The sequence below is a fragment of the Gemmatimonadaceae bacterium genome (genome assembly GCA_030647905.1).
GTDB lineage: Bacteria > Gemmatimonadota > Gemmatimonadetes > Gemmatimonadales > Gemmatimonadaceae > UBA4720.
Window position 1 is genome coordinate 1 of sequence record JAUSJA010000007.1, and the last position, 57,671, is coordinate 57,671.

53 protein-coding genes and 1 other RNA gene (1 of these 54 running past the window's edge) are annotated in these 57,671 nt (G+C 63.7%); 35 read left to right on the forward strand and 19 right to left on the reverse strand.

Annotated elements, in window-relative coordinates; all coding sequences use genetic code 11:
* Nucleotides 1–179: 179 nt before the first annotated feature.
* The 16 genes from rpsO to guaA all read left to right on the forward strand — a co-directional run bounded on the left by rpsO (nucleotide 180) and on the right by guaA (nucleotide 19,389).
* Entirely contained in the window at nucleotides 180–440 is a 261-nt protein-coding gene (rpsO, locus tag Q7S20_00480; GenBank protein MDO8500301.1) for a 30S ribosomal protein S15, read from the forward strand.
* A 91-nt stretch (nucleotides 441–531) separates the two neighbouring features.
* Nucleotides 532–2,790: a polyribonucleotide nucleotidyltransferase gene (locus tag Q7S20_00485; protein ID MDO8500302.1), complete on the forward strand. Its 2,259-nt coding sequence runs from the start codon at nucleotides 532–534 to the stop codon at nucleotides 2,788–2,790.
* A complete protein-coding gene (locus tag Q7S20_00490) occupies nucleotides 2,787–4,055 on the forward strand; it encodes a pitrilysin family protein (GenBank protein MDO8500303.1) in 1,269 nt (422 codons plus the stop codon). The genes Q7S20_00485 and Q7S20_00490 overlap by 4 nt, the downstream gene beginning before the upstream one ends.
* Before the next feature lie 40 nt (nucleotides 4,056–4,095).
* On the forward strand, nucleotides 4,096–5,211 hold the full coding sequence (gene ald / locus Q7S20_00495) for an alanine dehydrogenase (GenBank protein ID MDO8500304.1): 1,116 nt from the start codon (nucleotides 4,096–4,098) through the stop codon (nucleotides 5,209–5,211).
* A 12-nt stretch (nucleotides 5,212–5,223) separates the two neighbouring features.
* Nucleotides 5,224–6,258 carry a rod shape-determining protein gene (locus Q7S20_00500; protein MDO8500305.1) on the forward strand — a complete coding sequence of 345 codons (1,035 nt, stop codon included), beginning with the start codon at nucleotides 5,224–5,226 and terminating at the stop codon, nucleotides 6,256–6,258.
* A 10-nt stretch (nucleotides 6,259–6,268) separates the two neighbouring features.
* Nucleotides 6,269–7,462 carry a rod shape-determining protein MreC gene (gene mreC / locus Q7S20_00505; GenBank protein ID MDO8500306.1) on the forward strand — a complete coding sequence of 398 codons (1,194 nt, stop codon included), beginning with the start codon at nucleotides 6,269–6,271 and terminating at the stop codon, nucleotides 7,460–7,462.
* Nucleotides 7,462–7,950, forward strand: a complete 489-nt coding sequence (gene mreD / locus Q7S20_00510) for a rod shape-determining protein MreD (protein ID MDO8500307.1) — start codon at nucleotides 7,462–7,464, stop codon at nucleotides 7,948–7,950. The genes mreC and mreD overlap by 1 nt, the downstream gene beginning before the upstream one ends.
* Complete coding sequence (gene mrdA, locus Q7S20_00515) at nucleotides 7,947–9,725, forward strand: penicillin-binding protein 2 (protein ID MDO8500308.1); 1,779 nt, start codon at nucleotides 7,947–7,949, stop codon at nucleotides 9,723–9,725. The genes mreD and mrdA overlap by 4 nt, the downstream gene beginning before the upstream one ends.
* The gene (gene rodA / locus Q7S20_00520; GenBank protein MDO8500309.1) at nucleotides 9,725–10,969 is read left to right on the forward strand and encodes a rod shape-determining protein RodA; all 1,245 of its coding nucleotides are present in this window, start codon (nucleotides 9,725–9,727) and stop codon (nucleotides 10,967–10,969) included. Before mrdA ends, rodA begins: the two co-directional genes overlap by 1 nt.
* Before the next feature lie 119 nt (nucleotides 10,970–11,088).
* Nucleotides 11,089–11,952, forward strand: a complete 864-nt coding sequence (accD, locus tag Q7S20_00525) for an acetyl-CoA carboxylase, carboxyltransferase subunit beta (protein ID MDO8500310.1) — start codon at nucleotides 11,089–11,091, stop codon at nucleotides 11,950–11,952.
* Entirely contained in the window at nucleotides 11,937–13,220 is a 1,284-nt protein-coding gene (locus Q7S20_00530) for a folylpolyglutamate synthase/dihydrofolate synthase family protein (protein MDO8500311.1), read from the forward strand. Before accD ends, Q7S20_00530 begins: the two co-directional genes overlap by 16 nt.
* Nucleotides 13,221–13,270: 50 nt before the next feature.
* The gene (gene hisS, locus Q7S20_00535) at nucleotides 13,271–14,581 is read left to right on the forward strand and encodes a histidine--tRNA ligase (protein ID MDO8500312.1); all 1,311 of its coding nucleotides are present in this window, start codon (nucleotides 13,271–13,273) and stop codon (nucleotides 14,579–14,581) included.
* Entirely contained in the window at nucleotides 14,560–16,029 is a 1,470-nt protein-coding gene (gene proS / locus Q7S20_00540) for a proline--tRNA ligase (GenBank protein MDO8500313.1), read from the forward strand. Before hisS ends, proS begins: the two co-directional genes overlap by 22 nt.
* On the forward strand, nucleotides 16,026–17,363 hold the full coding sequence (lysA, locus tag Q7S20_00545) for a diaminopimelate decarboxylase (protein ID MDO8500314.1): 1,338 nt from the start codon (nucleotides 16,026–16,028) through the stop codon (nucleotides 17,361–17,363). The genes proS and lysA overlap by 4 nt, the downstream gene beginning before the upstream one ends.
* The gene (locus Q7S20_00550) at nucleotides 17,345–17,848 is read left to right on the forward strand and encodes a YfcE family phosphodiesterase (protein MDO8500315.1); all 504 of its coding nucleotides are present in this window, start codon (nucleotides 17,345–17,347) and stop codon (nucleotides 17,846–17,848) included. The genes lysA and Q7S20_00550 overlap by 19 nt, the downstream gene beginning before the upstream one ends.
* The gene (guaA, locus tag Q7S20_00555) at nucleotides 17,845–19,389 is read left to right on the forward strand and encodes a glutamine-hydrolyzing GMP synthase (protein MDO8500316.1); all 1,545 of its coding nucleotides are present in this window, start codon (nucleotides 17,845–17,847) and stop codon (nucleotides 19,387–19,389) included. The genes Q7S20_00550 and guaA overlap by 4 nt, the downstream gene beginning before the upstream one ends.
* A gap of 208 nt (nucleotides 19,390–19,597) precedes the next feature.
* Here the strand turns inward: guaA and Q7S20_00560 are convergent, their stop codons facing one another.
* The gene (locus Q7S20_00560) at nucleotides 19,598–20,050 is read right to left on the reverse strand and encodes a PTS sugar transporter subunit IIA (GenBank protein ID MDO8500317.1); all 453 of its coding nucleotides are present in this window, start codon (nucleotides 20,048–20,050) and stop codon (nucleotides 19,598–19,600) included.
* Nucleotides 20,051–20,167: 117 nt separating this feature from the next.
* On the opposite strand from Q7S20_00560, the gene dusB reads away from it, so the two are divergent.
* The 4 genes from dusB (at nucleotide 20,168) to Q7S20_00580 (ending at nucleotide 23,523) form a co-directional block, all read left to right on the forward strand.
* Nucleotides 20,168–21,166: a tRNA dihydrouridine synthase DusB gene (dusB, locus tag Q7S20_00565; protein MDO8500318.1), complete on the forward strand. Its 999-nt coding sequence runs from the start codon at nucleotides 20,168–20,170 to the stop codon at nucleotides 21,164–21,166.
* Nucleotides 21,167–21,253: 87 nt separating this feature from the next.
* Nucleotides 21,254–21,613: a transfer-messenger RNA gene (gene ssrA / locus Q7S20_00570) on the forward strand.
* Nucleotides 21,614–21,679: 66 nt separating this feature from the next.
* Nucleotides 21,680–22,216, forward strand: a complete 537-nt coding sequence (locus tag Q7S20_00575) for a protein-disulfide reductase DsbD family protein (protein MDO8500319.1) — start codon at nucleotides 21,680–21,682, stop codon at nucleotides 22,214–22,216.
* The gene (locus Q7S20_00580) at nucleotides 22,213–23,523 is read left to right on the forward strand and encodes a cytochrome c biogenesis protein CcdA (protein ID MDO8500320.1); all 1,311 of its coding nucleotides are present in this window, start codon (nucleotides 22,213–22,215) and stop codon (nucleotides 23,521–23,523) included. The genes Q7S20_00575 and Q7S20_00580 overlap by 4 nt, the downstream gene beginning before the upstream one ends.
* 13 nt (nucleotides 23,524–23,536) lie before the next feature.
* Here the strand turns inward: Q7S20_00580 and Q7S20_00585 are convergent, their stop codons facing one another.
* The 16 genes from Q7S20_00585 to truA all read right to left on the reverse strand — a co-directional run bounded on the left by Q7S20_00585 (nucleotide 23,537) and on the right by truA (nucleotide 43,578).
* Complete coding sequence (locus Q7S20_00585) at nucleotides 23,537–26,443, reverse strand: DUF3047 domain-containing protein (GenBank protein ID MDO8500321.1); 2,907 nt, start codon at nucleotides 26,441–26,443, stop codon at nucleotides 23,537–23,539.
* A 169-nt stretch (nucleotides 26,444–26,612) separates the two neighbouring features.
* Nucleotides 26,613–27,584, reverse strand: a complete 972-nt coding sequence (locus Q7S20_00590; GenBank protein MDO8500322.1) for a lysylphosphatidylglycerol synthase transmembrane domain-containing protein — start codon at nucleotides 27,582–27,584, stop codon at nucleotides 26,613–26,615.
* Entirely contained in the window at nucleotides 27,584–28,288 is a 705-nt protein-coding gene (locus tag Q7S20_00595) for a polysaccharide deacetylase family protein (protein ID MDO8500323.1), read from the reverse strand. The genes Q7S20_00590 and Q7S20_00595 overlap by 1 nt, the downstream gene beginning before the upstream one ends.
* Nucleotides 28,285–29,481 carry a glycosyltransferase family 4 protein gene (locus Q7S20_00600; protein MDO8500324.1) on the reverse strand — a complete coding sequence of 399 codons (1,197 nt, stop codon included), beginning with the start codon at nucleotides 29,479–29,481 and terminating at the stop codon, nucleotides 28,285–28,287. The genes Q7S20_00595 and Q7S20_00600 overlap by 4 nt, the downstream gene beginning before the upstream one ends.
* On the reverse strand, nucleotides 29,471–32,134 hold the full coding sequence (ppdK, locus tag Q7S20_00605) for a pyruvate, phosphate dikinase (GenBank protein MDO8500325.1): 2,664 nt from the start codon (nucleotides 32,132–32,134) through the stop codon (nucleotides 29,471–29,473). The genes Q7S20_00600 and ppdK overlap by 11 nt, the downstream gene beginning before the upstream one ends.
* Nucleotides 32,135–32,138: 4 nt before the next feature.
* On the reverse strand, nucleotides 32,139–33,521 hold the full coding sequence (purF, locus tag Q7S20_00610; protein ID MDO8500326.1) for an amidophosphoribosyltransferase: 1,383 nt from the start codon (nucleotides 33,519–33,521) through the stop codon (nucleotides 32,139–32,141).
* 3 nt (nucleotides 33,522–33,524) lie between these two features.
* Nucleotides 33,525–35,825 carry a phosphoribosylformylglycinamidine synthase subunit PurL gene (gene purL, locus Q7S20_00615; GenBank protein MDO8500327.1) on the reverse strand — a complete coding sequence of 767 codons (2,301 nt, stop codon included), beginning with the start codon at nucleotides 35,823–35,825 and terminating at the stop codon, nucleotides 33,525–33,527.
* Nucleotides 35,826–35,827: 2 nt separating this feature from the next.
* Nucleotides 35,828–36,520: a phosphoribosylformylglycinamidine synthase subunit PurQ gene (gene purQ, locus Q7S20_00620; GenBank protein ID MDO8500328.1), complete on the reverse strand. Its 693-nt coding sequence runs from the start codon at nucleotides 36,518–36,520 to the stop codon at nucleotides 35,828–35,830.
* Nucleotides 36,517–36,774: a phosphoribosylformylglycinamidine synthase subunit PurS gene (gene purS, locus Q7S20_00625; protein MDO8500329.1), complete on the reverse strand. Its 258-nt coding sequence runs from the start codon at nucleotides 36,772–36,774 to the stop codon at nucleotides 36,517–36,519. Before purS ends, purQ begins: the two co-directional genes overlap by 4 nt.
* Complete coding sequence (gene pssA, locus Q7S20_00630; GenBank protein ID MDO8500330.1) at nucleotides 36,771–37,727, reverse strand: CDP-diacylglycerol--serine O-phosphatidyltransferase; 957 nt, start codon at nucleotides 37,725–37,727, stop codon at nucleotides 36,771–36,773. The genes purS and pssA overlap by 4 nt, the downstream gene beginning before the upstream one ends.
* The gene (locus tag Q7S20_00635) at nucleotides 37,724–38,377 is read right to left on the reverse strand and encodes a phosphatidylserine decarboxylase family protein (protein MDO8500331.1); all 654 of its coding nucleotides are present in this window, start codon (nucleotides 38,375–38,377) and stop codon (nucleotides 37,724–37,726) included. Before Q7S20_00635 ends, pssA begins: the two co-directional genes overlap by 4 nt.
* The gene (locus Q7S20_00640; GenBank protein MDO8500332.1) at nucleotides 38,374–39,333 is read right to left on the reverse strand and encodes a phosphoribosylaminoimidazolesuccinocarboxamide synthase; all 960 of its coding nucleotides are present in this window, start codon (nucleotides 39,331–39,333) and stop codon (nucleotides 38,374–38,376) included. The genes Q7S20_00635 and Q7S20_00640 overlap by 4 nt, the downstream gene beginning before the upstream one ends.
* Complete coding sequence (purB, locus tag Q7S20_00645; GenBank protein ID MDO8500333.1) at nucleotides 39,333–40,760, reverse strand: adenylosuccinate lyase; 1,428 nt, start codon at nucleotides 40,758–40,760, stop codon at nucleotides 39,333–39,335. Before purB ends, Q7S20_00640 begins: the two co-directional genes overlap by 1 nt.
* Nucleotides 40,761–42,146: a trypsin-like peptidase domain-containing protein gene (locus tag Q7S20_00650; protein MDO8500334.1), complete on the reverse strand. Its 1,386-nt coding sequence runs from the start codon at nucleotides 42,144–42,146 to the stop codon at nucleotides 40,761–40,763.
* Nucleotides 42,143–42,805, reverse strand: a complete 663-nt coding sequence (locus tag Q7S20_00655) for a transaldolase family protein (GenBank protein ID MDO8500335.1) — start codon at nucleotides 42,803–42,805, stop codon at nucleotides 42,143–42,145. Before Q7S20_00655 ends, Q7S20_00650 begins: the two co-directional genes overlap by 4 nt.
* Entirely contained in the window at nucleotides 42,802–43,578 is a 777-nt protein-coding gene (truA, locus tag Q7S20_00660) for a tRNA pseudouridine(38-40) synthase TruA (GenBank protein ID MDO8500336.1), read from the reverse strand. The genes Q7S20_00655 and truA overlap by 4 nt, the downstream gene beginning before the upstream one ends.
* A 168-nt stretch (nucleotides 43,579–43,746) precedes the next feature.
* Between truA and Q7S20_00665 the strand changes: the two genes are divergently transcribed.
* Both Q7S20_00665 and trpD read left to right on the forward strand, forming a co-directional pair.
* The gene (locus tag Q7S20_00665; GenBank protein MDO8500337.1) at nucleotides 43,747–44,646 is read left to right on the forward strand and encodes a hypothetical protein; all 900 of its coding nucleotides are present in this window, start codon (nucleotides 43,747–43,749) and stop codon (nucleotides 44,644–44,646) included.
* Between the two features lie 17 nt (nucleotides 44,647–44,663).
* Nucleotides 44,664–45,710, forward strand: coding sequence for an anthranilate phosphoribosyltransferase (gene trpD, locus Q7S20_00670; protein ID MDO8500338.1), 1,047 nt, complete (start codon nucleotides 44,664–44,666; stop codon nucleotides 45,708–45,710).
* Here the strand turns inward: trpD and lexA are convergent.
* A complete protein-coding gene (gene lexA, locus Q7S20_00675; protein MDO8500339.1) occupies nucleotides 45,707–46,315 on the reverse strand; it encodes a transcriptional repressor LexA in 609 nt (202 codons plus the stop codon). The genes trpD and lexA overlap by 4 nt on opposite strands.
* Before the next feature lie 52 nt (nucleotides 46,316–46,367).
* Between lexA and Q7S20_00680 the strand changes: the two genes are divergently transcribed.
* From Q7S20_00680 to Q7S20_00735, 12 genes are read left to right on the forward strand one after another with little or no spacing between them, the layout of a single operon-like run.
* Nucleotides 46,368–47,225 (forward strand): indole-3-glycerol-phosphate synthase, encoded by an 858-nt coding sequence (locus Q7S20_00680; protein MDO8500340.1) that lies wholly within the window; start codon nucleotides 46,368–46,370, stop codon nucleotides 47,223–47,225.
* A 22-nt stretch (nucleotides 47,226–47,247) separates the two neighbouring features.
* Complete coding sequence (locus tag Q7S20_00685) at nucleotides 47,248–47,898, forward strand: phosphoribosylanthranilate isomerase (GenBank protein ID MDO8500341.1); 651 nt, start codon at nucleotides 47,248–47,250, stop codon at nucleotides 47,896–47,898.
* Nucleotides 47,899–47,926: 28 nt separating this feature from the next.
* Nucleotides 47,927–49,114, forward strand: coding sequence for a tryptophan synthase subunit beta (gene trpB / locus Q7S20_00690; GenBank protein MDO8500342.1), 1,188 nt, complete (start codon nucleotides 47,927–47,929; stop codon nucleotides 49,112–49,114).
* A complete protein-coding gene (locus Q7S20_00695) occupies nucleotides 49,111–50,799 on the forward strand; it encodes a HEAT repeat domain-containing protein (GenBank protein MDO8500343.1) in 1,689 nt (562 codons plus the stop codon). Before trpB ends, Q7S20_00695 begins: the two co-directional genes overlap by 4 nt.
* Nucleotides 50,792–52,258 (forward strand): HD domain-containing protein, encoded by a 1,467-nt coding sequence (locus tag Q7S20_00700; GenBank protein ID MDO8500344.1) that lies wholly within the window; start codon nucleotides 50,792–50,794, stop codon nucleotides 52,256–52,258. Before Q7S20_00695 ends, Q7S20_00700 begins: the two co-directional genes overlap by 8 nt.
* On the forward strand, nucleotides 52,227–53,024 hold the full coding sequence (trpA, locus tag Q7S20_00705; protein ID MDO8500345.1) for a tryptophan synthase subunit alpha: 798 nt from the start codon (nucleotides 52,227–52,229) through the stop codon (nucleotides 53,022–53,024). Before Q7S20_00700 ends, trpA begins: the two co-directional genes overlap by 32 nt.
* Before the next feature lie 4 nt (nucleotides 53,025–53,028).
* Nucleotides 53,029–53,391 carry a dihydroneopterin aldolase gene (locus Q7S20_00710; GenBank protein ID MDO8500346.1) on the forward strand — a complete coding sequence of 121 codons (363 nt, stop codon included), beginning with the start codon at nucleotides 53,029–53,031 and terminating at the stop codon, nucleotides 53,389–53,391.
* The gene (folK, locus tag Q7S20_00715) at nucleotides 53,388–53,804 is read left to right on the forward strand and encodes a 2-amino-4-hydroxy-6-hydroxymethyldihydropteridine diphosphokinase (GenBank protein ID MDO8500347.1); all 417 of its coding nucleotides are present in this window, start codon (nucleotides 53,388–53,390) and stop codon (nucleotides 53,802–53,804) included. Before Q7S20_00710 ends, folK begins: the two co-directional genes overlap by 4 nt.
* Nucleotides 53,797–54,615, forward strand: coding sequence for a 3-methyl-2-oxobutanoate hydroxymethyltransferase (panB, locus tag Q7S20_00720; protein MDO8500348.1), 819 nt, complete (start codon nucleotides 53,797–53,799; stop codon nucleotides 54,613–54,615). The genes folK and panB overlap by 8 nt, the downstream gene beginning before the upstream one ends.
* A 1-nt stretch (nucleotide 54,616) precedes the next feature.
* Entirely contained in the window at nucleotides 54,617–55,474 is an 858-nt protein-coding gene (gene panC, locus Q7S20_00725) for a pantoate--beta-alanine ligase (protein MDO8500349.1), read from the forward strand.
* Nucleotides 55,461–56,006 (forward strand): hypothetical protein, encoded by a 546-nt coding sequence (locus Q7S20_00730; GenBank protein ID MDO8500350.1) that lies wholly within the window; start codon nucleotides 55,461–55,463, stop codon nucleotides 56,004–56,006. The genes panC and Q7S20_00730 overlap by 14 nt, the downstream gene beginning before the upstream one ends.
* Nucleotides 56,003–56,431, forward strand: coding sequence for a LytR C-terminal domain-containing protein (locus Q7S20_00735; GenBank protein ID MDO8500351.1), 429 nt, complete (start codon nucleotides 56,003–56,005; stop codon nucleotides 56,429–56,431). Before Q7S20_00730 ends, Q7S20_00735 begins: the two co-directional genes overlap by 4 nt.
* On the opposite strand, the gene rlmN is transcribed toward Q7S20_00735, so the two are convergent.
* Nucleotides 56,360–57,460, reverse strand: coding sequence for a 23S rRNA (adenine(2503)-C(2))-methyltransferase RlmN (gene rlmN, locus Q7S20_00740; GenBank protein ID MDO8500352.1), 1,101 nt, complete (start codon nucleotides 57,458–57,460; stop codon nucleotides 56,360–56,362). The two genes, Q7S20_00735 and rlmN, sit on opposite strands and share 72 nt — an antisense overlap.
* A gap of 80 nt (nucleotides 57,461–57,540) precedes the next feature.
* Between rlmN and aspS the strand changes: the two genes are divergently transcribed.
* Nucleotides 57,541–57,671 carry the 5' portion of an aspartate--tRNA ligase gene (gene aspS / locus Q7S20_00745; GenBank protein MDO8500353.1) on the forward strand. 1,666 nt of this gene lie beyond the right edge of the window, so 131 of the gene's 1,797 nt are visible here — the first part of the coding sequence; it begins with the start codon at nucleotides 57,541–57,543; its stop codon lies beyond the right edge, outside the window.

A 57,671-nucleotide genomic window follows, 5' to 3' on the forward strand; every position in this document is an offset into this window, starting at 1 on the left:
ATCAGACCTTCCAATAACAACATGAACCCAAGGGGACATTTCTACTTTGTTAAGAGGGGGGACATTTCTACTTTGGTTTGACACCAGACTTTACAGGAACGCCTAAGTCGGGTAATTTTAGGGGCTTACGACGATTTCAAAGCAAACCAGCGCGCAAAGCGCGCGGAGATCACAGCAACATGGCATTTCAGAAGACCGCAACAGTCGAGAAGTACCGCACGCACGGCACCGATACCGGGTCGGCGCAGGTCCAGGTCGCGATTCTCACCGAGAACATCAACTACTTGACCGACCACTTCCGCACCCACGCCAAGGATCATCACAGCCGGCAGGGCCTGCTGAAGATGGTCGGCAAGCGCCGTCGCCTGCTCGACTATCTCAAGCGGACCAATCTCGAAGGCTACCGCAAGATCATTGCGGATCTTGGCCTCCGCCATTAATCGGCTCTTCTGACGATGTCCCGCGCGCGGGTGCACTCTCGTGCCCGCGCGCGTTTTGTGTTCTCTAGAAAAAAGAAAAGGCAAAAGAAAGATGGAACGCATTGAACGCGATTTCGCCGGCCGGAAGCTCATTATCGAGACCGGCCGCATGGCAAAGCAGGCTTCAGGCTCTGCGGTAGTACAGTACGGCGACACGATGGTGCTGGCGGCAGTGACGGTGAGCGAGACGGAAAGCCCGCTCTCCTTCTTCCCCCTCCTCGTCGAATACAGGGACAAGGCCTACGCCGCGGGCAAGATCCCCGGCGGATTCATCAAGCGCGAAGGCCGTCCGCACGACTCCGAGATCGTCAAGGCGCGAATCATCGATCGCTCGATTCGCCCGCTCTTCCCCGAAGGATTCAAGAACGAGGTCCAGGTCTTCATCTACGTCATCTCCGCCGATCAGGAAAATGACGCCGATGTGCTCGCCCTCCTTGCCGCCTCGTACGCCATCAACTCGTCGAAAATCCCGTTCATGGGACCGATAGCCGCTGTCCGCGTCGGACGCGTGCAGGAGAACTGGATTCTCAATCCGACCTTCCAGCAGCTCCCGTACAGCGACATGGATATTGTCGTCGCCGGCTCACAGGACTCGATCATGATGGTCGAAGGCGGCGCGATCGAAATCAGCGAGGCCGATACGCTGGCAGCGCTGAACGTCGCGCAGGGCGGCATCCGCGAGCTCGTCGCGATTCAGGAGGAGATGCTCTCCCGCGGCCGCACCCCGAAAATGACGTGGACCAAAGCCGAGCCGGCCGAGGCGCTCGTCGCCCGCGTCAAGGCGCTCGCCGAGGGCAAGATCAACGAGGCCATCAACCAGCCCGACAAGCACGGCCGCATCGCCGCCGTCGAAGCGGTAAAGAAGGCGGTCGCAGCGGAGCTCCTCGTCGAGTTCCCCGACAACGGCAAGGACATCTCCACTCTCGTCGCCGACGCCGAGTACGACAGTCTTCGCGCCCAGGTGCTCGCCACCGGCAAGCGCGTGGACGGTCGCGGTCCCACCGAAGTCCGCACAATCACCATCGACACGCCGGTTCTGCCCCGCGCCCACGGCTCGGCGCTCTTCACGCGCGGACAGACGCAGGCGCTCGTCGCGGTGACGCTCGGTACGGCGCAGGATGTCCAGCGCCTCGACTCGATCGACGACAAGGGCGAGACGACGAAGTCGTTCATGCTCCACTACAACTTCCCGCCGTTCTCCACCGGTGAAGTCCGCCCGATGCGCGGCACCAGCCGCCGCGAGATCGGACACGGCAACCTCGCGGAGCGCGCGCTGCAGAGCGTCCTGCCGCCGTTCGAGGAGTTCCCGTACACCATCCGCATCGTCTCCGACGTGCTCGAGTCGAACGGATCGTCGTCAATGGCTTCGGTCTGCGGCGGCTCGCTCGCCCTGTTCGACGGTGGCGTTCCGATCCGCGGCGCTGTCGCCGGCGTGGCGATGGGCCTGATCAAGGAAGGGAAGAAGTATGCGATCCTCACCGATATCCTCGGTACCGAAGACCACCTCGGCGACATGGACTTCAAGGTCGCTGGAACCGAGAACGGGATCACGTCCATCCAGATGGACATCAAGGTTCAGGGCCTGTCGCTCGACATCATGAAGGAAGCGCTCGACCAGGCGCGCGAGGGACGTCTCCACATCCTTGGCGAAATGATGAAGGCGCTGCCCGCTCCGCGCTCCGACCTCTCGGCGTATGCACCGCGCATCGTGACGATCAACATCAACCCCGAGAAGATCGGTGAGCTGATCGGACCGAAGGGCAAGACCATCCGCGGCATCCAGGAAGAAACCGGGGCCGAGCTGACGGTTGACGATTCGGGTCTCGTGACGATCGCCGCTGTCGGCGGCGAGGCGATGGAGCGGGCACGCCAGATGGTTCAGGCGCTGACCGCCGAGCCGATCATCGGCGACACGTACGAAGGCACAGTCAAGAGCACGACCGCTTTCGGCGCGTTCGTCGAGATCATGCCGGGCACCGAAGGACTGGTCCACATCTCCGAGCTCAAGCACGGCCGCACTGAAAAGACCGAGGACGTCGTCAGCAAGGGCGATCGTGTGAAGGTCAAGCTGCTCGAGCGCGACGAGCGCGGACGCCTGCGTCTGTCCATGAAGGCACTGGTGCCGAAGCCCGAAGCCGGCGACGGCGGCTCACCGTTCGAAAGCTCCGAGTCGAGCGGTGCGTCTGGTGCGTCGAGCGGCGCGTCCGAGGAAAGCGAAGCCGGAAGCGAGACGGGCTCGGCCCGCGAGGAACGCCCTCGGCGTCCGCGCAGCCGTTCACCTCGTAGCGGCGGAGGTCGCACCCGGGAGTGAGTGCATTCGCGACGAAGGATGAAGCAGGACTTCGCCGCACCGTACTTTCCAACGGCCTGACCGTACTCTCGGAGCACATGCCGGGAGTGCGGTCGGTTGCTTTGGGGGCCTGGGTGCGCGCAGCGTCGCTGAACGAGACGCCGGAGGTGATGGGGGTCTCGCATATGCTCGAGCACATGGTCTTCAAGGGCACGCCGACACGTTCGGCGAAGGACCTGGCGCTTGCCCTCGAGACTCTGGGTGGATCGCTCGACGCATACACATCGCGCGAGCACACGGCCTATCAGGCGCGCGTGCTGGACGAGCATGTCGAGATCGCAGCGGAAGTGGTGGCCGATCTCATATTCCGGCCGCTGCTGAAGCAGTCCGACCTCGACCTCGAGCGAAAGGTCGTGCTCGAGGAGATCAATACGGTGGATGATACACCGGATGATCTCGTTTTCGAGCTGCATGGCTCCGAGCTGTGGGGCTCGCATCCGTACGGATATCCCATACTTGGGACGAGGGAGACTGTCACCTCGCTCACGCCCGGCGATCTCAGGTCCCTTCACGACCGTGCCTATCATCCGGGGAACATCGTCGTGGCGGCGTCGGGCAATATCGGGCACGACGAGTTGTTGAGGATCCTGAATGTCACGGGCTGGGCCGACATTCCGGCGCATTCGACGCGTCCGGCCGGTCCGCCGCCGCCGACGCCGCGGCCGCCGTCAATGCAGCACTTCGACCGCAACAGCGCCCAGACTCATATAGTGTTCGGCTCCGCGACCATACCTCACGGCGATCCGCGGCGGCATGCTCTCAGCCTGGTTGGGATGCTTCTGGGCGGAGGGATGAGCTCGCGGCTGTTCCAGAGGATCCGTGAGGATCTGGGGCTGGCCTACACCGTCTATTCCTTCCAGTCGTTCCACCGCGACTCCGGAAACCACGGCATCTACGTCGGTACCGCGCCCGATACGGCGGCCGAGGCGGCAGAGGCGATTCGCGCGGAGCTCCAGCTGGTATCCACGAAAGGCATTCCCGAAGACGAGCTGGCCGCTGGAAAAAGCCAGCTAAAGGGGCAGATTACACTGTCGCTCGAGAGTGTCTCTTCCCGGATGTACAGGGCCGCCGGTGTCGAGCTCTACAGCGAAGAGTATCGGACGCTGGATGAGCTGCTTGCGCTGATCGACGGAATAACCGTAAAGACAGTCATGAATGTATGCGGCGAGTTCTTCTCGCCGGATTCGCAGACAATTGTAAGTCTCGGGCCGCACGCGGCGTTCTGAGCGCGCGGCAATATTTCAAATTCAACACGAAATCAAGAAAATGAAGATTGGCGTTCCGAAGGAGATCAAGACGAATGAGAATCGCGTTGCGCTGGTTCCGGCAGGCGCCGAAGCTCTCGTCTCCGCAGGCCACAGCGTCGTTGTGCAGCAGGGAGCAGGAGAGGGAAGCGGGTTCACCGACAGGTACTACACGGACGCAGGCGCGAAGATCGCACCGGATGCTGCGATGGTGTGGGGCGACTCCGAGATGATCATGAAAGTGAAGGAACCGATCGCCCCGGAGTGGCCGATGATGAGAAAGGGCCAGACGATCTTCACGTATTTCCATTTCGCGGCCGACGAGAAGCTGACGAAGGCGCACATGGACAGCGGCGCGATCTGCATCGCGTACGAAACCGTCGAGCTTCCGACGCGCGAGCTTCCGCTGCTCACTCCGATGTCCGAGGTCGCAGGACGCATGGCGGTGCAGGAAGGCGCCAAGTATCTCGAGAAGCTCTACGGCGGACGCGGCGTTCTGCTTGGCGGCGTCCCTGGCGTTCCTCCCGGAAAGGTGGTGATTCTCGGCGGCGGCGTAGTTGGAATCAATGCGGCAAAGATGGCCGCCGGACTCGGCGCCAAGGTCACCGTTCTCGACCTCTCGCTCGAGCGTCTGCGGTACCTCTCCGACGTCATGCCGGCGAATGTGACGCTCATCTATTCCAATCGTCACAATATTCTGGAACAGATATCAACCGCGGACCTGGTCATCGGCGCTGTGCTGATACCGGGCGCGGTCGCTCCGCGCCTCATCCGCCGCGAGGACCTGAAGACAATGCAACCGGGATCCGTCATCGTGGACGTGGCCATTGACCAGGGCGGATGCGTCGAGACAATTCATGCGACCACGCATGAGAACCCCACGTATGTAGTTGACGGGGTGATCCATTACGGCGTCGCCAACATGCCTGGCGGCGTTTCACGCACATCCACGCTCGCACTCACCAACGCGACGTTCCCGTACGCGCTTCGCCTAGCCAATCTCGGCTGGAAGCGGGCGTGCACGGAAAGCCTTGCCCTCAGGAAGGGACTGAATGTCATCGAAGGCAACGTGGTCTATCCCGCAGTCGCCGAGGCATTCGGCTTGCCACTGAAAGACGTCGATTCTTTCCTGAACTAAGACAGAGACATCATGCGCTGGCCCTTCAAGGCAGGTTCACTGTTCCCCGCGAACACGATCGCAGTCGATCTCGGCACCGCGAACACGCTCATCTATGTGAAGGGCCAGGGAATCGTGCTGAATGAGCCCTCTGTCGTCGCTCTCGATCGTGAGACGAAGAAGATCAAGGGAGTCGGGCTCGAGGCCAAGCGCATGCTGGGTCGCACGCCTGAAAACGTGATCGCCATCCGTCCGATGAAGGATGGCGTCATCGCCGACTTCGACGTGACGGAGAAAATGCTGCGCTACTTCCTCGCGCTCATCATCGAAAACCACGTGTTCAAAATCAAGCCGCGCGTCATCGTCTGCGTACCATCGGGCATCACCGAGGTGGAGAGGCGCGCGGTGCGCGACTCCGCTCTCGGCGCTGGCGCCAAGGAAGTGTTTATGGTTGCCGAGCCGATGGCGGCGGCGATCGGCGTCGGTCTGCCGGTAGAGATGCCGACCGGCAACATGGTGATCGACATCGGCGGTGGCACGACCGAGATCGCGGTCATCGCGCTGTCGGGAATCGTGAGCGATACTTCCATCCGCACCGGCGGAGACGAGCTCGACATGGCGATTCTCCAGTCCATGAGAAAGAACTACAACCTGCTCATCGGCGAATCCACTGCCGAGCAGGTGAAGATCCAGATCGGATCGGCGTATCCGATCGGCGAGGAGCGCGAGATGGAAGTAAGGGGGCGCGACCTCGTGTCCGGAATTCCGAAGAGTGTGCGGATTCATTCCGCCGAGATCCGCGACGCTGTGCAGGAGCCGATTCAGCAGATCGTCGGCGCGGTGAGGCGCGCACTGGAAATCACGCCGCCTGAGCTCGCCGCCGATATCGTCGAGCGCGGCATCGTCATGACCGGCGGCGGGGCTTTGATCCGCGGTCTCGACGTCCTGCTTTCGCAGGAGACCGGTCTGCCGATCCACGTGGACGAAGATCCCCTGACCTGTGTGGTACGCGGCACCGGGCGCATCCTCGACGACGAGGAGAAGTACTGGTCCGTGCTCACCACCTGAGGAGCCAGGAGTGGCGCACGCAGTCCGGAGCAGCAATCGCCGTGACCTGATCGTACTCGTCGCCGCGGCGCTGCTGGCGCTGGTGGCACGCGGTCTTCCGCAGAACCTCCGCGACCCCGTTGCGAGCTCGATGCGAAGAACTTTCCTGGCGCCGCTCGTGATGCTGCAGGAGCGCGCCGAGGCGAGCAGGAGATCGCTGCTTCTCGACAACGAGCGGACCGCTATTCGCGACAGCGTCGCTTTGCGCGCGATGACCGTGGACGCGCTGGTGAGCGAGAACGACCGGTTGCGACAGATCATTGGACTCGGCGCGCGACTCAGGTGGGGCTTCGTTCCCGCTGAAGCGATTCACGGGCGCGGCGTGCGCGACGTGACCACGATGACCCTCACGGCGGGATCGAACGCCGGCGTGCGGCGTCTCAGTCCGGTGGTTTCGCCGGAAGGCGTCGTCGGGATGGTGTCCAACGTCGATCCGACGATGAGCGAGGCGCTGATCTGGACGCACCCGGACTTCCGCGTGAGCGCGATGTCGCAGGATGGCAGCGCGTTCGGGATCGTCCAGGCCCATGCGGCAAGCGCGACCACCGGATACCTCATGGAGCTCCGCGGGATTCCGTTCCGCAGCACACTCAAGCCGGGCGCCCTCGTCGTGAGCTCCGGGCTCGGCGGAGTGTGGCCTCGTGGCATTCCTATCGGGACAGTGCTTTCGGAGATCAGCACGGCTGAGGGGTGGGCGCGGACCTATCTGCTCAAGCCGGTTGTCTCTCCGGCGGATGTAGGCGCGGTGATGATTCTTCGCAACGACCGCGCCAGCAAGGGCTTCGAAAACGTGTGGAGCAGCGTCGCCGCGGCGGACGCCGCCGCACAGCGGATAGTGATTGCCGGCGATTCCGCAGCGAAGAGCGCGGCGCTGGCCGAAGCGGCCGCGAGGCGCGCGGCTCTCGACACGATGGCCCGCGACTCGACCGCGAGCGGTCAGATTCCCGGCGGACTGCCTCCCGAACTGATGCCCGATACTGTAACTCGCCAGCCGGTCGCGGCGCCGCCCATGGATTCGGCGGCAGCAGCGGCAGCCGCCGCGAGGCGTGAAGCAGCTCGGCGCGCGGTGGCACGCCGGGATTCGGCACGCCGGGATTCGGCGCGCCGGGACTCGATCGCTCGCGATTCGACCAAGCGGTCTCCAAGCCCCACCAGAGGCGACTGATGAATCTGGGCAGCATCGGCAAAGCTCTCGCGACGTTTCTGATCCTCGTGCTTCTGCATTACACGCTCCGCCCGCTGCTCGGATGGCGCGCCCCGATGGACTTTCTCGTGCTGGCGCTCCTGCTGTCGGCGATTCGGGTACGTCCCGCCGCGGGCGCGATCATCGGATTTGCTCTTGGTATAGTGTCCGACTCGCTGACGCCCGATGCGCTCGGCGCGGGGGCGGTCGCGATGACCATCGTCGGGTATCTCGCGTCGTGGCTCAAGGCCGTGTTCTTCGCCGAAAACCTCGCCCTCAACGCGTTCTTCTTCTTCCTCGGCAAGTGGGTTTTCGACCTGATCTATTTCAGCGTCGAGCAACGCCTTGGGGGTATCGAGCTCATCCAGCAGCTGCTGTTGTGGTCTCCTCTTTCGGCGGCTGCGACTTCGATCGCCGGCGTGCTGCTATTATTCATCATGAGGCCGCTGCTGGAACCGGCTAAGTCATGAGCTTTCATCCGAACGACATCGCGCGTCGAACCCGGGTCATCTCGTACGCGCTGGGAATCGGGTTCGTACTGCTTCTGAGCGCGTTCTTTCGGGCGCAGGTCCTCCAGACCGAGTCCTATAAGAAACAGTCCGAGGACAACCGTCTTCGCGAGATTCCGCTTCCGGCGCCCCGCGGTATCATCTACGATCGCAAGGGCGAGATCATCGCGGAGAATCTTCCCGCGTATTCCGTCTCGCTCACGGCGACGAATCTCGATTCGCTGCGGGCATCGCTCAAGGTGCTGCAGCCGACGCTCCAGCTCACCGAGTACGACATCACCGCGGCGATACGGCGGTACAAGCGTGCTCCGACGCGCCCGACGGTGATCCTGCCAGACGCGTCCATAGACGTCATCTCGGTGCTCGAGGAGCATCGCATTGATTTTCCGCGCCTCATCATCCAGTCGGTTCCGAAGCGATTCTACCCGGACGGTCCGATCGTCGCGGCATTCGTCGGATATACGGGTGAAATCACGGAGGGCGAGCTCAACCTTCCGCAGTTCGCCGGCTACAAGCCCGGGCAGACGATCGGGAAGGGCGGGCTGGAGAAGCAGTATGAGAGCGTGCTCCGGGGCCAGGAGGGCCAGCGGTTCGACGAGGTGGATGCGCGCGGCCGTCCGGTGCGCGACATCGGCCCGCGACCCGAGAAGAATGCGGTCGGGGCTCCTCCGCTCAAGACCAACATTGATCTCGATCTGCAGAAGTTCGCGGCGAGCGTCTTCGGTGATTCGCTTCAGGGCGGAGTGATCGCACTCGATCCGAAGAACGGCGCCGTGCTCGCACTTTACAGCAATCCGAGCTACGACCCGAATCGCTTTACCGGCGGCATTCCGGTGGATTACTGGAAGGAGCTCAACACCGATCCGCGCAAGCCTCTTTTCAACAAGGTGATTCAGGGCACGTATCCGCCGGCATCCACGTGGAAGCTTGCGACATCGGTTGTGGGACTCGAGAACGGGATCGTCACGTTGGACTCGCACATGCCGATTGCATGCACGGGTGGCTTGCAGTACGGCCGGCGCTATTTCAGGTGCTGGGAAAAGCGGGGGCACGGCAGCCTGAATCTTGCCGGAGCCATCACCCATTCGTGCGACGTCTATTTCTATCAGCTCGGGCTCAAGATCGGGTTGTCGAAGCTCGTCGCCGGCGGAATAGACCTCATGTTCGGCGAGAAGTCTGGGATTGATCTGCCTGCCGAGTACAAGCCGCGCTTCCCGACACGCGATGTTCGCGCGTACTACAACCGGCTGTTCGGGGCAAACTGGAGCAACTCCGAAACGCTGAATCTCGCGATAGGCCAGGGCGCGAATTCACAGACCGTCGTGAACATGGCGAAGTTCTACGCCGCACTGGCAACAGAAGGAACCTCCTCGACTCCGGAGCTCGTCGCCAGGACGCCGGATCAGAAGAAGATCATCAACCTGACCCCCGAGCAGTTCGCCGGACTCAGGAGGGCAATGGCCGGCGTGACGTCGGCAGGCGGCACGGCCGCATCCGCGAACATCCAGGGACTCGTCATCGCCGGCAAGACGGGCTCGGCTCAGAACACGTCCGATCCGAACAAGGATCACGCGTGGTTCGTCGGCTTCGCTCCAGCCGAGAATCCGAAGATCGTGGTGGCGGTATTTCTCGAGTTCGGAATCCACGGTTATTTAGCGGCGCGAGTCACGTCGAAGATCATCGGACACTATCTCCGTATTGGTGGTGAGGCCGTCGTGAATACAGAGGGCGGCTGATGCGGCGCATTGTCGCGGATTATCCGCTCGTCATCACCGCGCTGCTGCTGTCAATCTTCGGAGTAGCGATGGTTTACTCCGCCGGGCAGACGGACACGCCGACAGCTGTCGCGCGCGTCTACAAGTCGCAGATCGTCTGGTTGGGCATCGGAATGCTCGGCGCGTACGGAATCAGCCGTTCGTCGGTGCGATTCATTGAGTGGGTGACGCTGCCGGCGTACATTTTGTCCATCCTGCTGCTCGCGGCGACGCTGGTCATTGGGTCTGGAGCGGGCACGGCCGCATCCACCAAAAGCTGGCTGGCGATCGGCGGCGTGCGCATCGGTCAGCCCTCGGAGCTGGCGAAGCTCACGGTAGTGCTGATGCTCGCCCACATCCTCGCGGCGCGCAAGGAGCCGCCGAGGTCTCTGCTCGATCTATGGAAGCCGGCGCTCGCGGTTGGCTTGCCATGGCTCATCATCATGCTGCAGCCGGACCTCGGCACCGGCATCGTGTTCATTGGCATTTTCTTTGGGATGCTGTACTGGTCCGGCGTGGCGTGGCCGCTTCTTCTTCTGCTTGGAAGCCCGGTGGTCAGTCTCATTCTGTCGTTCAGCACAGGAATGTGGGGAGCGTGGTTTCTCGTCCTGCTCGCACTCATACTGTACTACAGGCCATATCTCATAGAAGGAATCGTGCTGCTGGCGGCGAACATCGCAACCGGCGTGGTCGCGCCGATTCTCTGGGAGAAGCTCGCGCCGTACCAGCAGAACCGGCTCAAGGTCTTTCTCGATCCCGCCGCCGACCCGCGCGCGTCGGGATATCACGTGATCCAGTCGAAGATCGCGATCGGATCGGGAGGACTCTTCGGTCAGGGCTTTACCCTCGGAACGCAGAAGCGACTGGCATTCCTGCCTGAACAGCACACCGACTTCATCTTCGCCGTCCTTGGCGAGGAGATGGGGTTCCTCGGCGTCACGGTGGCGCTGACGCTCTTTCTCGTGCTGTTTCTTCGCATCACCCAGATCGCCGGCCGCGCCAACGATTCGTACAGCTCGCTCGTTGCGTTCGGACTCATGGCGAGCTGGTTCGTGCACGTCCTGGTGAACGTCGGCATGACGCTCAACCTGATGCCGATCACAGGCATCCCGCTGCCGTTCTTCAGCTACGGCGGGTCATTCATGCTCGCAAGCTGGTTAGCCATAGGAGTGCTCATGCGCATCTCCGGCGAAGGCCGGGGCAAGGCCGCCTTCCGCACCAGCTGAGAGTCAATTGTCTGCGAGGTACGAGCGTCGGCCTGTCTCGCCTGAATCCTCGCGGGATCCTCGCGGGATCCTCGCGGAAAACCTTGCCTGTCTCGCACCTCCCGGTCACATTTCTACGAATGGCCTGGTTCCGCAAAGAAAAGAAGCCCCGACAACCGCGGCGTGAGAAACACGAGATACCCGCGGATGCGTGGGAGAAATGCGAGCGATGCGGACACACCGACATCCGCGAGAATTTCGTCCGCAACCTGAACGTATGCCCGGGGTGCGACTATCACCGCCGCATACGGGCCATCGAGTACGTCAATCTCCTCCTCGATGAGGGCACCACCGAAGAGACCGAAACCGATATTCGATCCACGGATCCCCTCGGTTTCCCCGAGTATCCCGGGCGCCTCGCCAAGGCCATCGCCAAGTCGGGCGAGGGCGACGCCATCCTCACGTTCACCGGACAGCTCCTCGAGCTGCCGGTGTGCCTCGGCGTGATGGACTTCGCCTTCATGGGTGGCTCCATGGGATCCGTCGTCGGTGAGAAGATCGCACGGCTCGGACAGAAGGCGCTGGAGAGAAAGTTCGCGTTCATTCTCGTCTCCTCATCCGGCGGCGCCCGAATGCAGGAGGGAGTGCTCAGCCTGATGCAGATGGCGAAGGCCGCGGCCATCCTGTCGCAGCTTGCCGAACGTCGTATTCCATACGTTTCGATTCTCACGAACCCGACGACCGGCGGAGTCAGTGCGAGCTTCGCCATGCTCGGTGACGCCATCCTCGCCGAGCCGGGCGCTGTCATCGGGTTCGCCGGGCCTCGCGTCATCAAGCAGACGATCGGGCAGGATCTCCCCGAAGGATTCCAGACGTCAGAATTCCTCCTCGAGCACGGAATGGTTGACGCAGTCGTGCAGCGCAAGGATCTCAAGCAGACGGTGGGACAACTCCTGCGGCACATGAGTGGCAAGCCCGCGGCAGCGGGGTGGACAGCGGCCTGACCTCATATCGCTCCGCGCTCGACGCGCTCTTTGCGCGGACGGGCGCGACTTCGAAGTACGGGCTCGAGCGCACATTCGAATTCCTGCGGTTGCTCGGGAATCCGCAGCAGAGAATCAAGACCTTCCATGTGGCCGGCACCAACGGGAAGGGAAGCGTCGTCGCCACGCTTTACGCCCTGCTCAGGTCCAGGGGAATAAGGGTCGGACGCTACATGTCGCCGCATCTCATCGACTTTCGCGAACGGATCGTCGTGGACGATAATGCGATCGGCGAGCAATACGTGCTCGGGTTTCTCGATCGCTGGGGCCCGTCGGCGGAACGGCTTGGCGCGACGTTCTTCGAGATAACGACGTGCATGGCTCTGGACTACTTCGCGTCGTACGAAGTGGATGTCGCGGTCATCGAGACGGGACTCGGCGGGCGTCTCGATTCCACAAACGTGATTCAACCGCTCGTAGCCGGCATCACATCCATCGCGCTCGACCACCAGGAATACCTCGGCGACACCGAGGAGCTGATCGCGCGGGAGAAAGCCGGGATATTCAAGCCAGGCGTGCCGTCGGTGATCGGAGCGATGTTCACCGAAGCGCGGGTGGCGATCTGTCGCACCGCCGCGGATGCGGGCGTGGCCGCGGTAATAGATGCGACACGGCTATATCAGACGAGCAACGTCACGCTGACGGCGAATGGCACGAGCTTCACGGTGACACACGGCGCCGAATCAGCGGACTTGACCATCGGTCTCACAGGAATGGCGCAGGCGGATAATGCTGCCGTCGCGCTGTCAATGTTGCACGCCGCCGGGAGTCCCTGGGCGGTGAGTCTCGAGGAAGCGCGTGACGTGCTGCCGTCCGTTCTGCTGCCGGGCCGGTTTCAGCGTGTCGGCCCTTACATTCTCGACGTCGCGCACAACCCCAACGGGATGAAGTCTTTCGTCGCGACGTTGGCCGCGGTTGGCGTCAGTCATCCCGCGACCGCTGTGGTGGGCGTGCTGAACGACAAGGATTGGCGGCAGATGCTCTCCATTCTTGCAACCGCGGCTGATTCGATCGTTCTGGTCGCGCCGCCGAGCGCGCCGCCACAGCGCGCGTGGCACCCTGAAGAAGCGCTCGCGTTCGCGGAGTCGCAGGGCATATCCGCATCGGTGGATCCGGATTTTGCTCATGCCGTACAGACAGCGCCGGCAGCCGCCGAGTCCGTTCTCGTCACCGGATCGTTCCACACGGTTGGCGACGCGCTCCTGACACTCGGGGAAACCACGCTCTAGAATGCCTCATATGCTTGCAGCTAAGTCCATGTAGGACGTAGCTTTGTGCAATGGCGCAGGGAGCTTTACCCGGGTTCAGAGACTTCTATCCAGAGCAATTCGCGGAGCGCGCTTACATCATGAGCGTATGGCGCCGCGTACTGCGGCGCTATGCATTTATGGAGTACGACGGCCCGCCGCTCGAGCATCTCGACCTGTATCGCAAGAAGAGCGGTGACGAGCTCGTCGGTCAGCTTTACTCGTTCACGGACAAAGGTGACCGAGAGGTCGCGTTGAGACCGGAGATGACTCCGACTCTCGCGCGAATGGTTGCGGCTCGCGCCAATTCCCTCCGGAAGCCGGTGCGCTGGTTCTCCATTCCACAGCTGTTCCGGTACGAGCGCCAGCAGAAGGGAAGGTTGCGCGAGCACTTTCAGCTCAACGCCGACATCGTCGGCGAGCCTGGCGTAACCGCCGACGCGGAGCTCCTCGCGCTCGCGCTCGACGTCATGCGCGAGTTCGGGCTCAGCAGCGGCGACGTCAACGCGCGCGTTTCGGACAGGCGGCTTCTTCAGTCGCTGCTCGCTCACGCCGGCGTTGCCGACGAATCGCTGGCCTCCGTCTACGCGGTGATCGACAAGCGCGGGCGTGAGCCGGCGGATGTCTCGCGCAAGAAGCTCATCAAGGCAACCGGGGGCGAGAGAATCGCCGACACTGTGGAAGAGATTCTCTCCTGCCGCGACGTTGAGTCGCTGACCGCACGCTACAGTGCAGTGTCTGCCGCCGCCGGGCATATCCAGCGAATGCGGGATTATCTGGATCATCTGGGCTCGCTTGGCTTTGCGGGATGGGTGCGGCTGGATCTGTCCGTCGTACGCGGGCTCGCGTACTACACGGGTATTGTATTCGAGCTTTTTGATACGGCTGGCGAGTATCGCGCGATCTGCGGTGGAGGCAGGTATGACACGCTGCTTCAGACGCTCGGTGGAGTGGATCTTCCCGCGCTCGGATTCGGAATGGGCGACGTGGTGCTCGGTGAGCTGCTTCACGGCCGGGGACTGATGCCAACCATCGAACAGCGGACCGATTATTGGGTGGCCGGAGAGGACGAGTCCATGATCGGCGACGTCATGCGCGTCGCGGCCGAGCTTCGACGGAGGGATCGCAGCGCGGAGTACGCGCTCAAGCCGCAACAGCTCTCCCGCCAGTTGAAAGCGGCGTCGGCGGCCGGCGCCGACAACGCAGTACTGCTCAAGCGCGAGGCATTCGCGCGCGGTGAAATCACCGTGAAGGACATGAAGGCCGGCACGGAGCAATCGCTCTCGCTCGACGACTTCTTTAATTCACTGAAACAGGACCGATGGCCGACGACAAGAAGCTGACCGCACGCGCCCAGGATTTCAGCGCCTGGTATAACGAAACCGTACTGCGCGCCGAGCTGGCGGATTACTCACCGGTGCGTGGCTGCATGGTCATTCGCCCGCGCGGGTACGGCATCTGGGAACGGATGCAGCGCCAGCTCGATACGGTCTTCAAGGACACCGGTCACGAGAACGCGTACTTCCCGCTGCTCATTCCGGAAAGCTTCATGCACAAGGAAGCCGAGCACATCGAAGGCTTCGCGCCGGAGACGGCGGTAGTCACGCACGGCGGCGGCAAGAAGCTGGATGAGCCGCTCGTGATACGGCCCACCTCCGAGACGATCATCTACGCGATGTTCGCCAAGTGGGTGCAGAGCTATCGCGATCTTCCCCTGCTCATCAACCAGTGGGCGAACGTCGTGCGGTGGGAGATGCGCACGCGCCTTTTCCTGCGAACGCTCGAGTTCCTCTGGCAGGAGGGACACACGGCGCACGCGACCGAAGCCGAGGCCGAGGAAGAGACGCGCAAGATGCTGAACGTCTATCGCGATTTCATGGAAGGGTGGATGGCGATGCCTGTCATCACCGGCATCAAGACGGATTGGGAGAAGTTCGCCGGCGCGCTGCGCACGTATTCGTGCGAGGCGATGATGCAGGACAACAAGGCGTTGCAGGCCGGCACTTCGCACAATCTCGGGCAGAACTTCGCGAAGGCGTTCGAGCTCAAGTTCCAGACCGAGTCTGGCGGCACCGAGTTCGCGTGGAACACGAGCTGGGGAGTCTCGACGCGGCTGATCGGCGGGCTGGTGATGACGCATGGCGACGACTTCGGCCTGCGGGTCCCGCCACTGCTTGCGCCGATCGAGCTGGTGATCGTTCCCATCTGGCGTACGGACGAGGACAAGGCGAGAGTGCTCGAGGCGGCGCGAAACATCACCGCGACGCTCAACGGCTGGGAGCGCCGCAAGACCGGCAAGCTTCGCGTCCATCTCGATGACCGCGAAGGAATGACGCCGGGCGCCAAGTACTACGAGTGGGAGCTCCGCGGCATTCCGCTCCGCCTCGAGTTCGGTCCGCGCGATCTCGACGCCAGTCAGTGCGTGCTTGTCCGTCGCGACAACCGTGTCAAGCGCACCGTCACGCTCGACTCGATCGGCGAGGACGTGGCCGATCTGCTGAGCATGATGCAGACCGACATGCGCGTCGAAGCGTTCGAGCGCCGCGAGGCCAACAGCTATCGCGGCGACATGACGTACGATCGCTTTCGCGGGATCATGGAGGGTGCGGGCGGCTTCGTCTATGCCGGCTTCTGCGGAAATCCCGCGTGCGAACAGGCGATCAAGGAGGAGACAAAGGCCACCATACGAGTTCTTCCCGACGAGGAGTTCAGGTCGGCTGACGCGCCCACGCATTGTCTCAAGTGCGGGGCGGCCTCGGTCGTCGAGGCCCTCTGGGCGAAGGCGTATTGACTCCCGCCCGGACGGCAGCCGTTTCAGCCGCCGCCGCAAAGGCAAAAGATCCCGGCGTGCCCAGTGAAGTGGGCTTCGTGCGCCGAGACGGTGTTCTCGAATGCGATGGCGTTTCCCTCGATGCGATCGCCGACGCGGTGGGCACGCCGGCGTACGTGTACAGCGTAGCCGCCATCGAGGCGCAGTACGCCAGCCTGTCCGGCGCGCTCGCGCGGGTGCCCCATCGCCTGCACTACAGCGTCAAGGCAAACTCGAACCTCGCCATACTCGGCATCCTCAAGCGGCTCGGCTCCGGCGTGGACATTGTCTCGGGCGGTGAGATGTATCGCGCGCAGTCGGCCGGCTTTTCGGGAAAGGACATAGTCTTCAGCGGAGTTGGGAAGACGAAGCGCGAGATGAAGGAAGCTCTCACGCTCGGCGTGCTGATGATCAACGTCGAGTCGGAGGAGGAGCTCGAGCTGTGGGATGAGGTAGCCGGCAGAATGGGAAAGCAGGTGCCCGTCGCTCTCCGCGTGAACCCCGAGGTCATGGTGGACACTCCACACCCGTACACGCGGACTGGAGTGAAGGGGATGAAATTCGGAATCCCCTTTGACGAGACGCTGATCGTCGCGAAGCGCGCGCTCGCCATGAAGAACGTCTCGCTCGTGGGTCTCGACATGCACGTCGGCTCGCAAATCTCGCAGTTCGAGCCGTACGAGATCGGCCTCGGACGGCTGCGCCAGCTGAAGACGGAGATCGAAGCGGCCGGAGCGACGGAGCTTCGGTATCTCGACATCGGCGGCGGGCTCGCTGTCTCGTACGACGCCGAGCACCCGATCGACGTGAATGCGTTCGCCGAGGTGGTCGAGCGGATGGTCGGCCCCACCGGCCTCAGCGTGATCGTCGAGCCGGGACGTTACCTCGTCGGAAACGCGGGCGTCCTGCTCACTCGCGTGTTGTACCGGAAGCGCAGCGGAGGAAAGCAGTTCATGATCGTGGACGCGGGGATGAACGATCTGATCCGGCCTTCGCACTACAACGCGTATCATCGCATCGAGGCGGTCAACCCGACCGGCGCAAGGACCATCGCGGACGTCGTCGGTCCCGTGTGCGAGAGTGGCGACTTCCTTGGCCTGCACCGCGACGTGGACGACGCCCAGCCCGGAGATCTCGTTGCGGTTCTTTCCGCAGGGGCGTACGGATTCGTGATGGCGTCGAACTACAACTCACGCCCGCGTGTCGCCGAGGTTCTGGTCGAGCGCGGCCGCATCGGCGTCGTGACCGAGAGAGAGCAGTACACCGATCTCGTGCGAAAGGAACGACTCGAGCCAGAATGGAGAATCGTCCAGTGAAGATCGGACTGCTTGCCGATACGCACGACCGCGTGCCCGCGATCGAGGAGCTGCTGCAGGTGATGCTCTCGAAGGGGGTCTCGCTGGTGATGCACGCCGGCGACTATTGCTCGCCATTCGCGCTCGATCCGTTCAACGACTCGAACATTGCGTTGCTCGGAATCTTCGGGCGTAACGACGGCGATCCCGAGGCGCTCAGGGCAACGGCCGCGCGCGGCGTGGGAATGGAGCTGTACGAGTCGCCGCACAGCTTCGAGGTGTCGGGGCACCGGATTCTGATCGTCCACGACATTGGCGAGGTGAACCGGCGCTCCATCAGCGCACACAACTTCGTCGTGCACGGATCGACTCACCGGCAGGAGACCGTGACGCGCGACGCGACGCTCATCGTGAACCCGGGCGAGGCGTGCGGGTGGCTCACCGGAGTCTGTAGCGGCGCGATACTGGATCTCGAGACGAGGGAAGTGGAAGTCGTGACAATATGAGCAGCCGGATTCTCATCCTCGATTACGGGTCGCAGTACACGCAGCTGATCGCACGACGAGTGAGGGAAGCGCGTGTCTATTCCGAGATCCATCCGCCAACGAAAAGCGTCGAATGGATCAGGGACTGGAAGCCAACGGGAATCATACTCAGCGGAGGGCCGAGCTCGGTCTACGGGGAGAACGCGCCGACGATTGACCCGGCCGTGCTGGATGTCGCACCGATGCTCGGCATCTGCTACGGGATGCAGCTGATTGCGTACGTGCTTGGAGCGGACGTGAAGCGTGCCGGCCGTCGCGAGTACGGACGGGCCGAGATCCAGGTCGCCGAATCAGGCGGGCTGTTCGAGGGGTTCGAAGCTGGCGAAGAGTTCTCGGCGTGGATGAGCCACGGCGATCACATCGAGTCACCCCCCGGCGGCTACGTCACGATTGCTGCGAGCAGTGGCAATCCGGTGACCGCGTTCAGACATGAGTCGAAGCCGGTGTACGGTGTCCAGTTTCATCCGGAAGTGGCGCACACGCCGCGCGGCGGCGAGATCATATCGAACTTTCTCTTCGGCATCTGCGGCGCCAAAGCCGACTGGACTACCGGCGCATTCGTGGCAACCGAGATCGCGCGGATCAAGGCGATGGTTGGCGACGCCAACGTCATCTGCGGCTTGTCCGGCGGAGTGGATTCGGCGGTTGCGGCGGCTCTCGTGCATCGCGCGGTGGGCGACCGGTTGACTTGCATATTCGTGGACACGGGATTGCTCCGGATGCGCGAGCGCGAGCAGGTCGAGCGCACGTTCAGCCAGCACATGGGGATGAAGCTCGTCACCGCGGACGCGTCCGACAGATTCCTTGGCGCGCTAGCGGGTGTCGAGGATCCCGAACAGAAGCGAACGGTAATCGGTCACACTTTCATAGACGTATTCGAGGACGCGACGGCGAAAGCGGGAAGCGACGCGAAATTCCTGGTGCAGGGAACTCTTTACCCCGACGTCATCGAGTCGTCGTCGCCCACCGGTGGTCCGTCGGTGACGATCAAGACGCATCACAACGTCGGAGGGCTCAAGCCGGGAATGCGCTTCGGCCTCATCGAGCCGCTGCGCGAGCTATTCAAGGACGAAGTGCGGAACGTCGGCCGGGAGCTCGGCCTTCCCGAAGAGATGGTCGGTCGGCATCCATTCCCCGGGCCCGGCCTGGCGATCCGGATCCTCAGCGACGTCACTCGCGCCAAGCTCGACGTGCTCCGCGCGGCGGATGCGATCTACCTGGAGGAGATCCGCGCTGCCGGCCTCTACGACAGTATCTGGCAGGCGTTCGCGGTCCTGCTGCCGGTGCGGAGCGTAGGCGTCATGGGAGACGAGCGTACCTACGAGAACGTGCTCGGCCTGCGAGCGGTGAACAGCACTGACGGAATGACGGCCGACTGGTTCCCGTTCCCGCACGATATCCTCGCGCGCATCTCGAACCGGATAATCAACGAGGTGGGCGGGATCAATCGTGTTGTCTACGATATCAGCTCCAAGCCGCCGTCGACCATCGAGTGGGAGTAGGGCAAGAGCGAAAAGCGAGAACACAGATGGCACCGATGGGCACAGACGGCGCAGGCGGATCCCTGTCTCCCATGCCCGAAAGGTCGCCTGGAGGCCGGGCCAGCAAGGAATCATGTCGATCCGCTCACCCCCAAATCCCTTCATCTGTGCTCATCTGTGCCCATCTGCGCCATCTGTGGTTCACCGCACTTCGCTGGCAGCTACTGATCTAAACGCCTTTCTCCTCGAGCAGTGCCATGAACTGCGACGGCTCGGTCAACTTCAACAGCCGGTCCGGAACGTCGGGCTCCTTGCTGAACTGTGCGATCTTGCCGAGCACCGGCAGATACTGATTGGACACCTCGAGCGGTGGTGCGACAATCAGGAAGAAGAAATTCACCGGCTTCTCGTCGATCGCCTTGAAGTCGAGCCCGCCGCTCTTCCGGCCGAAAGCGACACGGAGTTTGTTGACCACGAGTGAGCGGCAATGCGGAATGGCGATGCCGCGGCCGATGCCAGTCGAGCCGAGGTTCTCCCGCCGCTTCAGCATCTTGAACAGCATGCCCTCAGCCTTCTCATCGAGGCCCAGAAGGCCGATCAGCTCTTTGAGGACATCGTCCTTCGTCGTCCCCTTGAGCTCGAGCTTGATTGCGTCTTCGGAGAAAAACTCGCGCAGCTCCATCAATTGCCTCTTCTGTGTGGTTGATACCGGGCGCGGCTGACGCAAGTTACAGTTGGCTGAAGTGAGTGGCAACCCAAGATGTTGCAAGCACTTGTACGCTCCGTTACCTTCGAAATCATGCCTTTTCCGTTCGCCCACGACTTCGACGTGCCTCTATACCTCGCGCCAATGGCGGGGGTATCGGAGTCTCCGTTCCGTCGCATATGCAGGCGGTTCGGTGCGGACGTCGTCGTGACCGAGTTTCTCTCGGCGGAAGGAATCCGGCGTGAGAACCCTGCGACATTGTCGAAGCTCGAGTTTGGTCCGGATGAGCGTCCCATCGGGGTGCAGATCTTCGGCGCCGAGCCGGACGCGATGGGCGATGCGGCAGCACTCGTCACCGATGTGTTCCAGCCGGAGTTCATAGACATCAACTTCGGCTGTCCGGTAAAGAAAGTCGTGCGGCGGAATGGCGGATCGGGCTGTTTGCGGGATCTCGATCTCGTGCAGCAGGTCATTCGTGCCGTATCGTCGCACACGCATCTGCCGGTGACGGTGAAGATCCGCAGCGGATGGAACGAGGAGATGCGGGACCCGGTGACGATCGCGCTGAGGTGTCAGGACGCGGGCGCGCGGGCGCTGGCTCTTCATCCGCGAACCCGCACGCAGATGTACACGGGTGCGGCGCGCTGGGAGGAGATTGCGGCAGTGTCGGCTGCGCTGGAGATTCCGGTGATCGGCAATGGCGACATCAGGACCGCCGAGGATGCAGTCCGCCTGCAGCGCGAAACTGGCTGCGCGGGGGTCATGATTGCGCGCGGTGCGTTCGGTCAGCCATGGATCTTCGGCCAGGTGAGGGAGCTGATGGCGGGGCGGCCCAAGCCTTCGGCGCCGCCGGTGAAGGAGCGCTTCGCGATCGCGCTGGATCATGCCCGACTCGTGCAGGAGTACGAGCCGGATCCGCGCGGGGCGGCGATTGAGTTTCGGAAGCACCTCGGATGGTATGTGAAGGGCCTGCCGGACTCGGCCGAGATGCGGAAGCGGTTGTATGCGGTGGAGTCGTTCTCGGAGATCGAGGGCATCTTCGGTGACTATCTCGAGCGGCATTCCGACGAACTGGCAGAAGTCGCTGCCTGACAAGCGATTAGGCATTGCCGTCTGAGGTAGATTAGCAGGCCGGTTTTGATTGACTATTGGGCCGTTTTCGGTTAGATTTAATGCTTAGGGGGCGACTGGCTTCGACGGGGTTGGTGAAGCTGTGGCCGCGTGCCCAGGTCCTCGGATCCTGGTAAAACATTCGGGAAAATCTTCAACTGCCAACGATAACCTGGCACTGGCTGCGTAACTCTTAGGAGTTGCTGCACCTGCCCTTGAGAAAGCTCGCCTGAGGCGGTTTCAAGGGTATCGCAAATTCGGGATAGTCGGGCGTCGCGCCTTCAGGCGACCGGCGAAAGTTTAGAAGGCTTGTTCAGCCGTGGGCCGCCCACTGGCCAGCGTCTGGAGACCTCAATCGGTGGGATACGCACGTAGACGCTGTGGTGAATCTAGTCTCGGACCGGGGTTCGAATCCCCGCGCCTCCACTAGGGTGAACACAAGAGAGCGGACCGAAAGGTCCGCTCTCTCTTTTTGTCTCAGGGAGGCAGGGTCCAATGGCGTTCGACGGGGTATATTTCACGCTGCTGATGCGAAACCTCGTGTTCCTCTCGATTCTCGGCCTATCGGCGGCCTGTACCTCACCTCGTGAAGCGCCCACCCGCGCCGAGCAGCAGGTGGTGGAATGGTCGGCTATCGCCGGAGAGCTTAGACCCGGCCCTGACAGCGGCTTCGTGGTGGACGTGGAAATACAGGCCGCGATCGTAGATGGATGGCACATCTATTCGCTGACGCAGGCGACAGGAGGTCTGACGCCGATGACGGTAAAGGTCGCTCCTTCGCCTCCGTACTCCCTGGCCGGACCGGTCACCGGTCCGCAAGCGGTAAAGGCGCGGGACCCCAACTTCAACATCGAGACCGAGACCTACTCCGGTGAAGCAATATTCCGGGTGCCGGTGAAGCTCATGTCCGCGTCAACGATATCTGTTCCCCCGCTCGAGATAAGGGTCAGATCTCAGGCATGCAGCGACAGGCTATGCCTCCCCGCGCGCACCACCACGCTCACGCTGCAACCGAAGCAAGGCAAGGCATGACGCCGTCGTTCTTCTGGCTGGCGGCAATCACCGGCGCGCTGTCGCTGCTCACGCCGTGCGTGTTCCCGATGATCCCGATCACCGTGGCGTATTTCAATAAGAGATCCGATCGCGGTAATGCCCATGTGCTGACACATGCGCTGCTCTTCGCCATCGGCATCGTCGCCACGTTCACCGCGCTCGGATTGGGTCTCGCAGTCGTCGTAGGTGCGGCCGGCCTCGCACGCTTCGCCGCGGATCCGTGGGTCAACATCGCGATCGGCGTGGCCTTCGTCGCCTTCGCGCTGAGCCTTCTTGGCGTGTACGACCTGCCGCTTCCATTCTCCAATCGGTTCGTGAACCGCGTTGACGCATCAGCACGCAATCGCTCGGGCCACGCGGCCGGCTCCGTGCTGATGGGCTTCGCGTTCACGCTGGCGTCATTCACATGCACTGCGCCTTTCGTCGGCCCGCTCCTTGTTTCTGCTGCACGCGGCGACTGGGTTCGCCCGCTCGCCGGAATGGTCGTGTTCTCGTCTGTATTCGCGGCTCCATTCTTTCTTCTCGCCCTCGTACCGCGTTGGGCGGCGGCGTTGCCGCGCGCCGGCGTGTGGCTCAAGGATATCAAGGTCATCGTCGGCCTCTTCGAGATCGCCGCGGCGCTCAAGTTCTTTTCGAACGCCGATCTGGTATGGGGCACGGGACTCATCCCGCGGCAGAGCGCTCTTCTCGCGTGGGTTGCGCTCGCGATAATTGCAGCCGGCTATCTCGCCTACGCCGCAAGCAGGAGCGGCAACACGAGGACCATTGCGCGCTGGATCGCGCCGGCGGCGGCTGCAGGTGTGGCCGTGTGGCTGATCATGGGGCTGCGCGGCAGATCGCTCGGCGAAGTCGAAGCATTTCTGCCGCCAGATGACATTGCCGCTTCAGCACGCCTCGCTTCCGTCGGCGCCGACGGACGACCGATCGAGCTGCAGTGGATTCTGAACGATCACCGCAAGGCGCTCGAAACGGCCTCCGGGACGGGCCGGCTGGTTTTAATAGACTTCACCGGATACACGTGCACCAACTGCCGGTGGATGGAAGCCAACATGTTCGCGCGACCTGAAGTCGCCGCGTCCATGTCGCGCTACGTCTTGAGCCGCCTCTATACCGACGGCGAAGGCGAGCTTTACGAGAACCAGCAGAAATTCCAGGAGGACCGCTTCGGCACCGTTGCGCTGCCGCTTTACGCCATCGTGGACAGCCGCGGGCGGACGGTCCGCACTTTCTCAGGGCTTACCCGCAATCCCGCCGAGTTTCTCGCCTTCCTTCGGGACGCTTCCTAGCATCCCGGGAACGTCACCCTGACTTCCCGGACCGACCAGCGCCGTCTTCGGCGCCCTCTTGTACATGTTGAAGTGAATGTTCAGCGGCTTCGCTCCCCGCACCGCGCTGAGCACGCGGCCGAAGGCTCATGGACTCGAGGAAGACTTCCGTTTCGCCTCGCGACTCGTCAGAATCGGACTGGAGGGTGATGCCCATCACCTTGAGGGCGTCGGCGGGGATTCGCGGATAGGCCCGTCGTATGTCCGCGGCGATGTCTCTCTCGACATTCTGCCATCGGTCCCGTTCGGCCGGCTTCCCGATGCCCATCAGCCAGGCTTCGGGGAGCGTCGAGACGACGACGTTTCTTCTCGACGACAACGCTTCGACCAACGAGTCGCCCGCGGGCGCCACTCCGGATGCGTCCCTTGCCGTCCACCAGTAGCCGAACATCACGGGCCCGGTGTCCGCTCCCGGCCGGGTGTCCTGGAGCAGCAGCCACACCTTGAACGCTGCGTCGTTTTTTCCGCGGCGCGTTTTTCCCGGATCCACCCCATCCGCGTTGCGCGCGACGCGCAGCCGGATACTCAGCAACGGGAAATCTGACGGGCGGAACTGGAACGACACGGTCGTCATCTTGATCGCCGTCTGGCGCGTGGCGAAGCGACATGCGCGGCCGGTCGCGGATCCGGCGGAAGGAATCATCGAGAACCCGTTTCCGAAATCGTCCTCGCTGCCGCCGTTGCCCGAGTCGTAGTAGAACTCGTACTCGCGCCTGAACTCGAGCATGTCGCGTTGGTCACACCGGAATACAACTCCGCCCGGGCTGGCCAGCGGCGACATCTGTCGGACCGGATTGACTCCAGCGCGCTCGACGTGAGCACTATTGAACATCCGGTCCGGCGTCCAGCCACTGCTTCCCCCGGGGAGCGCACCGCCGGGGCGCAGCGACGCGGAAAACGGCGAAACGCGCTCTTCAGCGGGTTTCGAGAAACGACTCAGCAATTTCCACCGCGGGGCGTCGCTCTTCGCCACCGCCGCAAGCCACCGCGCATTCACATCCGGGCGTAGAGCGCCCAGCTCGGCGACGGTGATCACGACAGCTTCGAGAAAGGCGTCCTGCGGAAATGACGATGCGAGCCGCCCTGCGATGTGATCGGCGTGTATCGTCCCGAGGTCAATGGCATGAACGCGCGGGGGAAAGCGCGACGACGTGAGCGCGACGACTCCGTCGTTGGGCTCCTGAAACTCAGCCGCGCGCTTCGTGAGCTTCATCCACGGGTGCGCGTCGGCCATGTCGGTCTCGAACGAGAACGAGAAGTAGCGCGTCAGTCCGGCGGTCTCACCAGCGTGCTCGCTCCAGAATGCGGCGCGACTGGATGGCCAGAGGGTTCTCGCGGCGTCAGTGCTGTCGCACGCCGCGGGACGCGGAGCATCGACGCCCCACTCCATCGCGCCCGAAGGAATGCCGGCGCGCTCGGCCACTGGCGTCCCCCCGTGTGGAGACGCGATGGACACCAGCGCCGCGATCTGCGAGCGCGCAAGGTGCGGCGCGACGAGGAGCGCTTCGGTGGCGTCAACACCACCCTTCGAGTATCCGAGAATGAGGTACCTGGGGCGCGTGTATCCCCGGAGGCGGCGTCTCTCCGTATCCTCTCGCAACGCCGTCACGATCTGCGCCGAGTTGACGCGCGCGCCGCAGCGACCGTCAACGGGAATGGTTAGAGTGCGGACGCCAAGCCTATCGCGAACGGCTCTCAGTCCCCGCGACCAGATCTCCTGATCGAAGAGCTCGGTGTAGATGCCGGGGACGTACACGACAGTGACGTCGCCAAGGTCGGGGTCGTAGAGCAGCGGCATCCGCGCCGGGTCGGCGGCGAGACGGAGCTTGCGTTCCGCGTAGACCTCACCGAACAGCCGGCGCGGTGTGACACTGTCCTCGAGAAGCGCGCCCGGGCTGGATGCGATCTCCTGCCGAAGCTTCGTGTGCCATTCCAGCGCAAAGCTTGCATCTCGCGTATCGGGTATGCTGTCTTCTTCGGGAGCAGCGAGAGCGTCGTCGAGATAGTAGGGCAGGGTCCAAAGCGCCATCGCGAGCTTGCGCGTCGCAGATCCGTCGCCCCCGCGCGGTTTCCCGGTGCCGAGCTGCGCGCGGAGGTCCGCCAGAGGCGAGAGCTCTCTTATTCCGCGCATTCGCAACTCCGCCTCCCTGACACGCTCGTCGGCGCGCTTCGTGTCCAGCGAATCCATCAGCGCGACAAGCGTGTCAACGTTTCCTGCCACGCCGCCCAGAATGTCTGCGCGCCTGAACGCCGACCGGGCGCGTGCCACCGAGCGACCGCTCGCATCGCCGACTCTCTCCGACGACATCGCGCTGAGGAGCCGCCGCATCACGTCGTAGTCAAAGTAGTCCATCGAGACTGCCATGGGCCTCGCGCGCCGCAGGAAAGACACAGCGTACGAATCGTCTTCCCGGCCCGTCGAAACCTTGTGGCCGCCGGACAGCAGGCCGCGGGCAAGAGCAACTGGATCGTGAGGAGCAAGGGCGGCGACGCGCGAGAGAACCGAATCCGCCGGGATTCCGATGACGTCGAGCACCTCGTTTCCGCGGACGAATGCCGGCACCGGCCCGGTCGTGCCGGCAACTACTCCCAGCGATGCGCGCGCGCCGAACATCCGCCTGGTTCCGATGATCTCCGTCCACGACGGGTGGCTCATCGAAGGGTAGGGCGCCACGCTGCGTCCGGCGTAGCGAAAGCGGCGGAACATGCCCCGCCGGCGTGCTTCCGTGAACGCTTCCCAGCTCAACCCGTCAACGGCGAGAAGGAGCTGCCGTGCGTGCGGTGCAATGGGCGCTGTGTCGGCCTTGTGATCAACCCATGCCCGCCGGCCGGCAACGCCGAGCGTAGCAGCCACGATTGCGGCCGCTGCGCCAAATATCACGAGTTGTTTTCCAGCGCGCCGACTCGGGGGCATGAATGCAATGGTTCGGGTTCTTCGCCGGAGGTCCTCTCAAGCCGGCGGGACAAGAATAAGTGCGCGACGGCTCTGGGGACATACGTATCCTTACGTATCCTTACGTATCCTTACGTAGCGGCTGCTTCCGTGGCCTTTACCCGCGGCTGCGCCGGAAAATGAATTCGGGCGCGAGAGCGACGCCTACCAGCGTCAACGGGATTATCTGCAGCGTTTGAATCAGCAGCGAAACCGCAATGGCGTCAGTCCGCGCCACCCCGAACTGCTCCGCGGTAAGCGCATAAACGAACTGAAAGAACCCGACATTTCCGGGCGTCGCCCGGATGACGAGACCCAGGTTGATGGCGAGCAGCGTGGCGAGGCTGCCCGCAACCGGGATTGACACGTGAGCAGCCGAGGCGGCCAGAGCGAAGGTTGCGAGCTGTCCGGCCCAGGCAAGCATCGAAAGAACGAGCGCTGCGCCAAACCGGCCGCCGGAGGTGAGCGACCGCGTGCTGGCGGCGAAGCCGGACACGTACCGCTTGATTCGCGATCCCGCGCCGAGGTCACGCGCAACGACGCCTTCGTCCGTAACCGGTCCGGTGCGGCGCGATGAAAAGACGAGGAGTGCGAGCAGGACAGCGATCACGGCGAGGAGCAGCTCGGCCGGATATCTCCATTTCTCGAGCGAGGGCGGCAGATCGAAGACGAGTGTCCCAACGACAATCAGGATCACGAATCCGACCGGATCGAACAGGCGTTCGAGGGCAAGCGTCGCGAGAACGCGCTCGCTTGGAATGCCGCTCGCGCGAGAGACGAAGACGACCCGGGCAGCGTCTCCACCATTGGCCACGAGCACGTTGTTGAGGCCGGCTCCCGCCACAGTGGCGCGCATCGCCAGCGACAGCGAGGAGGATCCCGCCGGCCTCAGGAACACCCACCACCTGAAGCCCTTCGCCGCCAGCGAGAGCAGGTTGACCGTTAGCGCTCCCAGAAGAAGCGGCGGCGACGCGCTCCGGATCGAATGCCACGCCTGGCTCCAGGCAATGGACCGGGCGAACAGGATCAGGAACACCACAATGACCGCGGATACTCCCCAGCGGAGAACCCGCGATGTGTTGCGGCTCATCAGGATGGCAGCGTCACGAAACTGTAGCCGCGCGCACGGAGCTCATCCACGATGCGGGGGACCGCGGCGGCCGTCTGGGCGCGATCGCCGTCGGGATTGTAGCCGTCTCCATCGTGGAGCAGGATGATCGAGCCTGGTCGCGCTCCCTCGACGGTCCGGGCGACGATCTCGGCAACTCCCGGATTGTCGCTGTCCCAGACACCGAGCGTCCATCCGACGACGCTCTCTCCCAGCGAACGCGCAATCGGGGACACCCACGGATTCCTGAATCCATGCGGCGCCCTGAAAATTGTCGGCGCCCTGAAAATTGTCGGCGAGTGGGCGCCGGTGCGCTCGATCGCGCGCTTGCCGAGCTTGATGTCCTGGCGGATGTAGAACGGCGACTTGAAGTGGAGCTTCCGGTGGAAATAGCCGTGATTGCCGATCTGGTGCCCTTTCAGGGTGGCGCGAGCGACGATCTCCGGCCACCGCTCGGCGTGTCGGCCGAGGACGAAGAACGTCGCCTTCACGTCTTTCGCGGCCAGGGCATCGAGAATCGCCGGGGTCGCGTTGGGGTTCGGGCCGTCGTCGAACGTCAGAGCGACAACCTGCTCGCTGGTATCGAGCCTGCCGAGAACGCTGCCGAAGACGGGGCTGTTACGGTAGAACGCTCCGTGAGCAGCGGCGCCGAGGACCGACAGGGCCGCTGCGGCAGCCCCGATCATGCGTCTCCAGGCACCCGCCCGAGCACGGCCGCGTACACGTCGAGCACGGCGGCGGTCACGGCTGTCCAGCTGTACAGCTCAGCGCGCTCGCGTCCGGTCGTCGCCAGCCGGGTTCGCAGCGACTCGTCATCGAGAAGCCGGACGAACGCGTCGGCAAGCGCTTCCCGATCGCCGGAGGGAGTCATCAGCGCCTCGCGCTCGTGCTTCACCACGTCACGGAATCCGAGAATGTCGGAGCAGACAATCGGCGTCTCGCACGCCATTGACTCGAGCAGCGTGATTCCAAACGATGCCTTCGTCGTGGGACACGCGTAGATGTCGCTGTGCGCGTAGTAGCCAGGGCGCCCGTCGAGAACAGCGCCGACGAAGGAGATGTCGGGATCGTTGCCCGCCGCTCGGAAATAGCGGTTGCGCAACGGTCCGTCGCCGACCACCACCAGCTGAGCCTCGCGGTTCCTGCCTCGAATGCGCTTGAAGGAGTCAATCAGCGTCGTGAGCCCGTTGCGCGGATCAAACCTTCCGAGAAAGAGAATTGTCGGGACATCATCGCGGATCTCCGCCGGGCGCGGGACGTCGGCATTGAATACATCGAGGTCAATGCCATTGGGAATGATCGTCCAGTTGGCCTCGAAGTACCGGTTCATGGCGATCGTCGTCGAGCGCGATACGGCGATCACGGCCTGCATTTCGTCGAGCCAGCGCTGAAGCGGCTTCCGCGCTATCGCAAAGCCGAAAGAGCTGTCGAAATAGGTATGGAAAGTGCCGACGACAGGGCACTGCGCTTCCATGAGCGCGACAAGTGGCAGCACCGGATGCAGCGGCGAGTGCACGTGAACGATGTCATAGTCGCCCCGCGCAAGGGTCCTCCGCATCTCCCTTCGAATGTCCCAACCGAGCGTGATCCGCGCCTGCGAGCCGTTGGCGTAGATGGTCTGGCTGCGGCCGAGCCTGATCACATGCGGACGCGGAGTGGCTCCGGCGATGTTGGACGTGATGATGTCCACGTGATGCCCGAGCTTGCGCGCTTCCTGCGCAAAATAATGGACGTGCTCGCAGACGCCGCCAAGATGCGGATAGTAATACTCGGTGACGAGCGCGATCCGCAGGCGCTTGCCAGGCGTCTCGGCCAGGCGAAGCCTGGGCGGCACTGGAGCGATGTCGAACGCGCGGGCAACATTGGTTCTAGTGGTCAAGAGCGGCATGAGCTGCGGCTAGTCGTGCAATCGGAACGCGGAATGGCGAGCACGAAACGTAATCAAGTCCCATTGAATGGCAGAGTCTTACGGAGGCTGGCTCGCCTCCGTGTTCTCCGCATAAACCCAGCTTCAGGGCGGGCCGTTCCTTCCTTCCGTCCTCGATCGCGATTCTCATGAGCCTGCCGACCCCGTCCGCGTCCAGCACCTGGAACGGGTCGTCGGCAAAGATACCGCGTTCCACATAAGACGGAAGAAACCGCCCCGCGTCGTCGCGGCTCAGGCCGAACGTGGTCTGAGTGAGGTCGTTGGTCCCGAATGAGAAGAACTCCGCGCTTCGGGCGATCGCGCCGGCGGTGAGCGCCGCACGCGGCAGCTCTATCATCGTGCCGATCATGTAGCTGACCGATTCGCCCATTACCCCCAGCACCTGTTGCGCGGCGTTTTCGAGAATGGCGCGCTGGTTGTCGAATTCCTTTACTGAGGATACGAGCGGCACCATGATCTCCGGCCGGACGTCGATTCCGCGTCGCATTGCCCGCACCGCGGCCTCGAAGATGGCACGGCCCTGCATCTCGGTGATCTCGGGGAAGGTGATGCCGAGTCGGCAGCCGCGGTGGCCGAGCATGGGATTGGTTTCGCGGAGCGACTCGACGATTCGCGACAGGTCGTGCCTCTCCAGGCCGAGCGTGCGTGCGAGCAGCTTGCTCTCCTCGCCGCCGTGCGGGAGGAACTCGTGGAGGGGCGGATCGAGGAGGCGGATGGTGACGGGCAGTCCGTTCATCGCCTCGAAGATTCCCTCGAAGTCGGCCCGCTGCATCGGAAGCAGTTTCGCGAGCGCGCGCCGGCGTCCCCCTTCGTCACGAGCGACGATCATCTCGCGCATCGCGGTGATGCGGTCGCCCTCGAAGAACATGTGCTCAGTTCGGCACAGCCCGATTCCTTCCGCACCGAAGTTGCGCGCGAGACGGGCATCGCGCGGCGTGTCGGCATTCGCCCTGACCCCGAGCCTTCGGCAGTCGTCCGCCCAGCTGAGCAGTTCGGAATATGAGCGGTAGAGCGGAGCGGCGGATGATGAAAGGGTTCCGTTCGTCACCTGCACCACTTCACTCGGGACGGTCGGAAGGTTCCCGCTGAACACCCGGCCGGCAGCCCCGTCCACGGTCAGCCAGTCTCCTTCGCTGATGGTGGTGCCATTGGCGGAGAAGCTGCGGTGCTGGACGTCCACGTGCATCTCCTTGCATCCCACGACCGCGCACTTGCCCATGCCGCGGGCGACGACCGCGGCATGACTCGTCATTCCTCCGCGGGCGGTGACAATTGCTCGGGCCGCGACCATCCCGTGGAAGTCCTCGGGCGTGGTTTCGTCCCGCACAAGGATCACGGCGTCGCCCGCCGCCGCTCTCGATTCGGCGCTGTCCGGATCGAATACGGCGATGCCGCTCACGGCGCCGGGGCTCGCGGGAAGTCCGGTGAACAGCGCCAGCGCACGCACCGAAGGGTCAATGATCGGATGCAGGAGCTGATCGAGCTGCGATGGGGGAACACGTTTTACCGCCTCAGTACGATCGATCAATCCCTCCATGACCATGTCACGAGCTATGCGCACGGCCGCAGCCGCGGTGCGCTTACCGGTACGCGTCTGGAGAAGAAACAGTTTCCCGCGCTCGACGGTGAACTCGAGGTCCTGCATGTCGGCGTAGTGGCGCTCGAGCCGATCCTGAATCTGGAGCAGCTCGCTGTAGGCCCCGGGGAGCAACGTCTTCATCTCGTCGATGTGCAGCGGCGTGCGGATGCCCGCAACGACGTCCTCGCCCTGCGCGTTCACCAGAAACTCGCCGTAGAACTTCTTCTCGCCGGTCGAAGGATCACGCGTGAATGCCACTCCGGTTCCCGAATCATCACCGAGATTGCCGAATACCATCGCGACCACGCTCACAGCCGTGCCAAGATCTTCGGCAATGCCGTTCACCTTCCGGTAATCGCGCGCCTTCTTCAGCGTCCACGATTTCCAGACGGCTTCGATTGCGCCCCATAGCTGCACGACCGGATCGGTGGGGAAGTCGCTGCCGGTGGCATTACGGACGCGCGACTTGTACTCCTCGACGAGATTGCGGAGTGCCTCCTCGTTCAGCTCCGCATCCGAGTGCGCTGCCGTCGTGAGACGGCGCGCACGGAGGAGGTGCTCGAAGTCGCCGATGGGGACACCCAGCACCACGTCGGAGTACATCTGGATGAAGCGACGATACGAATCGTACGCGAAGCGCGAATTGTTGCTCTGCTTCGCCAGGCCGAGCGCGGTGCGGTCGTTGAGCCCGAGATTGAGAATGGTCTCCATCATACCCGGCATGGACACGGGAGCACCGGAACGCACCGAGACGAGCAGTGGATTCCCGGGATCGCCGAGCTTCCTGCCCGTCGCCTGCTCCAGACGCGCGATGTTGCCTTCGACTTCGGCGCGAAGCCGATCGGCGTACTTGCCATCCCGCAGGTAGGCGATGCACTCGCTGCAGGCGATGGTGAAACCCTGCGGCACTGGCACGCCAAGGTTCGTCATCTCGGCGAGATCTGCCCCCTTTCCGCCGAGCACGGCTTTCATTGCGCGCGTTCCTTCGGCCTCGCCGTTTCCGAAGAAGAAGACGGACTGGGGCATCAGACTAGCAGCCACAACCGAAACGAAGCTTTTCCGGGTCTGTGGGCGGGGGAGTCGGATAGTCTCCCGAGAAGCATGCGTGGCAGAAGCCATCGGGGCCTCCGGGCACGGATTCGAGCATGCCGTCGAGCGACAGATAGCCGAGCGAGTCTACGCCGAGCGCGACTGCGATCTCGTCAACTCCGAGATTTGCGGCGATCAGCTCTTCGCGATTCGGCGTGTCTATGCCGTAGTAGCACGGACCCGTGATCGGGGAAGAGCTGACGCGCATGTGCACCTCGCGCGCGCCGGCGGCGCGAACCATCGCCACCAGACCTCGAGTCGTTGTGCCGCGCACGATCGAATCGTCAACCATCACAACGCTGCGACCATCGAGCACCTCGCGAACCGCGTTGTACTTGATCTTCACCTTCGCGTCACGGCCAGCCTGAGTGGGCTGAATGAATGTCCGGCCGATGTAGTGATTACGGATGAGAGCCAGCTCGAATGGCAACTTTGATTCCTCGGCAAATCCCAGCGCGGCGGAGTTCGAGGAATCGGGAACGCTGAACACGAGCTCTGCGCCAGGTGCGGGGCATTCGCGCGCAAGGCGCCGGCCAAGGTGCCGGCGCGCGCGGTCCACCGAGCCGCCAAACACGCGGCTGTCGGGGCGCGCGAAGTAAACGTACTCGAACACGCATTGTCGGCCTTCGCGGGCGGGAAGGGGATGCGACGACCGCATTCCCTCGCGGTCCACCGCGACGATCTCGCCACGCTCGACTTCACGGATGACCGTCGCTCCGACGATATCGAGCGCACAAGTCTCCGATGCGAACACATACGAATCCCCGAGCTTGCCCATGACAAGCGGCCTCCAGCCCCTCGGATCGCGCGCCGCGAGCAGCGTGTCGCCGATCGTGACGACGAGTGAGTAGGCGCCTTCCACGTCGCGAAGCGCGTCGGCGAGCTTCCCCTCGGGCGTCTCGGCGCTGGAGCGCGCGATACGGTGAACGAGCACCTCGGAGTCCATCGTCGAAGTGAATATCGAGCCCATCGCCTCGAGATCGCGCCGCATCTCCGTAGCGTTTATGAGATTGCCGTTATGAGCGAGTGCGATATGTCCGTCGCGGAATCGCGCCAGCACCGGCTGGGCGTTCTCGATCGTGGAGGAGCCGGCGGTGCTGTAGCGCGTGTGGCCGATGGCTACGTCGCCCTCCATGCCGCGCACGTCGGCGAACTTCAGTCCGTCCGACACGAGACCCATCGTTTTCATCGCCCGTGCATTTCCTTCCCGGTTCGACGTCACGATCCCGGCCGATTCCTGTCCGCGGTGCTGCAGCGAGTAGAGGCCGAGATGGGAGATCTCAGCCGCGTTGGGATGTCCGTGAATTCCAAATATTCCGCACATGGCTCAAACCACCGTCATTGCAGCTTCCGGCGCGGCCACGACTGCCGGCGCCGACATGATCCCGGCAATGGATTCGTGCCATGCCGAGGAGAGTGTTGCGATCTCCGTTCGGATGACGCGGTCATTGGCGCGCATCGTGAATCCACCCTCGCGCGGCTTCACGACGCCGATCCGTCGCACCGGAACTCCGTGCTGCCGCGCAATCCGCTCGAGCGTGTCCGCCGAGTCGGAGCTCACGACGTAACGGCCCTGCGTCTCGCCGAACAGCGCGGCCCTCGCCGGCACGCCCGATAGGTCGCCAAGATCGATGTCGGCGCCTGTCTGCGCCCGGAGATCGGCAATGCACGATTCAGCGAGAGCGACTGCGAGACCCCCGTCGCTGCAGTCGTGCGCCGAATGAACTGCGCCGGCGGCGATTGACTCGAGCAGAGCATCTATCGCCCTGCGCTCGTGATCCAGGTCGCAGGCGGGAGGGGTGCCTGCGACGACGCCGTGTATCGTCGCCATGTACTCGCTGCCGCCAAGCTCGTCGCGTGAATCGCCCATGAGTAGAATGATATCGCCCGCAGCTCTGAAGGTGGCGGGTGTGACGTGATCGAGCGAAGCGACGAGCCCGACCATGCCGACAACAGGAGTCGGATAGACGGCTCCCATCGGGCTCTCATTGTATAGCGAGACGTTCCCGCCGGTGACCGGAGTGGAGAGCGCTGTACACGCCTCGGCCATGCCCTTGATGGCCTCACGGAGCTGATGGTACACGGCCGGCTTGCGGGGATTGCCAAAGTTGAGGCAGTTGGTGATGGCCATCGGACGCGCGCCGGTGCATGCGACGTTGCGCGCCGCTTCGGCGACGGCGATACGGCCTCCCGACAGCGGATCCAGATAGGTATAGCGACCGTTGCAGTCCGTCTTGAGCGAGATGGCCTTGTTGGTTCCGCGGATGCGCAACACTGCGGCATCGCCTCCGGGACCGATCACGGTGTTGGTGCGAACCGTCGAATCGTACTGCCGGTACGCCCACGCCTTGCTGGCGATGGTCGGCGAGGCGAGAAGGCGTGCGAGCGTCCACGCTGGATCGCTCTCTTCGGGTAATTCCGCGATCGCCGATACGTCCTGCGCGCGCAGGACGGCGATGACGGGATCTTCCCTCGCCTCGGGCGAATAGCGCGGGCAGTCAGTGACCAGCCTCGACCCGGGAAACTCGGCTACGACCCGGTCGCCCTCCGTCACTCTGTACACCGGCTCGGCAATCACTTCACCTATGACTTCCGCTGTCAGATCCCACTTCGTCAGGATCGCTTTCACTTCCTCTTCGCGGCCACGGTACGCCACGACGAGCATCCGCTCCTGAGACTCGCTGAGCAGAATCTCGTATGGCGTCATGCCCGTTTCGCGCACCGGCACCTTGGATACATCTATGGTCACGCCTACATCGCCGCGCTCCGCCATTTCAGCCGACGACGAAGTGAGGCCGGCCGCGCCCATGTCCTGGATGGCGACGATGTGGCCGCTGCGTATCAGCTCGAGACTCGCCTCGAGAAGCAGCTTCTCGGTAAACGGATCCCCGACCTGTACTCTCGGACGCCGGGAGCCACTTGCTTCTGAAAGATCCTCGGACGCGAATGACGCCCCGTGAATGCCATCGCGTCCCGTTCGCGCGCCTACCGCAATGATGGGATTGCCCACACCCTCGGCCTTTGCGCGAATCAGATCGTCCTCGTGCATGAGCCCCACGCACATCGCGTTGACAAGCGGGTTTCCCTCGTACGCGGAATCGAACACGATCTCGCCGGCGACCGTCGGAATCCCGACGCAGTTGCCGTAGTCCCCGATGCCCTTCACGACCCCGGCGAACAGGTAGCGCACGCGAGCGCTGTCGAGCGATCCGAAGCGGAGCGAGTTGAGCATCGCTATTGGACGCGCGCCCATGGTGAATACGTCGCGGAGAATTCCTCCCACTCCTGTTGCCGCTCCCTGATACGGCTCGACCGCTGACGGATGGTTGTGCGATTCGATCTTGAACGCCACGGCGAGCCCGTCGCCGATCGAGATCACACCGGCATTCTCGCCCGGACCCTGCAGGACCCACGGCGCGGAGGTCGGAAGCGTGCGCAGAAGGTTGCGCGAATGCTTGTATGAGCAGTGCTCGCTCCAGAGAGCGCTGATCACCCCGAGCTCGGTGAACGTCGGACTGCGGCCGAGCATCGCGACGAGGCGATCGTATTCGCCGCCCGTGAGTCCGTGTTCCGCCACGAGCTCCGGAGTGATTTTCGGATCGCCAGGGCGGGGAAGTACTTCGCTCATGCTCAGGCCGCAACCCGCGCCAGCACGGACTCGAACAATGGAAGCCCGTCACGCGATCCGAGGAGCGTGTCGAGCGCGCGCTCCGGATGGGGCATCATGCCAAGAACGTTGCCCTCGGAGCTGACGATTCCGGCGATGCCGTTCGCCGAACCGTTGGGGTTGCCGGTATCCGTGGGATTCCCTGAATCATCCACGTACCGGAAGACCACCCGGTTGGTGCCCTCGAGCTCATCGAGCGTGGACGCGTCGGCAGTGTAGCGGCCGTCGCTGTGTGCGATCGGCAGCCGGATGAGCTGGTCGCGAGCGTACGCGGCCGTGAACATGGTGTCGGCGTTCTCCACCCGCAGCGTAACCATCGCGGATATGAACTGAAGAGAAGCGTTTCGCAGCAGCGCTCCGGGAAGGAGTCCTGCCTCACACGCAATCTGGAAACCGTTGCAGATGCCGATGACTGGCCCGCCCTTTCGCGCGTGAGCGGCGACCTCCCGCATCACGGGACTGAACCGGGCGATGGCTCCCGCGCGGAGATAGTCGCCATAGCTGAATCCACCGGGCAGGATGATGACATCGGCGCCCTGAAGATCGTGGTCCTTGTGCCAGATGTAGACGGCTTCCTCGCCAAGCGAATCAACGACAGCGTGATACGCGTCGTAATCGCAGTTGGATCCGGGAAAGGTGACGACGCCGAACTTCATCTTTCGGCTGCCGATTCGATCTCGAAGTCTTCCGTGACGGGGTTGCCGAGCAGCCGCTCGCACATTGCGCGAACAGAAGAGGCCGCATCCTCCGCGCTCGCAGCCTCGGTCTCGATCACAATATGTCGGCCGACGTGCACCTCGCGGACACCTTCGAATCCGAGCGAATGGAGTGCGCCTTCGACAGCTTTGCCCTGTGGATCGAGGATGCCGCGGCGAGGTGTGACGTGAACTGAAACCTTGTAGGCTTTCACTTGTCTCCGTCTCCACCGGGCCGCGGTGGGAGTCCGTGCGATGGGTTGTTACGGGGATAGGGCCGCCGGCGTCTCCGGCGTCGGTGCTCCTGTTCCTGATCGGGGGTGATGTCGGCGGCGGCGATCCGAACGTCGGGCTCGAGCTCCTCGTCGGAATCCGAGATCACTGCCACATCACCGCGTGGTTTGCGCCCGATCAGGCCGAAATAAACCGTTTTTGCGACGCCGTAGACGACATAGACCACGAGCGCCGGAAAGTAGAACTGCTTTCGGAGCACGATCATCCCGATGACCGTGCCGATGACGACGAGCGATCCCATGATCTCGCTGATCTTCCTGAATCCGACCGTGGGGACTGCGGGATACGAGACGTTGCTGATCATCAGGAAAGCGAGCGCGAGCATCAGGAAGCGAAGCCAGAAGTGCCATGGCAGGTCGCCGAGCACGGTCTCGTTGTACAGCGTGCTCTGGCTGAACCAGTAGTACGTCGCCAGAGTCATTCCGGCGGCGGGGCTTGGCAGCCCATGGAAATACCGCTTGGCGCGCCCGGCCTGCTCGACGTTGAATCGCGCGAGGCGGATCGCCGCGCACAGGACGTAAAGGAAGGGAATCAGCCACTCCCATCCCTCACGATTCAGGACGGCGAAGTACATGATCATCGCCGGCGCGAGGCCGAACGTGATCACGTCCACGAGCGAATCGAGCTCCGATCCGAAGCGCGTACCGCTCCCGGTCGCTCTCGCAATGCGTCCATCGAGCGCGTCGGCCACGCCGCCGAGGACGATCAGCAATCCGGCGAAATCGAACTGGCCTCGCGACGCCGACACGATCGCGAAAACGCCGCAGAACAGGTTGGCAAGCGTGAGCCCGTTCGGCAGCACCACGACTGCGCGCCTCAAGCGGCGTGGCGGCCCGACATCCCGTCGTGCAAGCCGGTCGTCGGTAGCGCTCATGGCGACGGGAACTCGGCCAGCACGGTCGTGCCGGCGGTGGTCAGCTCTCCGAGCCGCGCGCGAAGCTTCGCGTCCGTCGGAATGAACACGTCAACGCGCGATCCAAACCGGATGATGCCCATCCGCTCGCCCTGTCTCACCTGCTGTCCGTCACGGCTGTAGGTAACGATGCGCCGGGCGATGAGCCCGGCGATCTGGCGCACGAGGATGCGGTACTGGCCCGATTCGATGCCGACTGAACTCTGTTCGTTCTCGAGACTCGATTTCTCGGCGGCGGCGTTCAGGAACTTGCCCTTGTTGTAATGGACGTACCGGACGACGCCGTCCACCGGATAACGGTTCACGTGAACGTTGAACACGTTCATGAAGATTGACAGGCGTGTCGCGCGGCCTCCGATGAAAGCCGGCTCCTCCAGCTCCGTGATCATTATCAGCCTTCCGTCGGCGGGTGCGACGACGATGTTCGCGCCGCGCTCCCCGGTCCGTTCGGGATCGCGGAAGAAGTAGGCGACGCACAGCGCTATCACGGTCACGATGAGGGCCAGAAGCCACAACGCCCATGACCGCCGCGCCAGCGCGAGCGCGAATACCGCCACGGCGGCAGCGACGGCGATACCGATGAAAGGATATCCTTCGCGGGCGAAGTTCAATTGAATGCTCCGGGAGCGAGCGGCGCGAGGGTGAGACGGCGGAAAATCTCCAGATAGCGCTCGCTGGTGGCGTTTACGACATCTGGCGGAAGAGGTGGAGGAGGGCTCTCGCCGTCCCAGCGGCCGGCGCGCCTCTCGCCATCGAGATAATCACGCAGCGGCTGCTTGTCGAAGCTGGGCTGTGGCCGGCCGGGCCGGTAGAGATCGGCGGGCCAGAAACGGGAGCTGTCCGGTGTCAGCACTTCGTCCACTAATATAACACGCGACGAATCGAACTCGTCTCCACGCCTGGCGTCTTCGGCAGGCGGAAGATACCCGAATTCCAGCTTGGTATCGGCAATGATGATGCCCCGTTCAGCCGCCACCGCGTTTCCGAATTCGTAAACGGAGCGTGTCAGCCGCTCCAGCTCGGCGGTTTCGCTCCGGCCGATCGCGGACTCCATGCGGAAAATCGAGATGTTTTCGTCGTGTCCCGCTTCGGCCTTGGTCGCCGGGCTGAAGATCGGCGAGGGTAACCGCTCGGATTCAGTGAGACCTTCCGGCAGCGGCTCGCCGGCGAGTGTCCCGCGTTCCGCGTATTCTTTCCAGGCCGAGCCCGAGATGTATCCCCGGATGACGCACTCGACGGGGAATACGTCGGCCCGGCGACACAGCATTGATCGTTGGTCCAGCTCAGGGGCGAACAGGGCGAGCGAAGGAACCTGATGCAGAATATCGGCAAGAGTCGCGCTGATCATGTGATGTGAGAGGCGGCTCTCGAGTTGCCGGAGCCACCACGCGGTGATCTGAGTGAGGACCGCGCCTTTTCGGGGAATCGGCTCCGCCATCACGACGTCGAACGCGCTCACTCTGTCGGTCGCGACGAGCAGAACCCTCTCGCGGTCAACCTCGTAGACGTCGCGGACTTTGCCCCGGCGAAGGAGACGGAGGGGCAGGTCGGTCCGCGTGACAGTCATTAGACCCGTATCTCTTCTTCGGCGGGCAAGGCCGGCGCACCGGCGAGCACGGGCTCGATGACCCCAGCGAGAAACTCGTCCACCTGTTCAGCGGCTCGACCGGTGTACTGCGAAGGATCGGCGAGAAGACCAAGATCCTCCCGCGAAAGCCCGAGCTCGGGATCCTGTGCGAGACGGTCGAGCAGGTCGTTGGTCGGCGCGCCGTCCTTGAGCGCGCGTGCCGCGGCGATCGAGTGGCGCCGGATCACCTCATGAGCCGCCTGCCTGTCGCCGCCGCCTTCCACCGCCCGGACGATCATCTTCTCCGTCGCCATGAAAGGCAGCTCGGCGTCAATGCGCTGGCGAATGCGCGACGGGTGCACCTCGAGGCCCGCTGCGACATTGGACATCAGGATCAGGATGGCATCCGCTGCAAGAAACGATTCCGGTATGACGAGGCGCCGGTTCGCGCTGTCGTCGAGCGTGCGCTCGAAGTACTGCACGCTGTGCGTCTGATTCGCGTTCCCCTCGACGGAAAGCACGAAACGCGACAACGCGTTGATGCGCTCGGAGCGCATCGGATTCCGCTTGTATGCCATCGCTGATGAGCCCACCTGCTCCTGCTCGAACGGCTCTTCGATCTCGCCGAATGACTGCAGCATACGCACGTCGCCCGCGAATTTGGCCGCGCTCGCGGCAATGCCGCTCACCGCGGAAAGAACGCCGGCGTCGATTTTTCTCGTATAAGTCTGACCGGTCACCGCCAGCGAGGCGGAGAAATCCATCCGCGAAGTGACCATGCGATCGAGATGTAACACCGCGGCGTGGTCGCCGCGGAGAAGCTCGAGGAAAGTCGCCTGCGTTCCCGTCGTGCCCTTCACGCCGCGGAATGGCATCGCGGCGCGACGATAATCCACGTCTCTCAGGTCCAGAACGAGGTCCTGCATCCACAGCGTCGCCCGCTTTCCGACCGTCGTCAGCTGTGCGGGCTGGAGGTGGGTGTAGCCGAGGGTCGGCTCGGCACGCCATTCGCGCGCGAAGGCGGACAGGGAGCGGAGCACGCCGAGCAGCCGGCCGCGCAGGAGCTCGAGCCCCCGACGCATCAGGATCAGGTCGGCGTTGTCCGTGACGTAGGCACTTGTCGCCCCGAGATGAATGAACGGCTTGGCGGCAGGCGCGACGTCGCCGAAAGCGTGGACGTGAGCCATGACGTCGTGACGGAATCGCCTCTCGTATGCGGCAACCGCGTCGAAATCAATGTCGTCGAGATGCTGGCGCATCTGCTCGATCGCTTCGGCGGGAATATCAACGCCGAGCTCGCGCTCAGCCTCGGCGAGAGTGAGCCATAGTCTGCGCCACAGCCCGTAGCGGGTGCGCGCCGACCACAGCTCGAGCATCGCTCGCGACGCGTAACGGCCGGCGAGAGGGGACGTCCAGGTATCGTGCATCTATTGAATCACGAACTCAGTGGTGTACACCCGGCCCTGCCGCTCGATGTACATGACGATGCCGCCCCGGCCGGCGTAGTAGTCGAGCGCCCGGGCAGCCGATTCGGCGTCCGCGACGGGCACGCGGTTGATTTGGAGAATTACGTCGCCGGCCTGAATTCCGAGCTGGTCGGCGACGCGCGGCGATACCGCCTGGACGAGCGCTCCGTTGGCGCGCCTGATATTGCGCTCGGCGCGAATGGCGGGAGTGAGCGTCACGAGCTGAATCTCGCGAAGGACAGTGACCTTCGGAGCGTTGAGCTCGGGCAGATCGGCAACGCGCACATTGACCCTTACTTCGCGATCGCCCCGTCGCAGGATGAGGGGCACGTCGTCGGTGACGCGCAGCTCGAGCCGCTCCGCTTCCCAGTCATATGCGCTGTGAATGGCTCTGTCACGCGATTGAACGAGTATGTCGCCCGGCTGTATCCCCCCGCGCGCCGCCGGTGAACCCGGCACTACCGAGCTGATCGCAACGCCGCGCGTCTGCACATTCGATCCTCCGGCCGGCGGAGTCACGAGCTTGATTCCCACCCACGGGCGGCGGATCACGCCGTGCGCGAGAAGGTCTTCGGTCACGCGCTTGGCGCGATTGATGGGAATCGCGAATCCGAGCCCGATCGACCCGCCGCTCGGAGAATAGATGGAGCTGTTGACTCCGATCACCTCGCCCAGCGCGTTGACAAGCGGCCCTCCGGAATTGCCAGGGTTGATGGAGGCGTCCGTCTGGATCATGTCCACGTAGACGCCGGCGCCGCCGCTTTCCGCGGCAAGGTTGCGTCCCGTCCCGCTCACCACGCCGGCGGTGACGCTCGGCTCGGTGTTGGCAAGAAGGAATCCAAAGGGACTTCCAATCGCGATCGCCCATTCGCCAATGAGAAGATTGGATGAGCTTCCAAGCGGGGCGACGGGCAGGTTCTTCGCGTCGATCTTGATGACGGCGAGGTCGTTGGTCTCGTCCGCTCCGAGCAGCCGGGCCGTATACCGCGTGCCGTCGCGCAGCGCGACGGAGATCCTGGTGGCACCGCTGATTACGTGAGCGTTGGTGACGATGACACCGTCTTCGCGGACGATGAATCCTGACCCGAGTCCCGACGATGCGCGGCGTCCCGATCTGCCGCCGAAGAACTGCTCGTAGAAATCGGCTGGCACCGCTTCCACCATCTCTGTTTGAACGGTCACGACCGCTGGGGACACTCGCGCCACCGCGGACGTGATGGCTGTCCGGCGCTGGCCGGATATCTGTGCCGTCTGATCCGGGGGAAGCTGGGTCGCCTGGGCGGAGGGCAGCGAATCGCCCTTGCACGCCGCTGCTGCGACCGTGGCGATGACGAATGCGAATCTCATCTGTCGGTAGTCGGCCTCGGGCGCCTGCTCAGGCTGTTGAGAAAACGATCGAGGCTGCGGTCGGTGAGCGGGTGCAAGAGCAGCGACTGAAGCACATCCGGGCGCATCGAGATGATCTGTGCTCCGGCGGAGATGCATTCCGTGAACTGGGCGCTCGTCTGCGGTGACGCGACCATCACGTCGCACTCGCACTCGCTTGCTTCCAGAAGCGAGCGGATCTCGGAGACGGCATCGGCGCTCGTCTGCCCCTGCGCCTCGAGATCGTGGAGCGAGACGCGGACCATGGACGCGCCGGCTTTCGCGGCGAGGACAGCCTGCGCTCCGTTGAACACGAAATTGGCGCAGATGCCGACGCCCTCGAGACTCAGCCGATGCATCGGCACGATGGCGTCCTCGACGAGCGGCAGCTGAACGATAATGTGGTCGGAGATCTTCGCCAGCTCGCGAGCCTCGCGGTACATGTCGGCACCGTTTACCGCCGCAACCTCGATGCAGATCGGGATGGCGAACTCCTGCGCTACGGCTTCGATCAGCGCACGGCCATCGGCGGATTCGCTGCCGGCGTACGCCGAATCAGACATGACAACGCCGTCCGCCAAGCCAGCCTCGACGGAACGCCGGATTTCCTGTAATGAAACGCTTTCAATAAAAATGTTCATGCGTCCGCCAGATAGAGTGCCTGAGGGTATTCTACGCTTTCCAGATACAGGCCGTGCGACGGTGCCGGCGGAGAAACTTCCCGGTTGTCATCCGCCGCGAGAAGCCTGCTCATGACCGCGAGCTCTCTGCGACCCGCGGCGATGTCGAGCATCGTGCCCACCAGGAATCTCACCATGTGGTGCAGAAAACGGTTCGCGCGAACAACGAAGGTGAGCCCGCCCTCCCGCTCGACCCACATCGCTTCAGTCACGACGCAGCGGTGATCGTCGGTGGCAGGCGCCGTGCCCTTTACCGCGAATCCCCGAAAACAATGATCGCCCGTCACGAGCGCCGCGGCCGCGTCGAGCATCGCCCGGTCGATCGGCCGTCTCCACACCAGCTCGCGCCGGCTTCTGAAAGGACTTTCGGCATCAGTATCGGTCCCCACGAGGTACCTGTACGATCGGGACAGCGCGCTGTATCGCGCGTGGAAGTCGTCGCGCATCGCCATCGCTCTCGCCACTCTCACGTCCGGCGGAAGAACTGCGTTCAGCGCCCGCCTCAGCTCCGGTGGGGTCCATTTCGCTGGAACGCGAACTCCCGCTGCCTGGCCAAGGGCATGAACTCCGGCGTCGGTTCGACCGGCTCCGAGCACCGCGATGTGGCTTCCGCAAAGGCGCTCCATCGCGTCCTCGATCACTCCCTGAACCGTCCTCGCATCGGGTTGCCTCTGCCAGCCAGCGAACAGCGCGCCATCGTACTGTAGAACGAGCTGCACCGTCCGCGATTCCATTGTTCAAGTTATCGCTGTCCGGTACTCGCGGCAAACGACCACCCGGCGCATCTGCTGGGCGCTCGTCTTCGCGTCAGGGCGCGCGCGAGAACGTCGGCCGGCGTTGACATTGATATCGGCACAGGTGAAACTCGATGACGTACCGATCCGTACCCGAAGCTCTCCTCAATGGCCCCTCGAACTCTCGCTACGCTCGCAACAGTGCTTTCTGCAGCCCGTGACGCGGACGCGGCGCTTACGCTGATTCAGCACGAAGCGACTGATATCGAGCGCGCAGCGCAGTTGGTGCTCTTCATCTGCGATTCGCGACGCCAGCTCATCACCGAGCGCCTGAGCCCGGTCGGCGACGTCGTGGCGCGCACGCCGCTCAATGTTTCGATCGACCAGCTGCCGGCACCGATTCGCAGAGCGCTGAGCTCGGGCGCGTCGCTCGTCGATTTCGGCGCCGAATCCGATGACTACATGAAGCTCCTCGGAGTGAATCCGCAGCAGCAGGGAGGGATTCTCTCCGTTCGCGGTCTGTCGCTCGACGGAGAGCTCTCCGGCTTCATGGCACTCTACGAGCCGCGGCGGCGATTCGGTCCGCGCATCGTCGAGCGACTCGCTCCGGCGCTCGATCTCTTCGCACTCGCCTTCGAGCGCATCGCGGAGCATGAAGCCCGCTTCGAAGCGGTCCGCACGCTCGAGGAACTGACGCGCAACATCCACTCGGAATACAACCGGGCGCTGAAGCAGCTCAAAGCGGAGCTGGAAGACGCGAAGAGCGCATGCGCAAATCCGGGAGCTCGAGAGGCCGCGCGCATCGCCGAGCTCGAGCGCCTCGTCGCCGACGCGAACGATGAGATCCAGAGGCGCGCCGAGCGACTGCACGCCGTCGAAGACCAGGTGTCGCAGGCGGTGGGGCGCCTCGAACAGGCGCACGTGGATCTGCACACGCAGACAGAGCTGGTGCGGGCGCACGCCAACGTCATCTATCAGATCGAGCGTGCGCTGGACGAGACCGACGGTGCACCTGCCCCGACGGAGGCGCTGAAGAAAGTCAGGGCCTCGCTCGCCTCGCGGCAGTAGCCCGCTCGCGACACCGCGTGACGAGTCCTCTGCCCGAGTCGGCGCTGCAAGCCGCAATCACCAGGCTCGCGCACCATCAGCCAATCTCCGCCGATGATGCGTTCGAAGCGTTCGGAGTGGTGATGCGCGGCGAGGCTTCGGCGATTCAGATAGCTGCCCTGCTCGCCGGACTTCGCGTCAGGGGGGAGACATCGGACATCGTGGCGGGCGTCGTGCGCGCGCTCCGGGAAGTCATGGTGCGACTGCCGTCCGCTCACCCGGAAGAGCTCGTGGACACCTGCGGAACTGGTGGCGGTGCGGTCGCGACTTTCAACATCTCCACCGCCGCGGCCCTGCTCGCAGCCGGGGCGGGGGTGCGGATCGCCAAGCACGGCAACCGCTCCTTCACGTCGCGCTGCGGCAGCGCGGACGTCCTCGAGGCGCTCGGTGTCGCCATGGATGCGCCATTGTCCACGATGGAGTCGGCGCTGGAAAAGGCCGGCATCGTTTTCATGTATGCGCCGATGATGCATCCCGCCATGCGGCACGTGGGACCGATAAGACGCGAGCTCGGAATTCCAACCGTGATGAACGTCGTGGGACCGCTGGCGAACCCGGCCGGCGCTGCGCGCCAGGTCGTCGGTGTCGCCGATGCCCACCGCGTGCCAATCCTCGCCGGCGCGCTGGCCGCCTTGGGCTCCCATCACGCGATGGTCGTGCACGGCGAGCCGGGTCTCGACGAGATATCGCCGCTCGGCATCACGCGCGTCGTCGAGATCCGGAACGGGGCAACGCAGGAATGGAGCATTGACCCGTCGGAATACGGCCTCGAATCCGGCGATCCGTCGGAGCTGGCGGGGGGTGATCCAGCCGACAACGCGCGCATCGTGCGTGACGTGCTCGGCGGCGGCGGAACCCGCGCCGCCCGCGCGGCGGTGATGCTGAACGCGGCGGCCGCCATCTACGTCAGCGGCCGTGTAAAGGACTATGCGGATGGAATCGCTTCTGCGCGAGCTGCGCTGGAAGCAGGGAAGGGCCTCGAAGCCCTCGAGCGGCTCCGTGCCGCCTATTCAGTTGCGACCTAGCAGCGCCTCAGCACGCCGACGACGATCCCCTGAATCGAGATGTCGTTTTCGTGCACGTAGATCGGCGCCATCGCTTCGTTCGCGGGCTGCAGCCTGATCCTTCCATCCTTCTCGCGGTAGAGCTTCTTCACCGTCGCCGACGTTCCGTCAATCAGCGCGATGACCATCTCGCCGTTGTCGGCGCTCTGCCGCTCGTTGACGATGACAAAATCCCCATCGCGGATCTGCTCGTCGATCATCGAGTTGCCGCGGACACGGAGTACATAATGATTCCCGCCGCGGCGCACGAAATCGTCGGGAACCGAGATCATCTCCTGCGACTGGATCGCCTCGATCGGCATGCCCGCCGCAACCGAACCCATCAGCGGTAGCTGAAGCGCGCGCGGATAAATATCCGATGGAAGCACTTCGATCGCGCGGCTCTCATTGTATTCGCGCTTGATGTAGCCCTTGCGCTCCAGGTTGCTCAAGTGCTCGTGGACAGTCGCCAGCGAGCTGTAGTTGAAGCGCGCGGCAATCTCCTCGAAGCTGGGGGCGTAGCCGTTCTCGCCCGAATACTCTGTGAGGTAAGTAAGTATCTCACGCTGGCGCTTGGTGACCGACATATCTTTCCCGTGATGAAGGGTCCTGAGTAAGCCCGGCAGCCAAACCGAACATTTGCCGAATTCGAAGATTATCCGAACAACTCCCGAAGCGCAAGGAGATTCGGCGTGGAAGCCTCCCGCCGGAACCCTCGGCGAACTCGTACGCCTGGCATGGCAGCGGGTCGCCCGTCTGGAGAGCGGCGCCGGCGCGATAGACAGCGAGGCCACGGTACACCTTGCCAGGCCTTCCCTGCGCCATGCCCTCACTGGAGCACACGTCGGCGTGATCGCCGAGATCAAGCGCAGCTCGCCGTCGAGGGGAGCGATCAATCCCGGGCTCGACAGCGCGCGGCAAGCGCGCGCGTATTCCGATGGCGGTGCGGTGGCGATATCGGTTCTCACCGAGCCTTCGGCTTTCGGTGGAAGCGACGAAGACCTCGGTATCGTGCGCTCGGCCGTCGGTGTGCCGCTTCTCAGGAAAGACTTTCACGTCAGCGAATCACAACTCGTCGAGGCGCGTCGGCTCGGCGCGTCGGCGGCGCTCGTGATCGTCAGAGCCATCGAACCATCCCGGCTTCGATCGCTTGCGCAAGCCGCGCGTGATGTGTCGCTCGAGCTTGTCTTCGAGATTCGCGATGAGATTGAGCTCGATCGGGCGCTCGGCGCCGGCGCCGAAATCATCGGCGTGAACAATCGCAATCTCGAGACGCTCGAGATTGATCCGCACACGGTGAAGAGGATCGTGCCGCTGATCCCGCCCGAATGTGTGGCAATCGCGGAAAGCGGGTATTCGACGCGCGATCAGGTCGTGGAGGCGGCGCGGGCCGGCGCCGACGCGGTCCTCGTCGGGTCGTCGGTATCCGCATCGCCCGATCCGGCTGCGGCCGTGGGGGCACTTGCCGACGTGCCAAGACGTCCGCGTACCCGGTGAGCCCGACACCCACAGCGCCACAATGACGAAGATCAAGTTCTGCGGGATCACCCGCCCTGTAGATGCCGAGGTCGCGGCGTCGCTCGGCGCTTCACACGCCGGTGTGATCTTCGCCGAGAGTCCGAGGCGCGTGACTCCGCTCCGTGCACGGGAGATCTTTGCATCAGCCGGACAGCTGAAGCGGGTTGGCGTCTTCGGCCACGCCAACGCTGGAGAAGCTCTACGGGCAGCGCGCGATGCCGAGCTGGACGTGATGCAGTTGCACGGGTCGTTCGGGCCGGATGACCTCGCGCGGATGCGCGACGATTTCGAGGGCGAGCTATGGCCCGTGGTCGCGATCGACGAATCGCACGGAGCTCTGCCGCCCGGGTGGGACGAACTTGTGGATGTCGCCGACGCGATCCTGCTCGATACGAGGGTGCGGGGCGCGAGCGGCGGCACAGGCCGCACCTTCGACTGGATGGCGATCGCGCCGAAGATCCGCGACGCGGGACTCCTCGTTCCAACCGTCCTCGCCGGCGGATTGACCCCTCTGAACGTGGGCGCCGCAATAGCCGCCCTGGCCCCGGCGATAGTGGACGTCTCATCGGGCGTGGAAGCGGCACCGGGGATAAAGGATGCCGCTCTGATGCGCGCTTTTGCCGATGCGGTACGTTCCGCGTCTATAGTATGACAGGCTTTGCCGGCCAGCCATGAATTCAATGACCTCGATGCGATCAAACGACAGATTCGGAGAGTACGGGGGACGTTATGTCCCCGAGACGCTCATTCCCGCTCTCGACGAGCTGGACGCGGCGTTCGACAGCGCCATGGCGGATCCATCCTTCGTCCGGTCCGTGGACGAAATGCTGTCCACCTATGTCGGGCGACCGTCGCCTCTCAGCAGCGCGCCGCGTTTCTCGGAGAAGATCGGAGCCGAGGTCTACCTGAAGCGCGAGGATCTGAATCACACCGGCGCGCACAAGATCAACAACACCGTCGGGCAGGCGCTGCTCGCGATGCGCATGGGAAAGCGGCGGATCATCGCCGAAACCGGCGCCGGCCAGCATGGCGTCGCCACCGCTACGGTCTGCGCGCGTTTCGGGCTCGATTGCACGGTTTACATGGGCGAGGAGGACATGAGGCGTCAGGCCCTCAATGTCTATCGCATGCAGCTGATGGGCGCGCGTGTCGTTCCCGTCACGTCGGGAACGCGGACGCTCAAGGACGCGACCAGCGAGGCGATCCGGGACTGGGTGACGAACGTCAACGACAGCTATTACATCATCGGCTCTGTCGTCGGCCCTGCTCCGTATCCGCGCATGGTCCGCGAGTTCCAGGCGGTGATCGGCCGGGAGGCGCGCGAGCAGATGCTCGCGACGGCCGGACGCCTGCCGAATACTGTCGTGGCCTGCGTCGGTGGCGGTTCGAACGCCATGGGGATCTTCCATCCGTTCGAAAGCGATGTCGCGGTCGAACTGGTGGGAGTCGAAGCCGCGGGACATGGTCTCGAGACTGGTGAGCATTCCGCGTCTCTGCTGAGAGGCCGGCCCGGTGTTCTGCATGGCACTCTCAGCTATCTCCTTCAGGACGAAGGCGGCCAGGTGCACCCGGCTCACTCCATTTCGGCGGGTCTCGATTATCCGGGAGTGGGGCCGGAGCACGCGTTCCTCAAGGATTCCGGCCGCGCGACGTATGTAGCCGTCACCGACGAGGACGCACTCCGCGGGTTCGCCATGCTCAGCCGCCTCGAGGGAATAATCCCCGCGCTCGAGACGTCGCACGCTGTCGCGTGGGTTGCCGATAACGCGTCCCGCTGGAGCCGCGATGACGCGGTTCTCATCTGCGTCAGCGGTCGCGGAGACAAGGACATGGCGCAAGTCGCCGAGCTGGGGTTCCTGGACAAGTGACGGGATCGCCTGCTCTGGAGAACGATCTCGAGCTGCCGGAGCCGCCATTTCCGCCGGCGCTCGTCGGCGATCTGTTGCGCGCGTTCAGCAGGGCGGTGCGCGCGCATCAGCTGTATCTGCCCAATAACCCGATGCATGCGCGCGCCCTCGACGCCATGAAGGACGCGTTCCTGACTGTGTGGCGTGAGACCGATTCGGTGAGTCTTCAGATCACGGAAGCCGATCTGCGCTGGTTCGGCAGGCCGCTTCTTGAAGAGCCGGATCGGACGTCCGACAGCATTCCGTGGCTGTTCTACAAGGACGGCGTGCGCGAGCTGGTGTTCCGGAGCGGCTTCGAAGCGGAGGAGCTCCTCATCCTCCTGACGCTGATGCAGAGGGCCCGTCTCGCCTCGGCCGACGACGACGATCTGCTCACTCTCCTGTGGGAGCACGACTTCACGTTTCTCGAGTACAGGTACGTGGAACTGGGACTGCTCAGCGGCACGCCGCTCGATTCGGTTCGCGGAGAGATTCCAGAGAAGATCGTGTCGCCGGGTGAGGTCGAGAACGAGGCGCATGTGCTCGCGTCGTCGTCCATAACGAGGATGGACGATTACGATTCCACTCTGTATTTCCTCGACGATCACGAGATCGAGTATCTGCGAGACGAAGTGCGCCGCGACTTCGGAATGGATCTTCGGGCGGAGGTCGTCGCGTCTCTTCTCGACACCTACGAGCAGGAGACCGATCCCACCGTCCGCGAGGAGATCGCGGGAATCCTCGACGACCTTTTCCTGCTGTTCCTGTCGCTGGCGCAGTTCCGGAGTGCGGCGTACCTGATTCGCGAGGCGGCGGTGACGGCGAATCGCGGGCGTGACATTCTGCTGGGACAGCGCCAGCGCCTCATGCAGCTCGCCGACCGGCTGAGCGACGGGAAAGTCCTCGAGCAGCTCCTCGAGGCGCTCGAACAGACAACGCTTCGCCCGCCGCAGAACGACCTCCACGAGCTTTTCGGCCAGCTCAAGTCCGACTCGCTCGAGACAGTGCTTGCATGGATCGGACGCAGCCGCAACGCCGAGCTGCGCGCGCTGCTCGAGAGTGCCGGGTCGAAGATGGCCGCGGCACACACGGCGGAGCTCGTCCGGCTCATATCGTCGGACGACGATGTCGTCGCATTCGAAGCGATCCGGCGTGCCGGCGCGATGAAGGCAAGCGCCGCGGTATCCGCTCTGGCCGGAACCATCGAGCACGGGAGTCCGGAAATGCGGCTCGCTGGTGTCGCCGCGCTCTCGGATATCGGCTCGCCGGGCGCGATGCAGGTTCTCGAGCGTGCGCTTCAGGATGAAGATCGCGACATCCGCATCGCGACGGTCAAGGTGCTGGGTGCGCGGAATCACTCCGCTGCAGCGCGTGGCATCGAAAGCCATCTGCGAACGAAGATGCTTCGCGAGAGCACCCTTGCCGAGAAGATGGCGTTCTTCGAGACCTACGGAACGCTGTCCGGTGACGCCGGAGTTCCGCTTCTTGCAGACATTCTCAACAAACGCCGCCTCCTCGGCGGGCGCGAGGACGGAGAGTTGCGTGCGTGCGCAGCGATGGCGCTTGGGAAGATCGGCACCGACATGGCGATGAAGGCGCTGCAGAAGGCGCTCGCCGACAGGGACGTCATAGTGCGCAACGCGGTCAGTCGAGCGGTCCGTGGCTAGCCCGCTTCGTGCCGAGCCGCGCGTCCCAGCGCAGGATCCCGCGAGCGCGGCGTATCTCCGCAAGCGCGGGAGCGATTTCATCATTTCGCTCTACGGGACTCTTCGCGCGATCAGGCTGTACCCGGTCGAGCACACCGCCGTTAAGAAGACGCTGGCGGAGCTGGCGCAGATCAGCCGCGAGATACAGGAGCATGAGCGCGAGCTCGAGCTGCGGATCTCGGGCGAGTTCCTGTTCATCAATGCTACGCGGCTGCGGCTCGACCTCACGAATTACGTGACCTTTGGATACCTGGTGCGCGTGTGCCGCGCTGCCGGAGTCGGCGCGATCCGCGTGCATCACGCCGTGGCCCGCGACTGGCTGGTGCTGCTGTCTGTTCTCGACGCGCAAACGTCGCTCGATCCAGCCGACCGGCTGGCGGAGATAACCACCCACCTCGGGCAGACGGGCGTGAAGGAGCTCGAGCTCGGTCATCTGGTGGATAACGACGACCGGGATTATTCGGAAGAGGCGAAACAGGCTGCGAGCCGCACGTACAACCAGTCGGTAGCCGTCACACGCGAGGTCATCAATTCTGTTCGCATGGGACGCACTCCGAGTATCCGGCGAATCAAGCGCGTCGTTCAGGGCATCGTGGACCAGATCCTGAACGAGGAGACCTCGCTGATCGGTCTGACGGCGATTCGCGACTACGACGAGTACACGTTCACGCACAGCGTCAACGTGTGCATCTTCGCAGTTGCCCTCGGACGCCGGCTCGGCCTCACGAAGCTGCAGCTATTCGACCTCGGACTGTCGGCGCTGATGCACGACATCGGAAAATCGCGCGTGCCCCTCGGGTTGACGCACAAGTCCGAGCAGCTCTCGGAGGACGAGTGGCACCAGATCGCGGCGCATCCGTGGTTGGGAGTTCTCGTGCTCTTCCAGCTTCGCGGCCAGCAGGAGGACGTATCATATCGCGCGATGACTGTCGCATACGAGCACCACATGCGCACCGATCTGAGCGGCTACCCGAAGCCGGTGCGGCCGCGCGCAATGAGCATGACGAGCAAGATCGTCGCTGTCGTGGATGCGTACGATGCGGCGACGACGAGGCGCGTCTACCAGACGATACCGTACGCTCCGTCGGCGGTCCTGCAGGAGATGCGTGACAATCCGAGACGCGGAATGGACCAGATAGTGGTGAAGGCGTTCATCAACCTTCTCGGCATCTATCCGGTCGGTACGCTCCTGGTTCTCGACACGTTCGAGCTGGCCATCGTCACGGCGGCAAATCCGCGTCCTGAAGCGCTGTCGCGGCCGCTGGTTCGAATCGTCAGCGACGCGAATGGAAATACACTGCATCCGGCACCCGAAATTGACCTTGCGCAGCAGGACGTCAACGGCGAGTATCCCCGCACGATCATCAAGACGGCGGATCCGGGCAGGTATGGCATCATCGTTGGCGACTATCTCGTCTAACAGAATCGGTAGAAAGTTCGAGCGCCTGCGCGCGGAAAAGCGCAAGGCGCTCGTCTGCTACGTCACGGCTGGCCACCCCGATTTCGAGAGGTCGCTGGATCTGATGCGCGGTCTGGAACAGGAAGGCGTAGACGTCATGGAGGTCGGCGTGCCGTTCTCCGACCCCATAGCCGACGGGCCCGTGATCCAGCAGAGCTCCCAGCAGGCGCTTGCCCTCGGCATGAGCCTCGAGCGGACACTGGACCTGATCGAGCGAGCGCGCCTCGAGATTCCGGTCGTGCTTTTCACATACCTGAATCCGCTCCTCGCGTCTGGCCCCGACGTTCTGACACGGGCCCGCGATGCGGGCGTGGACGGAATCCTGCTGACCGACCTGCCCGTCGGAGCAGATCCCGCGAGAGAGCACTGGCTCGGCTCGAGCGACCTGGCCTACATCCGGCTGGTGGCGCCCACGACGCCCGTCGAGCGGATGCGCGAGATCGCACGCAACGGCTCAGGGTTCGTCTATCTGATAAGCCGTCTTGGTGTCACCGGCGCGCGAACCGATGTACCGCCGGAGCTCCCGGAGACCGCTGCGCGCCTCCGTTCGGCGACGGATCTTCCCATCTGCATCGGATTCGGAGTATCCGGCCCGGAGCAGGCCCGGACGGTTGCCGGGATCGCCGACGGAGTCATCGTTGGAAGCGCCCTCGTGAAAGCGGCCGGAGAGAGTATTGACCGCGCCCTCGAACTGACGCGCACGCTTCGGCACGCACTGGACAACTAGGCCGATGGATCTGCAACACATAGTGACGCTCCAGGCGATGCGCTTTCACACGCACATCGGCGTCCTCCCACACGAGGCGGAGATCGCGCAATCCATAGAGGTGGACGCCTCGGTATGGGTCACTCGCGCGGACACCGCACACGGCTTCGAAGGGATTCTCGATTATCGGCAGCTCTACGATCTCGTTGCCGGAGTCGTCGGAACCGGCCACATTCGTTATCTCGAGGATCTCGTCGAGGGCGTGGCCGCGAAGGCGCTCGAGATGAACGGGGTCACGCGGGTGAAGGTGAGTGTGAGAAAGCCGCACGTGGCGCTGCCGGGACCGGTGATGTACGCGGAAGTAAGCCTGGAACGCACGCGAGGATGACGGACGTGGCCTACATCGCGCTGGGATCGAATCTCGGAAACAGGGAGCTGGCGCTGTCCAAGGCTCGAGCCGCGATCGCGGCGATTCGTGACACACGCCTCATCGTGGCAACGGAGATAGAGGAGACCGAGCCGATCGGACCCATTCCACAGGGGAAGTATCTGAACCAGATGGTCGCGGTATCCACGACGCTTCCGCCGAGAACACTGCTCGCCGCGCTGCACCGCATAGAGCGCGCGGCCGGACGTGTGCGGGCCATTCGATGGGCTCCGCGTACGCTCGATCTCGACATCGTGATGATCGAGGGAAAGGAGTATGCCGACGAAGCGCTCGTCGTTCCCCATCAGGAGCTTCCAAGTCGCGAATTCTGGCAGCGGCAGCTCGCGCAGCTGCGGGAACTCACCAATGACTGATGCGCCGGACGCGGGACGCAAGGTGACGATCCGGGACGTCGTCCGGATGAAGCGCGACGGCCGGAAGCTCGTCGTCGTGACGGCCTACGATGTTCTCTTCGCAAAGCTCGTGGACTCGGCCGGTGTCGACATCGTGCTCGTCGGAGATTCGCTCGGCAACGTCGTCGCCGGATTTGACACCACGCTGCCGGTGACCATGGACCAGATGATCTATCACGGCGCCGCGGTGAGACGGGGAGTGAAGCGCGCGCTGCTTGTGGTGGACATGCCGTTTCTCAGCTACCAGTCGAGCGAGGAGGCTGCGGTCCTCAATTGCGGTCGTGTGCTTCAGCAGACGGAAGCCGATGCGGTGAAGGTGGAAGGCGGAAGCGAGCAGATGGTGAAGACCGTGCGGCGTCTCACTGACATCGGCATTCCAATCGTCGCGCACCTCGGCTTTACACCGCAATCGGTACGTACGCTGGGCATGAGGGTGCAGGGACGGGAAGCAACCGATGCGGACCGGATGGTCGAACAGGCTCACTCGCTCGAGGACGCAGGAGCATTCGCCATCGTGCTCGAGCTGATTCCCTCGGATCTCGCGCAGCGTATCACCGAGTCGGTGGCGATCCCGACGATCGGCATCGGCGCCGGGCCGCATTGCGACGGACAGGTGCTCGTGCTGCCGGACCTGCTCGGACTGAACGACGGCTTCGCGCCGAAGTTCCTCAAGAAATACGCGGATCTCGCGGGGTCGGTGAGAGACGCCGTGCAGCGATACGGGGAAGAAGTCAGATCAGGTCAGTACCCCGATGCAGAGCACAGCAATTAGCATGGTGGTTGTCACGGCGATCGCGGATGTTCGGAACGCGGTCGCGAAAGCCCGCGAGAGCGGCGCCCGCGTCGGCTTCGTGCCGACCATGGGTGCGCTGCACGACGGACACGTAAGTCTCGTCGAGCGCGCAAAGCGGGAAGCGGATCTGACGGTGATGAGCATCTTCGTGAATCCCCTGCAGTTCGCCCCCACGGAGGATCTCTCCCGCTACCCGCGTCCGGTGCAGGAAGACGAGCGGCTCGCGGCAGACGCGGGCGTGGATATTCTCTTCAGGCCGGATGTGGCGGACATGTATCCGCCGGGCCGCGTCATCCTGGTGACTGCTGGAGATCTGGGGAGCGACTGGGAAGGCAAGAGCAGACCCGGACATTTCGACGGCGTTCTGACTGTCGTGACGAAGCTGTTCAACATCGTGCAACCGGATTTTGCCGTTTTCGGACGCAAGGATCTGCAACAGGCGGCGCTCGTGCAGGCGCTCGTGCGCGACCTCGACATGCCCATCTCGATAGTCGTGTCGCCCATCGTGCGCGAGAGCGATGGCCTCGCGATGTCGAGCCGTAACCGCTACCTGAGCGTCGCGGAGCGGAACCAGGCGACGATACTCAGCACGGCCCTGCACTCGGTGAAGCAGGCTTTCGCCGATGGCGAACGTGACACTCCCACACTCGAGGCCATTTGCCGGAGGGTTCTCGCTTCTGCAAGCGAGGTGCGACCGGACTACGTGGCGGTGGTGGACCCTGCGACCTTTCGCCGGTCGCCCCGCGCCGAGCCGGGATTCGGCGCCATCTTGGCCGCCCGCGTCGGCGGAACACGGCTCATAGATAACGTGACACTCGGATCGAATGATCAGGACTGACTCGAACGGGCTCCCGCTCTGGGCCTGCGTCGGCAACAAGCGGCTGGCGCACATCGAGCGCGCGACGTCACTGCTGCGCGCGTGGGGCGCGGCGATGCGGCTCAGCGCAGACGAGGCGAATGCGTGGATCGATGCCGGGTCATGGCATGACTCGCTTCGTGACGCCCCGGAGGATCGGTTGCGCCAGATCACTGGCGACTACGAGACGCCGGCAGCGCTCCTTCACGGGCCCGCCGCGGCCGTTCAGCTCGAGGCTGACGGAGAGAAACGGCGCGGCGTTCTGGGCGCAATACGATATCACACCATCGGCTCCCCGGACTGGGATCGCACCGGAAAGGCACTGTACATGGCCGACTACCTGGAGCCGGGCAGGAAGTTCTCCAGGGAGGACCGGTTTTTCCTGGCGGCGCAGGTGCCCCATTCGTTCGACGCGGTATTTCGTCAGGTCGTGCGCTTCCGTCTCGACTGGTCCGTGCGCGAGGGCAATCACATCTTCCCCGAGACAGTCGCCCTCTGGAATAGCCTGAGGTGAAAATCGGCAGGTGGATCCTCCTCGCCCTCGTTCTCGCGGGTGCGGGGGTCTTCGCGTGGCGCCGCTATGAGCGCGTGGCAATCTCTCCGACGCTCACGAAGCAGGAATCGCCGGAAGTGCTGGTGCCGCCCGGCGTTCGCATCAAGGTCGAAGTGCTGAACGCCACCAGGGTGCGCGGCCTCGCGCGCAAAGCGACGATGTATCTCCGCGATCGCGGCTTCGATGTGGTAGCCGTCGGGACTGCCCCGGAGCAGCGGACCGCCACGCTCGTTCTCGACCGATCGGGCCATCCGGAGTGGGCCAGGCTCGTCGCGCTGGCGTTCAACGCGCGCGCGGAAGCCCGGCCCGACAGCTCACGCTACCTGGATGTCACTGTTCTCGTCGGCGGTGACTGGCGTCCGCCGCTTCTGCCTTTCTACCCGTAGCTGGCCACACGCCGCGGCGATGTCCTTGCCGCGGCTTTTTCTTATCGCGACTTCGACGCCCTTCGATCTGATCGCGCGGGCAAAAGCCGCGATTCCCTGCGGAGTGGTCGGGACGAAATCGCCCGCGCCGCCAGCGTGCAGTGGGATGAGGTTCACGAATGCCTTGCATCGGCGCGCGAGCTCGGCCAGCTGCACGGCGTGGGACGGCTCGTCGTTCACGCCGTGAAGCATCACGTACTCGAACGTCACGCGGCGGTCGAACACCCGCGCCGCCTCGATCACCTGCGCCAGCGGGTACTTGGTGTTGATCGGCATCAGCGTGCGCCGCACGGCGTCGGATGGAGCGTGGATTGATATGGCGAGCCGGAATTGTTCGCGCCGCTCGCCCAGCGCGACGATTCCGGGAAGCACGCCGACAGTGGACACCGTGATGTGCCTCGCTCCGATGCCGAATCCCTTCGCGTCGTTGAGTATGGTCAGCACAGGATCCACCGCTTTCCAATTCATCAGCGGCTCGCCCATTCCCATGAAAACGATGTTCGTCGGCTGGCGTCCGGTGAGAAGCGTCACTTCGCGAACCTGTCCCGCGATTTCGGAAACGCGCAGGTTGCGCGAGAAGCCCATCGCGCCAGTCGCGCAGAATGAACATTGCAGCGCGCATCCGGCCTGCGATGAGATGCATAGCGTGAGTCGGGTTCCTTCCGGAATCGCGACGGTCTCGATGTGCTCCCCGTCCGAGAGGCGAAAAAGAAACTTCTCCGTGCCATCGGTCGAGAGCTGGCGCGCGGCAAGACCGAGTCGCGGAATTTCGAACTCCTCCTCGAGCTGGTCGCGCATTCCACGCGGCAATTGCGCCATCGCCTGAAAGCTCTCCCGGGGATCTCTCCACAGGTGTTGGAGGACCTGCTCGGCGCGGTATGCTGGCTCGCCATGGCGCGCGGCGAACGACCGCAGGGCGTCATCCGCATCGCCCGGCAGCATGTCCAGCAGATTGATCCGGCTTTTCGCGGGTGCCGAGGCGTTTGTCACGGGTCCCGCTCCTTCCACCAAATGTATGTCACTACTAAGTTTAACCCCTTACGACCTCTTCCAGGTAACCCATCGAATTGGTGACCCAACCGGATGTATTCGCGACCCAGCTGAGGCCGGGAGGACTGGCCGGAGCCCTGAGGGCGAGCGGCGCGGGTGAGCTGGTGACGGTCGCGGGCTGGGTACACCGCGTGAGAAATCTCGGCGGACT

Coding starts and splice junctions, on each gene's coding strand:
- Q7S20_00640 (MDO8500332.1), bottom strand. CDS start 39,333: ATGACTGTCACGCGGACCGACCTGCCCCTCCGTCTCCTTCGCCGGGGC.
- Q7S20_00665 (MDO8500337.1), top strand. CDS start 43,747: ATGGCCCCTCGAACTCTCGCTACGCTCGCAACAGTGCTTTCTGCAGCC.
- panC (MDO8500349.1), top strand. CDS start 54,617: ATGGTGGTTGTCACGGCGATCGCGGATGTTCGGAACGCGGTCGCGAAA.
- Q7S20_00590 (MDO8500322.1), bottom strand. CDS start 27,584: ATGAGCCGCAACACATCGCGGGTTCTCCGCTGGGGAGTATCCGCGGTC.
- Q7S20_00575 (MDO8500319.1), top strand. CDS start 21,680: ATGGCGTTCGACGGGGTATATTTCACGCTGCTGATGCGAAACCTCGTG.
- mreD (MDO8500307.1), top strand. CDS start 7,462: ATGAATCTGGGCAGCATCGGCAAAGCTCTCGCGACGTTTCTGATCCTC.
- proS (MDO8500313.1), top strand. CDS start 14,560: ATGGCCGACGACAAGAAGCTGACCGCACGCGCCCAGGATTTCAGCGCC.
- accD (MDO8500310.1), top strand. CDS start 11,089: ATGGCCTGGTTCCGCAAAGAAAAGAAGCCCCGACAACCGCGGCGTGAG.
- Q7S20_00730 (MDO8500350.1), top strand. CDS start 55,461: ATGATCAGGACTGACTCGAACGGGCTCCCGCTCTGGGCCTGCGTCGGC.
- rodA (MDO8500309.1), top strand. CDS start 9,725: ATGCGGCGCATTGTCGCGGATTATCCGCTCGTCATCACCGCGCTGCTG.
- purL (MDO8500327.1), bottom strand. CDS start 35,825: ATGAGCGAAGTACTTCCCCGCCCTGGCGATCCGAAAATCACTCCGGAG.
- rpsO (MDO8500301.1), top strand. CDS start 180: ATGGCATTTCAGAAGACCGCAACAGTCGAGAAGTACCGCACGCACGGC.
- Q7S20_00500 (MDO8500305.1), top strand. CDS start 5,224: ATGCGCTGGCCCTTCAAGGCAGGTTCACTGTTCCCCGCGAACACGATC.
- purB (MDO8500333.1), bottom strand. CDS start 40,760: ATGCACGATACCTGGACGTCCCCTCTCGCCGGCCGTTACGCGTCGCGA.
- Q7S20_00560 (MDO8500317.1), bottom strand. CDS start 20,050: ATGGAGCTGCGCGAGTTTTTCTCCGAAGACGCAATCAAGCTCGAGCTC.
- Q7S20_00550 (MDO8500315.1), top strand. CDS start 17,345: ATGGAGAATCGTCCAGTGAAGATCGGACTGCTTGCCGATACGCACGAC.
- dusB (MDO8500318.1), top strand. CDS start 20,168: ATGCCTTTTCCGTTCGCCCACGACTTCGACGTGCCTCTATACCTCGCG.
- purQ (MDO8500328.1), bottom strand. CDS start 36,520: ATGAAGTTCGGCGTCGTCACCTTTCCCGGATCCAACTGCGATTACGAC.
- Q7S20_00485 (MDO8500302.1), top strand. CDS start 532: ATGGAACGCATTGAACGCGATTTCGCCGGCCGGAAGCTCATTATCGAG.
- trpA (MDO8500345.1), top strand. CDS start 52,227: ATGGCATCATCGTTGGCGACTATCTCGTCTAACAGAATCGGTAGAAAG.
- Q7S20_00595 (MDO8500323.1), bottom strand. CDS start 28,288: ATGATCGGGGCTGCCGCAGCGGCCCTGTCGGTCCTCGGCGCCGCTGCT.
- Q7S20_00650 (MDO8500334.1), bottom strand. CDS start 42,146: ATGAGATTCGCATTCGTCATCGCCACGGTCGCAGCAGCGGCGTGCAAG.
- hisS (MDO8500312.1), top strand. CDS start 13,271: ATGGCGCAGGGAGCTTTACCCGGGTTCAGAGACTTCTATCCAGAGCAA.
- ppdK (MDO8500325.1), bottom strand. CDS start 32,134: ATGCCCCAGTCCGTCTTCTTCTTCGGAAACGGCGAGGCCGAAGGAACG.
- lexA (MDO8500339.1), bottom strand. CDS start 46,315: ATGTCGGTCACCAAGCGCCAGCGTGAGATACTTACTTACCTCACAGAG.
- Q7S20_00580 (MDO8500320.1), top strand. CDS start 22,213: ATGACGCCGTCGTTCTTCTGGCTGGCGGCAATCACCGGCGCGCTGTCG.
- guaA (MDO8500316.1), top strand. CDS start 17,845: ATGAGCAGCCGGATTCTCATCCTCGATTACGGGTCGCAGTACACGCAG.
- folK (MDO8500347.1), top strand. CDS start 53,388: ATGACGGACGTGGCCTACATCGCGCTGGGATCGAATCTCGGAAACAGG.
- panB (MDO8500348.1), top strand. CDS start 53,797: ATGACTGATGCGCCGGACGCGGGACGCAAGGTGACGATCCGGGACGTC.
- purF (MDO8500326.1), bottom strand. CDS start 33,521: ATGTGCGGAATATTTGGAATTCACGGACATCCCAACGCGGCTGAGATC.
- Q7S20_00710 (MDO8500346.1), top strand. CDS start 53,029: ATGGATCTGCAACACATAGTGACGCTCCAGGCGATGCGCTTTCACACG.
- Q7S20_00655 (MDO8500335.1), bottom strand. CDS start 42,805: ATGAACATTTTTATTGAAAGCGTTTCATTACAGGAAATCCGGCGTTCC.
- mrdA (MDO8500308.1), top strand. CDS start 7,947: ATGAGCTTTCATCCGAACGACATCGCGCGTCGAACCCGGGTCATCTCG.
- truA (MDO8500336.1), bottom strand. CDS start 43,578: ATGGAATCGCGGACGGTGCAGCTCGTTCTACAGTACGATGGCGCGCTG.
- ald (MDO8500304.1), top strand. CDS start 4,096: ATGAAGATTGGCGTTCCGAAGGAGATCAAGACGAATGAGAATCGCGTT.
- Q7S20_00685 (MDO8500341.1), top strand. CDS start 47,248: ATGACGAAGATCAAGTTCTGCGGGATCACCCGCCCTGTAGATGCCGAG.
- trpB (MDO8500342.1), top strand. CDS start 47,927: ATGACCTCGATGCGATCAAACGACAGATTCGGAGAGTACGGGGGACGT.
- pssA (MDO8500330.1), bottom strand. CDS start 37,727: ATGAGCGCTACCGACGACCGGCTTGCACGACGGGATGTCGGGCCGCCA.